A 57,448-nucleotide genomic window follows, 5' to 3' on the forward strand; every position below is an offset into this window, starting at 1 on the left:
CGCTCCTCGCCGCCGGCGAGCAGGTCCTCCCCCAGCCCCATCGTCCCACCTCCCCACCCCGCGAGGGGAATAGCGGACGCTGGGAGCGATCCAAAACCTTCAACCCGGTCTTATGTGACCGGCATTGGTTCTAGGCCGGGGCTACAGCGCGAGGACGCGCCGCGCGGCCGCGGTCGGCGACATTTCGCCCGTGACGACGGCGGTCTCGAGCTCGGCGAGGAGCTTGCGGACCTCGGGGCGCGCGAGGAAGCGCGACTTGATCCCTTCGTCGACGACGTTCCAGAACCAGCCGCGCTGCTGCTCGCGGCGCTTCGCTTCGAGCTCGCCCGTCGCGGTGAGCTTGGCGCGGTGATCCTCGACGATGCTCCAGATGCGGTCCATGCCGCGCATCTCGATCGCGCTCATGGTGACGACGGGCGGCATCCAGGTCGGGGTCGTATGGCGGAAGAGGTTCAACGCGGCGATGTACTGCGCCGCGGCTTGCTGCGCGCGCGCCAGGTTGTCGCCGTCGGCTTTGTTGATCGCGAGCGCGTCGGCGATCTCGACGATGCCCTTCTTGATGCCCTGCAGCTCGTCGCCGGCGCCCGCGAGCATCAGCACGAGGAAGAAGTCGACCATGCCGCTCACGGCGATCTCGCTCTGCCCGACGCCGACCGTCTCGACGATCACGACGTCGTAGCCCGCCGCTTCGCAGACGAGCATGGCTTCGCGCGTGCGGCGCGCGACGCCGCCGAGGGAGCCGCCGGACGGACTCGGCCGGATGAAGGCGGCGGGCGTCGCGGAGAGCCTCGCCATGCGGGTCTTGTCGCCGAGAATGCTGCCGCCGGTGCGCGCGCTCGACGGGTCGACGGCGAGGACGGCGACGCGCTTCCCCCGCGCGATCAGGAAGAGCCCGAAGGCCTCGATGAACGTGCTCTTGCCGACGCCGGGAACGCCGGTGATGCCCACGCGGACGGCGGTGCCGGTGCGCGGCAGGAGGCGCTCGAGGAGCGCTTGCGCGGCCTCCTGATGGTCGGGGCGCGTGCTCTCGACGAGCGTGATCGCCTTCGCGAGCATGCGGCGGTCGCCGTCGAGCACGCCGATCGCGAGCTGGGCGGCGTCGATCATCGGTTGGCGGCGACGTTGGCGGTCGCCGTGGAGCGCGGCCGGAAGCAGTAGATGCGGATGCCGCGCACGTCGATGCCGGGGCAGCTCGGGTAGGCGTCGACGAGCGCGGCCTGCAAGGCGCCGTCGCGGTCGGTGACCCACGCGCGCCCGACGAGGTAGATCGCGCGCGCGCGGTCCGCCATCGGGAAGGCCTCGACGAGCGCGCGGACGCGCGCCGGATCGACGAGACCGCGGCCATCCGGGTAGCGACGGAACTTGCGGCCCGGCCACGTGAAGCGCGCGAGCACCTCCATCTCCGAGGAGGTGACGAGGATCTCCTCGTCGGGCGGTACGTTGGCGTCGAGCCACCGCCCGGCGGCACGGAGGTCCTCGCGTCCGTGGGTCGTGTCCCACAAGTGGAGGAACGTCGCCGCGCTCATGATCACGAGCAGCACGGCGGTCGCGATGCCGCGTGCGCTGCGATCGAGGACCATGCCCGCGCCCGTCACGACGACGACGGGCGCGATCGCGGCCGCGAAGTAGCGCGGGTGCACGCCGACGCCGGCGGCGAGCCGGTAGGCGAACGGCGCGCAGAGCGCCACCGTGAAGATCGCGAGCAGGAGCACGCGCCCTTCGCGGCGCATCGTACGCAGCCCCGCCGCGGCCACGAGCGCGAACGCCGGCAGCGTCGGGAGGGCGACCGGGAGGTAGGGCAGCATCGCGCGCGTCCCGCCGAGCGCGTGCAAGTCCTCCGAAGTCGGCATGAGGGCGTAGCCGGTGAGCAGCGACCACACGACGCCCGGCATGGCGGTGATCCCGAAGACGTAGCGCGCGCCGAAGTCGCCCGAGGCCCGGCCGACCGCCGTGAGCACGAGCGCGCCGCAGAGGCCGGCGGCGACGACGCCGGCCGGCAGCCAGCCCCGCACGGGCGCTGGCCGCAGGATCAGCAACGCCAGGCCCTGCCCGGCGAGGAAGAAGATGCCGTAGTAGTGCGTCGCCACGACGACGAAGGCGGACGCCACCCACCAGAACCCGAGGCGCGGCGAGCGTCCGACGAGGAAGCGGACCAGGATCAGGAGATTGGCGGTCGCGACCGCCGCGAGGAGCGCGTAGGGACGCGCGTCCTGCGCGTGCTGGATCAGGAGCGGCGAGAGCGCGGCGACCCACGCGGCCATACGCGCCGCGCGCGCGCCCGCCACGAGCCGCGTCACGGCGGCCGCGAGCGGGATGCAGGCGAGCGACGCCAGCAGACCCGGGGCGCGGAGGGCCGCCGTCGACCAGCCCCCGAGCGCGGTCCATCCCTTGGTGACGACGTAGTAGAGGGGGGCCTGGTTGTCCCGCATCGCCGCGCCGAGGAGCGCGTCCCAGGGCACGCGCAGCATCTCGAACGTGTACATCTCGTCGAGCCAGAACGGCGCCGTGCCGAGGTTCACGAGCCGCAGCGCCAAACCCGCCACCACGGCGGCGATGACCCAGGGATCGATTCGTCGGGTAGCCACGCGTGCGCCATACAATATGTGAGGATCGCTCCGGCCGCTACGACCGAGGCGCGGGGGAGGGCTGCGGCAGCATCGGCACGAGCGGCACCGACCAGAACGACATCAGCTCGGGCGAGTCGTACCACGCGACCGTGCGGCGCCACTGCGCCGCGATCGGCACGTCGCTCGCGATGCGCACGCCGTAGTGCTTGTTGCGGAGCGTGACGAGGTCGTCCATGCGGACGGCGCGGACGCGGCGCGGGGCGACCTCGACCGCGTGCGCGCGGGCGAAGCGGCGGAAGTAGAGCGCCAGCTCGACGCGCGCGGGGCGATCGCCCGGGTTCAGCAGCACCGCCCACTCGGACTCGCGGACCCAGAGCGTGCTCGGCCTGTCGAGCACGATGCCGTCGGCGAGATACCAGCGTTCGGCGAGCGCCGGGAGCGCCATGTACGACGTCACGGCCTCGCGCGGCCGGCCACCGTCGGGCGCGCGCGCCGTCGGCCGGTTGTCGTTTCCGACGTTGTTCCAGCCGATGGTTGCCTGCGCGACGACCGGCTCCGAGCTCGCGATGCCGAGCGCGAACCGCTCGCCGGGCTTCACGGGCCAGCCCGCGTAGTTGGACTCGGTGGAGGCGCCCGGCGCCGCTTCGAGCGCGAAACGCGCCGGTTCGCGATCCTCGTAGTAGACGGTCACGTCGAGAGTCGCGGCGCGCGGCGCGGGGTTGAATACCACGAGGTGGCCCATGGTCGCCGCGCGGGTCGCGGGGTCGTCGAGATAGGTGAAATCGACGAGCCAATGGGTCTTCATGCTCGCGGGCGGCACGACGGCGAGCGTCTCGTAGCGTTCGCAGCCGGCGATCGTCGCCGCGACGAGCGCCAGCGCCGCGACGGCGGGCCGGCTCATACCGTGAGACCGTCGCCCCATGTGAAGTGCCAGTTGGCGCCGTCGCGCCAGCGCGTATCGGAGGCGTGCGGCCCCCGCGCATCGACGCCCGGCCACGCGCGCTGCGGAAAGGCCCGCGCGGGGAGCGCGAGGAAGCCGAGTCCGCGGAGCACGCGTCGCTGCGCCGAGCCGCGCGTCCCCATCGCGGCGACGCCGTGCGCTCCGGCGCGGCGCGCGAGCGCCAGCACGTCGCGAGCAGCCGCACGCGCGGCGTCGACGGCGCCGCGCCGCCAATGCCATTCCATGACGAGCACGAGACGGAGCCCGGCCGCCTCCACCGCGCGGACGACCGCCGTCGCGAGGACGCGGTCGCCGGCGACGACGTCGCGCTGCGCGTACGGGTAGCCGGCCGAATCGGGGTAGCGCCAGGCGAGCGCGGCGGCGTCACGGACGAACGCGATCGGCGGCAGATCTCCGGCGTGCGCGAAGAGATCGTCGTGGCGGGCGTCGAAGCGCGGCGGCGTCCAGGCCCCACGCCCGGCGTGGATGAGCGACGGTCCGGGCGGAGCCGGGACGGGTCCGGAGGCCGCGCATTCCGGGACCACGTGCGCGTCCGGGCTGCGCCGTTGCGTGAGAAAATGGCGCGCGATCGCCGCCAGGCTCCCGAGCGGTCGGAGCGGACGCACGAGGACCGGAAACGCGCCGAGCGGCCGGCGGTGCTCGTACTCCTCCGCGAGGCGCCTGGCCGCGTCGTTCGCGACGCCGTAGCTGACGTGCACCGCGTCGCGCTCGAGCGCTTGGGCCGACGCGGCGACGAGCGCGGGAAACACGCCCCGATGCTGCCAGTCGGGATGGACGACCGTGTCGAGCACGTGGGCGATCGGCTGCTCCGCGCCGAAGAACCGGACACGCCGGCGGAGGTTCGCGATCTGTCCGACGATCCTGCCGTCGTGGCGCGCCACCACGATCACTGACGGGCCGGCCGGGTTTTCGCAGTGGAGGTGCCGCCAGCGCTCGATCCGGGCCGGGGCGGCGAAGGTCTCGCGCAGGCAAGCGACGATGGCCGCCTCGTCGCCGGCGCGATAGCCGTCGATCGCCGGGACCGGAGTCATTTCACCGGGGAGGAGGGGGAAGCGGGCGGCACCGCGGCCATCCTACGTGAAATCGCGGATCGCGTCTGGATCGGGAAGGGCAGGTAGCCTCGTTAGGCTTCGTTAGGCAAGCCTGGGTAGGGAGTTGCGCGGATGCGAGATTGGGGGCGCTACTGCCTCCTGGGTGGAGCCCGCTCTCCCGCGAGTCCCGAGCCCCTGAACCATCCCGGGAGGAAAAGCAACGTCCGGGTAGGCGCGCGCGTAGGCCTTGAACGTGACCGATCGAGAATGGAACGAAACGGTGGATCTGCAAGTACGTAGATTCCTGGCCTCTGCGGAGAGCCGATTGATAGACGGCGCCCTCCACCCACTGAACCCCACCGTGCGCCGCGGTCCAACGCACCGCCCTCGTCGAGCGCGAACAGAAGGATGATGACCATCTCGCCCCAACCCTGAACGCACGAGAAGAACAATCAAGACCAAAGATTCGCTACCGCCCAAGACGCTTGACCGGGGACGCCGCTACGACGAAGAAACGAATCTTTGATGGGCGGTGCGGCCCTGGCCCCACGCCGTCGCTGTTCACGTGTTCGTTGTCGATTCACTTCCGTGGCCTGGAAGGAGTTCTCCGCCATGAAGACTCTTCGTCTGGCGTCGCCATTGCGTCTGCCGTCGTCGTCCTTTGCCTCTCCGTGCAACCGGCGTTCGCCGTCTGTGGCGATTTGATCCCGGATCCCGGGGAGCAGTGCGACGACGGCAACGTCGTGAGCGGTGACGGCTGCGACAGCAATTGTACGCCGAGCGGCTGCGGCAACACCGTCGTCTCGCCCAGCGAGACCTGCGACAACGGCGCCGCCAACGGGACCGACCTCTGTTGCTCGGCCACGTGTCAGGCGATCGACGTTGATGGCGACGGCATCTGCGACCGGGACGACATCTGTCCGAACAGCGCGGATCCGGCGCAGAGCAACGTCGACGGCGACATCTTCGGCGACGGCTGCGACATCTGTCCCGGCGACGTCAACAACGACAGCGACGGCGACCTCTTCTGCCTCGGGACGCTCTACAATCCGCCCGCGAAGGGCGGCGACGATCCGTGCTCGCGCACCGGCATCGCCGGCACCTGGGTCAAGCCGAAGGTGCTCTTCGCGCGCGTCGGCGCTCCGGCGGGCGACGATACCATGCGGTTGAAGGGCTTCTTTTCGGTCGGGTCGTTGCAGCCGAACATCCAGCCCGATCTTTACGGCGTGCACGTGCGCGTCACCGACAAGAACGGGCGCGTCATGGTCGACGAGCACATTCCTGGCAGGAACGACCTCACCTCGACGTTGCAGAGCTGGAAGGCGGTCGGCAGCCCGCCGAACCAGTGGATCTACGCCGACCGCACCAAGCCGGCGATCAAGAACGGCATCTCGAAGGTGATCGTCCGCAACCGCTCCTTCGTCGATCCGTACAGCTTCAGCGTGGCTGTCCAGGGCAACAAGGGTACCTACTCGATCGTGCCCGACGAGGAGCCCGTTCGCGTCACCGTCGAGCTCAACGACACCGCCCTGCCTCCGGGCGGTGCGCCCGGCCGCGACCAGTGCGGCGAGATCCAGTTCCTCGAGAACGCCACGCCAACCTGCAAGTTCGTGAAGTTCAAGGCGTCCTGCCGGTAGCGAAGTGCACGAGGCTGCGGTGTCGCGTGTTTGAGCGACACCGCTTGCCGGGTGCGATCGGCTACTACTCGGGAAACGTAACCTGTGAGGGAACGCAGAGTTCGCGAGCTCCGTAGACGCCGTATTGGTCGGTTCCGAACTGGTCGGTGGTGTAGATCAGATTCGGTAGCTGTGCGGCTGGCGTGCCCGGTGAGACCACGACCTTATAGCACATCAGGTTCTGTGTGAGGTCGGGGATACCCTCACCGTTCTTGTCGGCGTTCACGCAGAGATGCGTTGGCTTCTTGATGTCGACGGTGATGAAGCCGAACTGGTCTTCGACGGTGATGTTGAACTTCCGCAGCTTCGCGTAAGCGATCTTGTAGCACTTGAAGTGATCGACACCGAAGCTCGGAGGCATGACCGGCGGACCGGTAAGGCTCTTCGCGGTCGGCAACAGAAGACGATCGGGCTTCGTGACGTTCATCCGCTGGATGCCGAACTGGTTCTCGACGACGACGTCTTCTACCGGACGGAACCTCGGGCTTGTTTGCTTGATCGTGAAAACGCCGAGGTGATCTGGATCCATCGGCGCCGTCGGATCTTCCATGTTCTTGTCGGCGGGTGCGCAGATTCTCTTCAGCTTCTTGAGGTCGACCACGCTTGGGCCGAAAACGTCGTCGAGCGTGACGCCGTAGATGCGCGCCGGTTGACGATGCGTCTCGTAGCATTGGAAGTGGTTCAGCGGTGGGAGCACTGCCGTCGGAGTGGCGGTTGGTGTGCGCGTCGGGCTTGGCGTGGCCGTGCGGGTCGCCGTGACCGTCGGCGTGGCCGTGACCGTGCGCGTCGCCGTCACGGTCGGCGTTGCCGTCGCGGTCGGGGTGGCGGTCACCGTCGGCGTCGGCGTGACGGTCGGCGTGGCGGTCACCGTCGGCGTGGCGGTCAGCGCCGGCGTGGCGGTACGCGTCGGCGTCGGTGTCACCGTGGGGGTGGCGGTGACCGTGGCGGTCGCTGTCACGGTAGGCGTGGGGGTCAGCGTCGGAGTCGCCGTGACCGTCGGTGTGGCGGTGCGGGTCGGCGTCGGCGTCACGGTGACGGTGGCGGTCGTCGTGGGCGTCGCCGTCAGGGTCGGTGTCGCCGTGCGTGTGGCGGTCACCGTCGCGGTACGGGTCGGCGTGGGCGTCGTCGTGATCGTCGGCGTCGGGGTGACCGTCGGTGGCAGGCGGTACCCGAAGTCGGCGGTCAGGTTGCACTGGCCGCCGGCGAGCGTGATCGCCTTCGGGTCGTTCGCGGTCGTGAGGACGTAGCCCGCCGGCACCGTCGCGTTCACGACGTCCACGATGTAGGTGCCGGCCTCGATCCCGTAGAAGTGGTAGATGCCGCTGCCGTTCGTCGCCTGAGTGGCGATCACGTCCTCGCCGCCGTCGATGGACCCGTTGCCGTTGGCGTCGCGGTAGAGGTTCAGTTGCACCGACGGGATGCCCGTCTCGGGCCCGCCGTCCTGCACCGTGTCGGCGTCGAGGTCGTTCCACACGAAGTCGCCGATGCAGCCGAAGATCGTCGTCGTGTCCGCGCAGGGGACCTGGATGCCGAGCGCGGTCGCGGAGCAGAGGTTCACGATCTGGGTCGTACCGGGCGTCAGGTTCGGAAAGGAGTCGATCAGCACCTGGAACGTCACCGTGTACGTGCCGCCCACCGGCAGCGGGTTCACGCTGTCGAGGACCTTGCCGGGCCCGTCGAGCGGGAACGCGGTGCCGATCCCGTCGTCGGGAATCGGCGTCGTCACGTTCGATGCGTTGGTGAAGAGCGTGCTGTTGGGAACGTAGGTGACGTCGGCGGGGAGCGAGTCCTGCAGCAGCACGTTCGGCACCGGCGCCCGGCTGATGTTGGTGACGACGATCGAATAGGTGAGCACGTCGCCGGGGCTGACGAAGCCGTCGCCGTCGTTGTCGGTGTGGAGCGTACCGTTCTTGCCGGACGAGAACATCGCGAGAGGCGGGACGCCGGTGCCGACGTCGAGGCCCGGGGCGCCGCCGGTCGCCGTCGCGGGATCCTGACCCCAGGCGGCGGCGAGATCCACGCCGTTCGCGAGCGTGTAGAGAAGCATGCCGGTCTGATTGCGGTCGTTGGTGTCGTAGACCTTGGCGCGCTCGAGTTCCTTCAGGCTGAGCGCGACGTCGTACTTGTTGCCGTTCGGGTCGGTGAGCCCGCCGGTGGCGGGGTTGGCGTCGTAATCGACGTAGACGGTGACGGCCGTGTCGCCGTTTCCGACCGGCGTCACCCACACCGGATTGCCGTTCTCGTTGGGGTTCACGCCCGACGTCGGATCGCGACCGAGACCGAGGCCGATCAGCACCTGGCGCGTCAGCGACTCCTCGGGCACGAGGGTGAAGCCCCAGTCCCACGCCTGGTTGCCGCCCGTCGACGAGTCCGTCGAGTTGGTGGTCGAGAAGGCGAAGAAGTCCGAGGCGGCGGTGAAGCGGGCGCCGTAGCCGTCGGGGATGATCTGCGCCAGGTAGCCGCCGGCGGCGCCGCCGGGCACGACGAGCGGGGTCGTGATGAGGTTCCCGCCGCCGTCGCGGGTCGTGTACTGCACCGTCAGGTTGCCGGCGCCCGGATTGTAGAGCCATACCGTCGTGCCGGTGCCGCCCGTGGTCACGGTCGAGACCGGCGTGTACGCGGCGGTCGACCAGCGCGACACCGGCACGAGCGCCGAGTCGCGGCTCTCGTAGTTGGAGCCGATGTCGCCCGTCAGGATGTCCACCTGTACGGGAGCGTCCGCGAGCACGCGCGCCCCGGCGTTCACCCCGCCGTTCACGAAGTAGCTCTCGCCCTCGGCGAGGGCGACGTTGGTATCGAACGTTCCGTTGGCGTCGGCGTCGATCTGGACGTTCGCGCCGCCTTCGCCGGCCTGGATGACGAGGGACGTGTACTCGAACATCTGGTGATCGGTCGCGTCGGGGATGTCCTGGCCGACCGGCGCCCGGTACTCGAGGCCCCAGTTCGAGGTGTCGAGCACCTCGACCGATCCGGCGAGGAGCGTGCCGGAGCCGGCCGCCCACGCCGTGTGCGTCACCGCGACGGTGCGCGTCGCCGCGATCTTGTCGCGGCCGTCGAAGTCGATGGCGAGGAGGTTGCCGGTGTTGATGTTGTTGTTGAGGATGATGACGGTGCCGGCGTTGATGAGGTCGGACGGCACCCCGGGGGGGAACCCGTTCGTGGTGTTGCCGTCGCCCCAGATCTGCGTGCCGTCGGTGTTGCCGGGCGAGCTGTAGAGGTCCGTCGGGTTGGCGATGTCGCTGTCGTACCCGTTCTCCCACTGGTCGTAGTAGATGATGGTGCCGTTCGCGACCGCGGCGATGGAGATGTACGTCGTGATCGGGTTCGTCGGGTCGGTGCTCGAGCTCCCGGACTCGATCGCCTGCAAGCCGGTGAGCAGCTGGTCTTCCGGGAACGGCATGTAGAAGAGCTGCACCGGAGTCGGGTTGGCCGCGAGGGCGAGGCGAGCGGCTCCGAGGAGTGCGATCATCGCAAGGGCAGACAGCACGCGCAGCGCGGGCGTGCGATGTCGTGGGCGAACGGGGAGCTGCGGCATGGTCTCCTCCTCGAAGACGGGAGTGTTGACGGGTTTCGGCACGGAGAAGAAGCGCACTGCGTCTACCAGATACGCGCGACGTCGCACAAGCGTCCGGCTCGTGTGAAGGGCGGGCGGCGCGAACGCGATGGCGGATGCGCTCAGGCGATCACGCGGGTTGGTGAGGCCCTCCCGCGGGTCGGGTTCGTGCTTGAGGCGGACCCCGGCCCGCGCTAGGTCGACTCCCTCCATATTCTCGACGACGGGAGGTTCCCCATGACGACCGAGCGCCCCGATCTGTCCGCCGGCTTCCCCGCCATGTCCATCGAGGAAGCGCACCGCCGCATGACGGCCCCGGGGTCGATGCTGGAGGTGGAGGAGCGCGAGATCCGCGGCGTCCGCATCAAGGTCTGGAAGAACGCGCCGCCGACGCTCGCCGAAGTGTTCGCGATGAGCCAGTTCTTCGCGGACCGCACCTTCCTCGTGAACGACGACGAGCGCGTGACCTTCGACGCGCACCGGCGCGCCGTGGCCCGCTTCGCCGCCCGCCTCGTCGCCGACGGCGTGAAGAAGGGCGACCGCGTCGCGATCGTCATGCGGAACCTGCCCGAATGGAGCGTCGCGTTCTGGGCCGCGGCGCTCACGGGCGCGATCGTGACGCCGCTCAACGCCTGGTGGACCGGTCCCGAGCTCGAGTACGGCCTCCGGGACTCCGGCACCAAGATCGCGATCGCCGATGCCGAGCGCTGGGAGCGCCTGCGCGAGCACGTCGACGCCTGTCCCGATCTCGAGAGGATCTACGTCAGCCGCTCGACCGAGCAGGACATCGCCGACCCACGCGTGCAGAAGCTCGAGGAGATCGTCGGCCCGCCGAACGGGTGGGCCGCGATCGAGCAGGTCGACGTGCCGAACGTCGCTCTCGATGCCGACGACGACGCCACCATCTTCTACACCTCGGGGACGACCGGGAAGCCGAAGGGCGCGGTCATCACCCACCGCAACATCATTTCCAACGTGTTCAACGCGCTCGCCGCGCAGTCGCGCGCCTTTCTCCGCCGCGGCGAGGCGCCGCCGGCGCCGAATCCGCTCGCGGCTCAGAAGGCGATGCTCATCTCGGTGCCGTTCTTCCATGCGACCGGCTGCTTCGCGATCATGGTCCCGGCGCTCCTCGCCGGCATGAAGCTCGTGATGCAGCGCCGCTGGAACGTCGACCAGGCGCTCGAGATCATCCAGCGCGAGCGCATCACCAACGCGGGCGGCGTTCCGACGATCGCCTGGCAGATCATCGAGCACCCGCGCTTCGACGAGTTCGACCTGTCGTCGCTCGAGAGCATCGCCTACGGCGGCGCGCCGTCGGCGCCGGAGCTGGTGCGGCGCCTGAAGGAGCGGTTCCCGAAGATGACGCCCGGACAGGGCTGGGGCATGACGGAGACGTCCGCCACCGCGACGAGCAACGTCGGAGAGGACTACGAGCGGAAGCCGTCGAGCTGCGGCGTGCCGTCGCCGACCGGCGAGGTGCGGATCGTGGGGAACGACGGCGCCGACGTGGCGACGGGGGAGGTCGGCGAGCTCTGGTATCGCGGTCCGATCGTCGTGCGCGGCTACTGGAACAATCCGCAGGCGACCGCCGAGACGTTCGTCGATGGCTGGGTGAAGACGGGCGACCTCGCGCGCCTCGACGACGAGGGCTTCGTCTACATCGTCGACCGCGCCAAGGACATGTTGATCCGCGGCGGCGAGAACATCTACTGCGTCGAGGTCGAGAGCGCGCTCTACGAGCACCCGGCGGTGATGGATGCGGCGGTCGTCGGCATTCCCCACCGGACGCTCGGCGAGGAGCCGGCGGCCGTCGTCCACTTGAAGGCGGACGTCCACGCGACCGAGGAGGAGCTCCGCCACTTCGTCTCGCAGAAGCTCGCGGCGTTCAAGGTGCCGGTGAAGATCCTCTTCCTCCCCGAGACCCTGCCGCGGAACGCCAACGGCAAGATCCTGAAGAAGGACCTGAAGGCCCTCTTCGGCGCGTAGTCAGCGCCCGAGCAGCTCCTTCATGCGGGCGGGATCGGCGAGGTCCTGCGGCGTGAGCTTCAAGTGGCGGACCTCGCCCGGCGCGCGGACGACTTCGAAGAGGTGCAGGGACGCGCCGCCCGCCGCCTCGCGCACGTCGAGCTGGCGGGCATAGGGCGTGAGGTCGGCGAGGATCGCGTCGCGCTCGGAGCGGCCGGTCGCCGCCGTGTGGACGTGCGAGAAGAGCAGCCAGAGGCGCCGGCCGGGAACGAGGAACGGCTTCAGCTCGGCGCCGTACGCGGCCGGGTCGCTCCGGTGCGAGCCGCCGAGCGTGATCGCGGGATCGAGCGCGGGATGGTGGAAGCGGAAGGCCTGCACCGCGCCGTCGTACACGTAGACGCGGTCGCCCGGCTGTCGCGCCGCCGCGAGCGCGGCCACGAGCGGCGCCGTCTCCTCGTAGACGACGCCCGCCGCGGGAGCGCGGAGGCCGGCGAGGATCGTCGGCGCGACCACGACGGCGCTCGCGAGGGCGAGGAGCGCGCGCGCGGCCGCCGGCAGCGGGCGGCGGCCGGCGGGCGGCGCCGCCGCGGCGCCGACGCCGAGGTAGACGAAGGGGAGGAGAAAGGTCGTCGTGCGTCCGCCCGCGAGGGGATAGACGCGCCACGCGGCCGCGACGACGACCGTGGCGAGGCTCGCGAGCGCGGCGACGCCGAGCCAGCGCGCCGCGAGCGCGAGCCCGGCTACGACCAGCATCGCCGTGAGCCACGTCGGGCGGAGCGAAGCGTAGCCGAGGAACTCGCCGAGCCGTTCCACGACCCACCCCGCGCCCGGCACGCCCTCGATCGGCGGAAAGTCGCCTGCCCAGTACGCGGCGACCACGGGACGCGCGCGCTGCGGACCGATCACGAGGGCGTACCAGGCGAGGGTGGCGGCGCCGCTCACGACGTGCGCGGCCACCCAGCGCCGGCGCGCGGCGCCGTCGCGGCACGCAGCGAAGGTCGCGAGCGCGATGCCCGGCAGCACGAGCGCGCTCGGGTACGAGAGGCCGGGGGCCGTGCTTTCGAGCAGCGCCAGCGCGAGCCAGCGCCGCGGCGCCGGCGTCCGCGCGACGGCGCCCGCGGCCGCGAGGAGGAGCAGCACGACCGTGATGTCGGTCGAATACTGCTTGAGTTCCTGGCCGTGGAGGAGCGCGGTCGGCGAGGCGGCGAAGAGGAGCGCCGCGACGAGGCCGGCCGCGGGTCCGGCGGCGCGGCGCGCGACGACCCACGCGAGCGGCACCGCGGCGACGCTCGCGACGACCGGCAGCGCCCGCATGCCGAGCGCGGAATGGCCGACGACCGCGCTGATCGCACGGAGGGCGAGCGCAAAGAGCGGAGGCATCGGCGCCGTGATTCCGCCGCCGCCGAGCACCTGGGTCCAGAAGGCGTCGGCGTGCGGCGCGAGCGCGACGTTGGCGCGCCACGCCTCGTCGAGCCAGAGCGAGCGGCCGAGCGTCGGCGCGCGGAGCAGCGCCGCGGCGACCGTCAGCGCGGCGACCGTCCAGGCGGCGGCGCGGCCGGAAGCGGGCGAGCCGTGCACGGGGCGGTGAAGCTAGGCGATGCCGGTCGGAGGCGCAACCGAAGCTGGCGAGCCGAGGCAGGTGCGCTCGGACAGCGCGACCGGGCTACCAGAGCGTGCGAACCGGATAGCGACCGATCTCGGGATCGGGAGTGACGAGCATCATCGCGCCGATGAGGGCCTGGCAGATGAGCATGCGGTCGAACGGATCCCGGTGAAGCATGGGCAGGCGAGCGAGGTGGAGCGCCGCTTCCTCATCGAGGGGGAGAGGCTCGATCCCGCGCGCGCGGCGCTGTGTCGGGACGTACTTCTCCGGCGCTTCGGGGAGCGGCAGCTTTCCGAGCGCGTGCTTCGTCGCGATCTCCCATGCCGACACGCTGCTGAGGTAGACGGTGTTCGTCGCGTCGGCGAGCGCGGCCCGCGCCGCCTCGGAGATCGCGGCGCCGCCTTCGATGCTCCAGAGGAAGGTGCAGGTGTCGAGGAGCAGGTTCACGAGCGGCCTTCGAACCCGCGCATCACCTCCTCGGAGAGCGGTTCGAAGAATCCCTCGGCCAGCTTGAAGCGGGGATCGCGCCGGAAGATCGGACGGGGAGTCTTGCGGGGCCTCGGCAGCGCCCGGAGCTCCGCGATCGGCTCGTTGCGTCGGCAGATCGTGACCACGTCTTCCTCGCCGCGCTCGAGACGATCGAGGTACTCGGAAAGGCGGGTTTTCGCCTCATGGATGTTGAGCTTCACCACGAACTCACAAATAAACTAGATAGTAGACTAAGTAAAGGCGGCGGGTCGTGCCGTGACACGCCGTGGCGTGCCCCGGGTCCAGCCGGTATAGGGAGGCCCCATGGCCGCATCCGTGCTTGCCGGCGTCGAGATGGCGCCCCGTGACCCGATCCTCGGCATCACCGAGGCGTTCAACGCCGACCAGAATCCCGCCAAGGTGAACCTCGGGGTCGGCGTCTACTACGACGAGAACGGGAAGATCCCGTTGCTCGAGTGCGTGCGGCGCGCCGAGCAGCAGCTCGTCCAGACGCCGCGCCCGCGCGGCTACCTGCCGATCGACGGCATGCCCGTCTACGACCAGGCGGTGCGGACGCTCGTCTTCGGGGCCGACCACCCGGCGATCACCGAGAAGCGCGTCGTCACCGTGCAGACGCTCGGCGGCACCGGCGGGCTCAAGGTTGGAGCCGACTTCTTGCGGCGCGTCGCGCCGAGCGCCGGCCTCTGGATCAGCGATCCGAGCTGGGAGAACCACCGGGCGCTCTTCGAGAACGCGGGCTTCACCGTCGCGACCTATCCCTATTACGACGCCGCGACCAAGGGCCTGCGCTTCGAGGCGATGCTCGAGGGCTTGGGCGCGATCCCGAGCGGCGACGTGGTCGTGTTGCACGCGTGCTGCCACAACCCGACGGGCGTCGACCTCTCGTCCGCGCAGTGGCAGGCGGTCGCGGAGGTCGTGAAGACACGCGGGCTCGTACCCTTCCTCGACATGGCATACCAGGGTTTCGCCGAGGGCATCGACGCCGACGCCGCCGCGGTGCGTGCGTTCGCGTCGACGCTCGACCCGGTCTTCGTGTCGAGCTCGTTTTCGAAGTCGTTCTCGCTCTATGGCGAGCGCGTCGGCGCGCTCAGCATCGTCGCGGGCAGCGCCGACGAGGCGGCGCGCGCGCTCAGCCAGTTGAAGCGGCTCGTCCGTACCAACTACTCCAATCCGCCGACGCACGGCGGACAGGTGGTGGCGACGGTGCTGAACGACCCCGAGCTCCGCCGCCTCTGGGACGAGGAGCTCGCCGGTATGCGCGACCGCATCCGCCGCATGCGCGAGAAGCTGACCGCGCTCCTCGCGGCGAAGCGGCCCGGAGTCGACTACGGGTTCATGACGCGCCAGCGCGGGATGTTCTCGTATTCGGGGCTCACCAAGGAGCAGGTGACGGCGCTCCGCGAGCGTTTCGCGATCTACGCCGTCGATTCGGGGCGCATCTGCGTCGCGGCTCTCAACGAGCGGAACATCGCGGCCGTCGCGGACGCGATGGCCGCGGTCTGATTCGCGGCGCCGTCGTTGTCTCGTGTTCAGGCCTCTTCCGTGCGGCGCCCCGATCGATCGCGCGTCGCCTCGTGGTGGTCGGCCGCCTGGCCGATCGTTCTCGGGCTCGCCCTCGCCGCGCCGGTCCCGGCGGACGTCGTAGCGACGCCGTCGCGATCGGTGCTACCAAGACCCGAGAGGAGCGCCACGATGTCGAGCAAACGCTACGAGAAGCCGGCGGCACCCGAACTCGAGAGCCGCCTCACGCCGGTGCAATACGAGGTCACGCAGAAGGCGGCGACCGAGCCGCCCTTCCGCAACGAGTTCTGGGACAACCACGAGCCCGGGCTCTACGTCGACGTCGCGACCGGCGAGCCGCTCTTCAGCTCGACCGACAAGTTCGACTCGGGCACCGGCTGGCCGAGCTTCACGCGTCCGGTCGAGCCCGGCCGCGTCGTCGAGCACGACGACACGAGCCACGGTATGCGGCGCATCGAGGTCCGCTCGCAGGGGGGCGCGTCGCACCTCGGGCACGTCTTCGACGACGGGCCCGGGCCGACCGGCACGCGCTACTGCATCAACTCGGCCGCGCTCCGTTTCATCCCGGCCGCGCGGGTCGCCGCCGAGGGCTACCCGGAGTACGCGAGCCTTTTCGAGAACGGCGGCGCCGGGTCCGCGGCCGCGCACAGCGGCACGGCGGACGGCGGGGACGAGCCCGGATGCTCGCCGACGCTCGAGACCGCGCTCCTCGCCGGTGGCTGCTTCTGGGGCATGGAGGACCTCCTGAGGAAGATCCCGGGCGTGCTCGAGACGGAAGCCGTCTACACCGGCGGCGCGCTCCCCGATCCGACGTACGAGGACCTGCACGATGGCACGTCGGGCCACGCGGAGGCGGTGAGGGTCGTCTTCGACCCGACGCGGATCTCGTATGCCGACCTGCTCGAGCGGTGGTTCTTCCGTATGCACGATCCGACGACCAAGGACCGCCAGGGGAACGACATCGGGTCGCAGTACCGCTCGGCGATCTTCGTGACGTCCCCCGAGCAGCGGAAGGTCGCCGAGGAGGTGAGGGCGCGCGTCGACGCGGCGGGCAGGTGGAAGCGGCCGATCGTGACCGAGATCGTGGAGGCGGGCCCGGTCTGGCGTGCGGAGGAGTACCACCAGGACTACCTGCAGAAGCACCCGGGCGGGTATACCTGTCACTACCTGCGCGACTGACGATCGCCGCGCGGGCAGCGTGGCCGCGCCGCGGCGGCTATCTCCCGGCGGCGGGCGGCGGCGCGGTCGCGGTAGGCTCGAGGCGCACGAGCACGGCGTCGTGATCCGAGAACGGATCGTCGACGCGGCGGTTCACGATGCGGTCCGCGGCCGCCGCCGCGGGTAGATCGCGGGTGAGCACGTAGTCGAGCCAGCGCGCGGGTCGCCGCATGACGGGGCGGGTGCCGCACGCGCCGCAGGCGAGGCGGAGGTCGGCCGTGCGGTCCGTGCCGAGGAGGGCGAGGTGGCTCTCGTAGAGCCCGCTCTCTTCGCCCGGCGCGGTGTTGAAGTCGCCGCCGACCACGACCGCCCGGCCGCCGAAGCGCCGCGCGAGCGTCGACGCCAGCTGGTCCAGTTGGCGCCGGCGGATGTCGGAGTAGTCGCGACGATGGCGCGCGTACCCGGCCTGGAGGTGGGTGTCGACGATCGCGATCACGGCGCCGCCGCGCACGAGCTCGGTCGCGAGGAAGCCCTTCTTCGCGATGCCGTCCCACTCGGCGAGGCGATACCAGGGCGCGGAGTCGTCGTAGGCGACGAACGTCGGGGCCGTCGGCATCCACCCACTCGCGATGCGGACGAGCACGAGGAGGCCGCCGCACGGGAACGGCCGGCCGCAGCCGGTCGCCGCGACCGGGCGATAGGCGCCGCCGAGGTTGCGCGCGAGCTGGCGCGCGTACGCGTGCGACCAGACTTCCTGCAGGAGCACGACGTCCGGCTGCTGCTCGTGGATCTTCACCGCGACGTTCCGGAGGCGCGCGCTCGGACGCGGCGCCATGAACGGGATCGCGTGCACGTTCCAGGTGAGGACGCGGAAGCAGGCGGCCTCGGCGCACGGCAGGAGCGGCGGCGCGGGCTCGGGACGGCCGAGCGCGTGCGGCAGACAGCCGGAGCACGTGCCGAGCACGAGCGCGGCGAGCAGAGCCAACGAACGCATCCTACCCGCTCAACATGCCCCGATCGCGCTGGGTCGGATAGCGGGGTCGGGGGACGACGAACCCCCTCTCTCGGGCGCGGTGGCGGCCTCCTCGCCGGGGCGAAGCGCCGCCCATCGACCGCGTGGATCGCACGCGTGGATCGCCGCCTTGACGCCCGCGCGCGGCGTGTGCCAGAGCCCGAGCCGGTGGCGATGCCGGCACAACGCTTCGCGAAGCACCCGATCGCGGCGTACGAGGCGGCGCTCGAGGACCTCGCGCGCCTACCGGTCGACGAGCGGCGCTCGCTCGTCCGCATGTTCCAGCAGGCGACCAGGCTCATCGCGAGCACGCTCTCGGTCGAGCGCGTCGGCATCTGGCTGTACGAGCACGAACGGACGCACCTCCGGCTCGTCTGCCAGTACGCCCGCGCGCGCGACGCCTACCGCGCCGACGACGTGCTGCTCGAGGCCGACTTTCCGGTCTACTTCCGCGCCTTGCGGGATTATCGCGCGATCGTCGCCGACGACGCCCGCACCCACCCGCTGACGAGCGAGCTTGCCGCGGCGTATCTCGTGCCGAACGCGATCACGTCCATGTTGGATGCTCCTCTCGTGCGCCATGGCGAGGTGGTCGGCGTGGTCTGCCACGAGCACGTCGGCCCGCTGCGCACCTGGACGCCGAGCGAGACGAGCTTCGTCGCGTCGGTCGCCGATCTGGTCGCGGTCGCGATGGAGCAGGCCGCGCACATCGAGGCGCGGCGGGCGCTCGAGGAGACAGCGCGGCGCGCCGGCGAGGAGCAGCGCATGGCGGCGCTCGGGCGGGTCGCGGCGGCGGTCGGCCACGATTTCGGCCATCTCCTCACGATGGTGCTCTCGCACGCGCAGGAGATCCTCGCGGTGCCGGACCTTCCGGTCGCGGCGAAGTCGCACGCGGCGGCGGTGGTCGACACCATCAACCGCAGCCGCGAGTTGACGCGCCAGCTCGCCGAGCTCGGACGCAACGGCGACACGCCGGCGGCGGCGATCGCGCTCGACACGAGTGTCGCGACCGCCGCGGACTTCCTGCGCGCGATGCCGCGCCAGGGGCAGCGCATCGACCTCGCGCTCGGCGCGGCCGGGGCGCGGGTCCGCTTCGAGCCGACCCAGCTCGATCAGGTCCTGATGAACCTGGTGAACAACGCGCTCGACGCGACCGGCGAGGGCTCCACGATCCGCATCGCGACGAGCCTCACCGACGAGCCGGGCGACGGACGCATGGCCGTGTTGCGGGTCACCGACGACGGCGCCGGCATCGACGACGAGACCAAGACGCACATCTTCGAGCCGTACTTCACGACCAAGGGCGGCGCCGGCACCGGCCTCGGGCTCGCGATCGTGCACGCGCTCGTCGAGCGCGCCGGCGGCTTCATCCACGTCGAGAGCGCGTCCGGGAAGGGCACGAGCGTCGAGCTGCATCTCCCGCTCGCGGCGTAGCCGCGGCGGGCCGGCCGATCGCGGGTGGCCGCGGGCGGCGCTACGCGAACGCGAACCGCTCGCCGACGAGCCGCTCGGAGACCTCCCACAGGCGCTCGGCGTTCGCGCCATCGAGGGCGTAGGACTTCACGCCTTCGGGTGCCTCGGGGGCGTCGTCGATCTCGGCGACGTGGCAATCCTCGAGGTAGAGCCCGCCGCGTCCCGCCAGCTCGGGCGCGGAGGCGGCGAAGCAGCTCGTCGCGGCGCCTTGCTCGACCGTCTTGAACTGCATGCCGCGCGCCCGCGATCGGAGGTATTCCAGGTCCTCGGCCTGGAGGTGGCGTCCGAGCTCGGTCACGATCGCGCCCGGGTGGACCGCGAAGGCGTGCACGCCGCGCGTGCCGAGCCGCCGCTCGAGCCCGACCGCGAACAGCACGTTCGCGGTCTTGGCCTGTCCGTACGCCTGCCACTTGTCGTAGGGCCGCCGTTCGAAGCCGAGGTCGTCGAAGTCGACGGGTGCGATGTGGTGCCCGCGCGAGCTCAAGCACACGACGCGCGCGGCGTCGCTTCGCAGGAGCGCCGGTACGAGCGAGCAGACCGCGAGGAAGTGCCCGAGGTGGTTCGACCCGAACTGCAGCTCGAAGCCGTCGCTCGTCCTCGCGAGCGGGCACGCCATGACGCCCGCGTTGGCGACGAGGAGGTCGATCCGCGGGTGCTTCGCGCGCATGCGCTCGGCGAAGCGTCGGATGCTCGCGAGCGACCCGAGCTCGAGCTCCTGCACCGAGACGGCGGCGTTGCCGGTCGACGCCCGGACGTCGGCCGCGACCGCCTCGCCCTTCGGGACGTCGCGCGCGGTGAGAACCACCTCGGCGCCGTGCGCCGCGAGGGCGCGCGCCGTCTCGCGCCCGAGCCCGCTCGAGCCGCCCGTCACGAGCGCTACGCGCCCGCCGAGGTCGATGCCGCCGAGGACTTCGTCGGTGGTGGTCGTAGGGCCGAAGCTCGCGGGGTCGCGCATCCGCGCTCTATAGCGATCGCCCGAGCGCCCGTCGATATGATGGCTGCTGCTGCGGCAAGTAGGGGGGCGCTTTGCGGCTCCCGGTTCCAGGAGCCCAGCGCCGAGGGCCCGCCGGTGGCTCTCCGCCTCGGGGTCAAGCGAGCTGTCCGCCGCTCGCAAAGCGCCCCAGCACCCGGCGGCGCGCACGCGGGCTCTTGGCTTGCGGATCGCATGTGACGCTGCCAGGGTGCGCGAGCCGTCATCGCCCAGCGAGGAGCCCCCATGCGCCAGCGTCTCCGTCTCGTGATCGTCGTCCTCGGCGCGTTCTTCCTCCTCCAGGGCGTCGCCTGGCTCGTCGACCCGGCGCGCGTCGCCGCCGGGCTCGGCATGCCGCTCCTCGACGGCCTCGCACGCAGCACGCAGGTCGGCGACTTCGCGTCCTTCTTCCTCGTGGCGGGCGCGACGATGCTGCTCGGCAGCCGCCACGGCCGCTCGGAGCTGCTCTGGGTGCCGGCGGCGCTCATTGGCGGCGCGGCGGTGACGCGCACCCTCGCGTGGATGTTCCAGGGCGCCGCGTTCGCGTTCCTCTTCATCACCGTCGAGGTCGTCGTCGCGGCGATCCTCGTGACCGGTGCGCGCCGGCTCGACTCGCTCTAGGACGATGACGAAGCAATGGCCCGGCTACGACGACTACCAGGCGGGCACCCCGCGCGACATTCCGGTCGTGTTGCTGCGTCCGCGCTGACGAAGCTCGCCGATCGCCGCGCGCGCATGCTGCAGCATACCGTGGTGCCGCTGCCGGGCGGAGGCTGGTTCAGCCCCTACGGACGGTCTGGCGAGGTATTGCGCGACGCATCAGTGCACCCGGAAGTCGCGCAGCAGCGTGATGGCGCCGAGACCGTGCGCCTTCCGGTAGTAGGCTTCGTCCGCCGTGACGCAGAGAGTCTCGCGTTCGCACCGGGCGACCGCATGATAGAGCGTGTCGAAGACGTGGTGACGCAGCGACGCCGCAAGTCGGCACACTTCGACGTACACCGCGACGTCCTCAGTGGACTCGGGGCGGTCAACCGCTATTCGGATCCATCGTCCCCTCCTCCCGCCGACCGACGGGGCGCGGGATCGGCAGCCTGGTTCACCCTAGGCACGGGTGCTGCCGGCCGCCCGTCCTCGGCGCGCATGCGGGCGAGATTCGCGTCGATCTGGTCGTGGAGGTGGGCGACCAGATCGGCGTGATCCTCGCCGGGGGTCCGCGCGATCGGGTCGTCGATGCGGACGCGTACCCGCACACCGAACGGGATCGGCCAGAAGTTCCGCTGCATGAGCCGCCAGGAATGCTCGATCGTGACGGGGACGATCGGCGTCGCCGGCGCCGCCGTGAGCAGTGCGACGGTTCCGCGCGGCTTGAACGGCTTCAGCTCGCCGCGTCGCGCCCGCGTGCCTTCGGGGAAGATCACCGCCGAGACGCACCGCTTCTCGACGCGCCGGCCGAGCTCGGTGATCGCCGCGGTCGCCTGATCGGCGTCGTCACGGTCGATGAGACAGTTGCCGCCGCGGCGCAGGTTGTACGAGACGCTCGGGATGCGGCGCGCGAGCTCGCGCTTCGAGACGAATTTCGGGAAGTTCGTGAAGAACAGGTGCAGCAGGAGCGCGATGTCGAACATGCTCTGGTGGTTGGACACGATGAGGTAGGCGGTGCGCGGCCGGACCCGCGGCGAGCGGTCGATCGTGAGCCGCAGACCGGTGATGCGAAAGGCCTCGACGAGCGCGGTGCCGAGGCAGGCGACGCTCCAGTCGTGGGTCCGCTTGCCGAACGCCTTCGCGATCCATTGGACCGGCTCGAACACCAGGAGGATGAGCCCGAAGACGACCGAGAAGACGATCGTCATCGGCCAGTCGAGGATGCGCGCCATCGGGCGCGATAGGTGCAGCAATCGCGCCCCGGACACAAGCCGCGCGGCGTGCGCCTCCGATGCGCGGCCCACTCCGGTCAGCGCTGCCGCGGATGCGGCTCCCGAGCGGCGGAGGCGCGGATCGCGTCGGCCACGTCGACGCTCACCGCCGCGAGGGCGCGGCTATGCGCGGCGGCGAGGGCGTCGAAGCCGCCGCCCGGCGCGGGCTCGCGCGCGACGGTGCGGCCCGAACGCGCCGCCCCGCCGCGCGCCGGACGCACCGACCAGACGACCTCGACCTCGGCCCCCTCGCCGGGCAGCGAGGCGAAGCGCCGCACCGCGAGGGCGACGGTGTGCGTGACGGCGAAGCTCGCGCCCGCGCCGGCGACGACGTCGGGCGTACCGAGCAGCGTCGCGAGGTTCGCGGCGACCGTGGCGGCGATCGCCTCGGGCAGCGGCGCCGCCCAGCGGTTGAACTCGTCGATGTCGACGCGGTTCGGCGCCACCTGCACGACGAGCTGCGGCCGGTCGAGGGCGGGCGGGATCGTGACCGGCCCGACGACGACGCCGTAGGGCGCGGCGGCGCGGCCGCTGGGCGTGGCGACGGCTTCGAGCGTGTAGAAGCGCGCCGGCTTGGTGGCGCCGCAGGCGGCGAGCCCGGCGGCGAGGAGCGTCAACAGGGCGACGCGGGGGCGCGGGGTCGTCATCGGGCCTCTCCTGACTTGCCGCGCAGCAGCGCTTCGGGATGGCGCTCGAGGTAGTCGCCGAGCACGCGGATCGCGCGCGCGGCGCGCGTGACCTCCTGGAGGGTGGTGGTGAGCTCGGTCGCGAGCGGCGAGCTCGGGGCGACGAGCTTTCCGGCGCTGTCGAGCGCGCCGCGCGCGCTCGACAGCGTCTGATCGAGCTGGACGAGCGCCTTCGCGACGTCGTCGCCGATCGCTTGCAACGGCAGCTGATCGATCTTGCGCACGATGCTGGCGAGGCTCGCCTCCAGGCCTTCGAGGGCGCCGGGCACCGTCGGGAAGTCGAGGGGCTTGGCGTTCCAGTCGATGCTGGCGGGCGCGGCGTCGGGAAAGACGTCGAAGGCGACGAAGAGCGCGCCGGTGAGGAGGCTCCCGGAGCGCAGCTGCGCGCGGACGCCGTGCGCGATCAGCGAGTCCCAGAGGCGGCGGCGGATCGCGGTGGGATCGTCGCCGGGATCGAGGTCGGTGAAGCGCACGCCGAAGCGCGCGCCCTCGAGGTGGATCTTCACCGGCACGGAGATCGCGAGGGTCTTGACGTCGACCTCCGCGCCGACCTCGACCACCTGGCCGACCTGGATGCCGCGGAACTCGACCGGCGCGCCCGCCGCGAGGCCGCGGACCGACTGCTTGAAGACGAGACGCACCTCGAGCGGGTTCCGTTCCGGAGCCCGGAACGCCTCGGCGCGATCGCGATGGAGGAGGAAGCTCGTGTTCTCCCCGGCGGGCGGGAGCGCGGCCTCGGCGACCGGCGTCTCGAAGGCGATGCCGCCGATCAGGATCGACATCAGCGACTGCGTCTGGACGCTGAACCCGGTCGCCGACATCGAGACGTCGAGCCCGCTCGCGTGCCAGAAGCGCGTCGCCGACGTCACGTACCGATCGTACGGCGCTTGCACGAACGCCTTGACGGTGAGGCCCGAGCCGTCCGGATCGAGCTCGTAGCCGACCACCTCGCCGACCTGCAGGCGGCGATAGAAGACGGGCGTGCCGCTGTCGAGCGAGCCGAGGTCGCTCGTCTTCAGCACGAAGGAGCGGCCCGGAACGTCGCGCATCACGATGGGCGGCGTCTCGAGGCCGACGAACGCGCGCTGCTCGTCGCGGGCCTGGCCGATGTCCATGCGGACGTAGGCGCCGGAGATGAGGGTGCCGAGCCCGCTGATGTTGGCGCCCGAGATGCGCGGGCGCACCACCCAGAAGCGGGTGTCGGCCACGAGAAAGCTCTCGGTCTTCGGCTCCATGCGTACGGTGGCGACCACGCCCAGGTGGTCGTCGGAGAGTCGGATCGCCGTCATGGTGCCGACGTCGACGCCGTTGTAGCGGACCTTCGTCTTGCCGGCCTCGAGCCCCTCGGCGGAGCGAAAGTCGATCGTGATGGTCGGGCCCTCGGCGAGGACGCGGGTGACGGCGACCCACGCGCCGGCGAGCGCCGCGACGACCGGCACGATCCAGACGAGCGAGGGCCGGCGCTCCTTCTTCGGGACGGTGCGCGAGCTCGGCAGCTCCACGGGTTCAGGCATGAACGACCTCCTCGGAGGGCGCGGCGTCCCAGATCAGGCGCGGGTCGAACGACTCGACGGCGAGCATCGTCAGCACGACGACCGCCGCGAAGAACAAGAGCCCCGGTCCGGGCTCGACCGCCATGAGCGGCTGGAGTTGAACGAGGGCGGCGGTGAAGGTGTCGACGAAGACGTCCACCATCGACCAGCGCCCGATCAGCTCGACGGTGCGGAAGAGCCGCACGCGCTCCGCGTTGTTGGCGACCGAGCCGCGCTGGACGGTCACGAGCAGGTACACGAGCGCGAGGATCTTGGCGCTCGGGATCATGATGCTCGCGATGAGAACGATCAGCGACAGCGGCCAGCCCGTCGGCGACCAGAGGAGGATCACGCCTTCCATGATCGTGTCCGGGGCGCTGCCGGCGGCTGTCGTCGTCACCATCACCGGCAAGAGGTTCGCGGGCACGTAGCAGACGGCGGCCGCGATCACGAAGGCCCACGTGCGTTCGATGCTGCGGTGCTTGCGGAACGCGAGCTCTTCGCCGCAGCGCGGGCAGGCGCCTGCGTCGGCGCCGGGACGCGAGAGGAGCCCGCAGGCCTCGCAGCTCTGCCAGCCGCGCTGTATCGCGGCGACGGGAGCCGTGGTCACGACGGCACCTCGGCGGCGGCGTCGCGCGCGGCGCGTTCCACGGCGCTTCGCGCCGCCGCGTCGGCCCATTCGACGCGAGCCCAGACCTCGCGCGGGTCGAACGCGGACTGCATCGCGGCGAGCAGCACCACGAGCGCGCCGAGCGCGAAGAGCGCCAGACCCGCGTTCACCGACGCGTAGTCCGCGATCTTGATGAGCGCGACCAGCACGCCGAGGATCATGACCTCGATCATGCTCCAGGTGGCGGTTCTCGGGTGGTGGCGAAGGAGCGTCCCGACCCACGACGGCGGGCACGGCCGGCGTGCGCCCACCACGATCGCCAGCATGGACCCGATCTGGAGCGCGGGCGCGACCACGGCGGTGAAGAGCACGAGCACCGCGACGATCTCCTGCCCGTCGTCCCAGAGGTGGCGCGCGCCGCCGAAGAGCGTCGTCGACGCGTGGTGCCCGACCGCGGACAGGCCGAGCATCGGGACGGTGTTGGCGACGACGTAGAGGATCGCCGCGGCGATCGCCAGCGCGAGCGTGCGCTCGAGCGGGTCCTCGCGTCGCCGCCAGAGCTCCTTGTCGCAGCGCGGGCAGCGCGCCGCTTCGCCCGCCGCGAGCGCCGGCAGGCGCTGCAAGAGATCGCAGTGCGGACACGCGACGACGCGGAGGTCGGTGGTCGGCGAGTTGAAGACCGGCTCGGGCATGGCGTGCGTCACGGCCCCCCTCACGGGGACGGCGGCCTCCTCACCGCGTGACCTCCGGGACACCCATGCGGACGAGCGCTTCGCGGACCGGCGCGCTCGGGATGCGGATCGTGCCGGTGAAGGGCTTGTCCATCTCGAGGACCAGGTAGACCGATGCGGCGATCGAGACCGAAGAGACGAGCATCGCGATCATCACGGTGCCGTTGCGCGGTGCGAAGAGGCCGAAGCTCGCGAAGAGGACGCTCAGCCAGAGGACCAGGATGCCGAGAAACGGCAGTGGGATGCTGCTGCCGCGATGCACGTCGATCAGCCACCGCGTGCGCGCGATCGTGGCGCTCACCTCGAGCGCCCGCTCGCGCAGCCAGCGCTGCGCGTCGCCTCGTGGCGCCAGGGCGCGGATGCGGTCCTGGACGTTCTCGAACAGGATCCACCCGTCGTGGTCGGCCGCGTGCCCGAACTCGTCGGGCCAGGCGAGCTTCGCCACGTGGGAGGCATAGCGATGGAGGAGATGGCGCGTGTCGGCGGCGTCCGAGCCGTAGTGCACGAATTGACGATCGAGGAGGATGAGGTCGGCGGACAATTGCGTGATCTCTTCGGCGCGCTCGTCGAACGACGAGCGCGCCGCGGCGACGAGGAGCCCGAGCACGAGCGCGGTCAGCGTGGCGAGCGTGCCCATCGCGATGCGGACGGCGTCCTCGGTCGGCTTGTCGAGGTGGTGCTTCGGCAGCCGGGCGCGGACCCACATGCCGAGGAGCGAGCCGCAGAAGATGGAGCCGCACACCAGAGCGGCGAGCGAGAGATCGTGCTGCGGCCCTGCGATCACGCTGGCGTCTCTACTGCGCGCCGGCGCAGTGCGCGAGGCAGTCCTGCTTCCGCGGGATGCAGACCTCCATGTCGCACGCGGGGGTCATCATGCAGGGATCGCCGTTCGCGCATTCCTTGTACTGGCGGTGGCAGATCGTCTGGCAGTCCGGGCCCGGGGACGGGAACGGCGGCGGGCCGGCCGGCTTGGCGGCGGCCGCGCAGGCGGCGAGTCCGAGCGCGCCCGCGATGGGGAGCCAGCGGCGAAGGGCGAGGCGGACGGACGTCACGGTCGGGCGCCTCACGATTCCGCCGCGCGGCTCAGGTCGATGACCGACAGCGACGACAGCGAGTGGGTGACGTACGCGAAACGGCCGTCGGGGCTGATCGCGATCGCGCGCGGCATGCTCGCGACGCCGATCCGTCCGACGACGTTGCCCGCCAGCGTGTCGATCACGTCGATGCGCGCGGTGCCGACGCTTGCGACGTAGAGCAGGCGTCCGTTCGGGTGGAGCGCGATGCCGAGCGGCTGCGGGCTCACGGCGACCGAGGACACGGCGCCCGACGGCAGCTCGACGATCGCGACCGACGCGTCACGTCCGTTCGCGACGTAGGCGCGCTTGCCGTCCGGCGCGAGCGCGAGACCCGACGGCGCCGCCGCGAGGGCGAGGGTCGACGTCACGTCCGCGGTGGTCGGGTCGAGGGTGAGGAGCGCGCCGTCGATGCACGCGAGCTTGCAGCCGACGACGTAGACCCGCGTGCCGTCCGGGCTCGCCGCGACGCCGGCGGGATGCAGCGGCAGGAACTTGTCCTTCACGATCCGGTTCGTTCCGGCGTCGACGATCAGCAGATGGTCGTCGTCGCTCGTCGCGTTGGTGACGTAGGCGTGCCGGCCGTCGGGCGCGACGGCGACCGACGGCGCGAGGATCGGGCGCGCCATGCTGGAGACCGGCAGGCGCGTCGCGAGCGCGTCGCTCCTGGTGTCGAGCACGAAGAGGCTCTGCGCCGACATGTCCATCACGTAGCCGCGGGCGCCGTCGGGCGTGAGCGCGATGGCGCCCGGCTGGCCGCCGGTGGTGATCGTCGCCGCGACGGTACGGCTCGCGGTATCGATCGCCACCACCTTGTTGGTCCTGAGCGTGACGTACGCCCGCTTGCCGTCGGGTCTGAGGGCGACGTCGGTGCCGTAGTCGCCGATCGGGATGCTCGCGACGACCGCGCTGCTCGGCGGCTCTGACGGGCCGAGGCCCGTCGACCCGATCCCGCACGCGGAGACCGCGACGAGGGTGAGAGCGACGACGAGACGGGGGGCGTGCATGATCGTCCTCCTGGGCCCGGGTCAGTGTGGCCCCGGCTGTACCCGATCGAGCGGCTTGCCGTCGAGTGCCTCCGCCTCGGCGGTTTCGAGCTTCTGGACGTCCGCGGGTGACAACTGCGGCCGGTTCACCTTGATGGTCAGCTTGTCGAGCTTGGCGGTCAGCGTGAACGGCGGCGTGTAATCCTCGTCGTTCACGCCGGTCAGCGTGTCGGAGCCGATGTCGAAGCTCTCGTCCCATTGCAGGATCATGGGGAGCGTGTGCTCCATCTCGATGGTCTGCGCCGCCTTGCCGTCCACGCTGAGCGTGCCGGTGCCGGACCGTCCGAGGCCGCTCATGTCGTTGAAGGCGAGCGTGCCGGCGCCGAGGCCGTCGTAGGTGAAGTCGAAGGCGAGCGTGTGCTTGCCCGGCGCGAGCTTGTCCTTGCCCGCCCACTTGATCCGCTTCAGGCCGACCAGGTTCCACAGGAAGACCGGCTTGCCTTTGAGCAGGTAGAACCCGTAGCCGGCGAACCGCCCGCCGGAAGTCAGGATCATCCCCTCGGCGCCGCCCTTCGGGACCTCGATGTCGGCGGTGATCGTGTACGAGGCGTTCAGCAACATCGGCGAATCGCCCTGCGGGAGGCCGACCATCGGCCGCGTGTAGACGAACTCCGCGCGCCCGGCGGTGATGTTCGGCCGCGGCGCGACGATGCGCGCCGCCACCGACGCGTCCATCGGGAAGACGTGGTACTTCGTCGCCTCGGCGACGAACTTCTTGCGCAGCTCCGCCACCTTCTTCGGGTTCGCGGCGGCGACGTCGTGGGCCTGGTTGAAGTCCTTGCGCAGGTCGTAGAGCTGGAACACCTGCTTGTTGAGTGGATCGTCGTTCGCGGCGCCGAAGGCCTGCCACGGCGCGCGGTTCACCCGGGTGCCGAGCAGCCAGCCCTCGTCGTAGAGCGCCCACTGGCCCATCATCTCGAAGTACTGGGTCTTGTGCCGCGATGGCGCCGCGGCGTTCTTCGCATCGAACGTGTAGGCGAAGCTCGTGCCCTCGATCGGCGCCTGCTCGATGCCGTCGACCGTCTCGGGCGCCTCGATGCCGGCTGCTTCGAGGATGGTCGGCACGACGTCGATGACGTGGACGAACTGCTGGCGGAGTCCGCCTTTGTCCTCGATGCGCGCCGGCCACGACACCACCATGTTCTGGTTGATGCCGCCGAGCCGCGAGGCATTCTGCTTGAACCAGTCGAAGGGCGTGTCGAAGGCCCACGACCACCCGGCCGACATGTGATTGTAGGTCTGCTCGGTGCCCCAGACGTCGTAGAACTTCATTTGCACGTCCACGGGCATCTCGTTGACACCGTTGAACCACGCGACCTCGTTCGGCGTGCCGACCGGCCCGCCTTCGGCGCTCGTGCCGTTGTCGCCGTTGATGTAGATGACGAGCGTGTTGTCGAGCTTGCCGAGATCACGGAACGACTGGATCACGCGTCCGATCTCGTAGTCGTTGTACGCCGCATAGGCGGCGAAGACCTCGACCTGCCGGATGAAGAGCTTCTTCTCGTCGGCCGAGAGCTGGTTCCAGGGCTTCAGCATGTCGCTCGGCCACGGAGCCAGTTCGGCGTCCTGGGGGATCACGCCGAGCTTCTTCTGGTTCGCGAAGATGCGCTCGCGCAGCTTCTCGTAGCCGTCGTCGAAGAGGTGCAGCGCGTGGATCTTGTCGACCCATTCCTTGGTCGGGTGGTGCGGCGCGTGCGTCGCGCCGGGCGCGTACTTGATGAAGAGGGGCTTCTGCGGGTCGATCTGGTGGATGCGCGTCATGTAGTCGATCGCGTCGTCCGCCATTGCGGTGACGAGGTTCCAGCCCGGCTTGCCCTCGAAGGGATAGATCTGCGTCGTGTTGCGGAAGAGGTTCGGCTGCCACTGGTTGGCGTCGCCGCCGACGAATCCGTAGAAGTACTCGAAGCCCATGCCGATCGGCCACTGATCGAAGGGGCCGGCCTGGCTGGCCGCGAAGGTCGGCGTGTTGTGGTCCTTGCCGAACCAGGCGGTCGAGTAGCCGTTGTCGAGCAGAATGCGGCCGATCGTGGTTTTGTCCTCTGCGATGATGCTGTTGTAGCCGGGGAAGCCCGTCGATTGCTCGGAGACCACGCCGAAGCCGGCCGAGTGGTGGTTGCGGCCGGTGATCAGCGCCGCGCGCGTCGGCGAGCAGAGCGCGGTCGAAAACACCCGGTTGTAGCGCAGGCCTTCGTTCGCGATGCGGTCCATCGTCGGCGTCGGGATGACGCCGCCGAAGGTGCTGGGGATCCCGAAGCCGGCGTCGTCGGTGATGATCAGGAGGACGTTCGGCGCGCCCGCGGGCGGCACCGTGCGCGGCGGCCACCAGGGTTTCGACCTGAGCGCCTCGTGCTCGATCGTGCCGCCGAACGGCATGTCGGGCGCCGGCAGCTGCTTGCCGTTGATTGCGCGCGTGGCGCCGGCCGAACCGACCGGAGGTCGGTCGGGCGATTTTTGTGCCCGGGCGCTCGGCGCGTGCGCGCAGACGAGACCGAGGACCATCACGGTCACGACGAATCCTGCGCGTGATCCGCCCGTGGCGGAAGGAACGAGGAAGTCGGGTGCGCTCATCGCGATGTTTTCCTCCTGCGGTCGGGATCGCACGAACCGTGCGCTCAGGATGCCTCGTGCACGCGCGGGATCTTCCAGCTGCCGTCGAGAATCGAAGATCGCTTGTCCTTCGGCCAGTACATTCGCATCATCAGCACGAACCGGCCGGCGGGCGCGGGGAGCCAGTTCGCTTCCTTCGCCTTTCCGGGCGACTCGTGTTGGATGTAGAGGTCGATCGAGCCGTCCTTGTTCGCGACGAGCTTGTCGCGCTGGCTCAGGGTCGACCGGTGGAGCGCGTTCCGGACGAAGAAGTAGTTTTCGTCGTACATGGTGAGCGACCAGAAGGCGTTCACGGGCGGCAGCGCGCCCTTCGCGAAGTGCATCACGTACTTCTTCTTCCCGTCATACTTGGCGAGGACGTCGGGACCGTCGGACGTCGGGTAGATCGCATCCTGCGGACGATTCGCCCCGAGCCCGAGCCAGGTGATGAACGCCCGCTGGCGATAGTTCGTACCGTAGACGCCGGTATTGATCGTGTAGAGCCAGCCGTCCTCGATCTTGTTGTCACGGAGCAGGACGCCTTCCTTCATCCACGCGGGGATCTTCTCTTGTCCGACCTTCGGCGCCGCCTGGATGCCCTGCAGGACGGCGGGATCGAGCTTCGCGGCGTCGAAGCTCCGGCCGGGCACGAGTCCGATCGCGGCGAACTTGGCGACGGCGGCTGCGTCGGCCGCTGCCGGCGGGTTGGTCTTCATGAGCTCCGCGAGCATCGTGAAGAACGCGACGCCGTCGAGGGCGTTCACCTGGTCGCGCGTCGGCGTCTTCGCGTCGATCTTGGGATCGACGACGCCGGAGGGCGGCGTGTAAGGCTTGCCGTAGCTGCTGAGCGGCACCACCGACAGGGCGTCCTGCGCCGCGTGCACCGCGGCGTAGTCCGCGGGCGTCCCGGTGCAGTAGATGCGGCCGAGGATCCACACCATGCCCGTCGGCGACTTGTACTCGGTCACGCCCGCGGGCAGCGTTCCGCGCCATCCCGGCCCCGTGATCGCGTACTTCTGCGCGCCGGTGCCGGTCGTCCGCTTGCCGGGCACCTGGAAGACGTCGGTCCAGCCATCCAGCATCGGCAGCAGAAAGTAGCGGTCCTTCATGTCGGGCACGCTGAGGACCCACGGCTCCTTCGAGACGTCGAGCCACGCGACCGTGTAGAGCGTGTCGGCATTGGGCGCCGTCACGTCCTTGTCGTCCGGGCCCGGATACGCGCGGACCCTGGCGAACTGGCCCATGGGCGCGAGCATACCGGCAGGCGTCGCGACGTTCGTCATGATCCGCCGGGTCATCTCCATCGTGACGAGCGGGTATCCGTAGATGTAGGCGTCGACCGCGGTCTCTTTCGCTTCGTGCGCCTTCAGGCCGGACTCCATCCCCTTCAGTCCGGAGCTCCCCTTCATCCCGCAGCCGCTCGCGAGGAGCAGGCAGATCGCAAGAGTCGTCCATCGGTGCGTCGTGGTCATGTCGGTTCCTTTCCTTTCGTCCTTCGCAGAAGTCAGGGCGCCGTGACGACGCGGTAGAAGACGCCGTTGGCGCCGTACGACGGTTTCAGCCACATGCCGTTGCAGTCGTAGTAGGGGTTGCCGCCGACGGCGACGTACTGGCAGTGCGCGGGAAGCGTGGTGACGATCGCGCCGACGTTCGAGGCCTGGCCGGCGGCGACACCGGCCGCGTAGGCATTGGCGGCGGTGCTCTGGTTCGCGGCGTTCGCGCTCGCGGCGCCGATGGCGGCGCCCGCGGCGAGGCCGACCGCGGCCGCGCCCGCTGCGTTCCACCCGCCGCAATTGCCGCAGCCGGTCGAGTAGTACGAGTTGACGACCGTCGGCGGGTGGTAGGCCGCGTAGGTACCTCCGTAGTAGGCGCCGCCGTGATACGCGTAGGCCGTTCCGCCCGAGGCGACCGCCGCCGTGCCGCCGGCGGTCACGCCGTGGACCTCGCCGCCGCCCCCGACGGCGTAGCCGCCGCGATAACCCTCGCCGCTCCACGAGCCGCCGCCGCCCGACGCGTGGCCGCCACGGAAGCCTTGGGCGTTCCACGAGCCGCCGCCACCCGACGCCTCGCCGCCGCGGAAGCCCTCGGCGTTCCACGAGCCGCCGCCGCCCGAGACGGTGCTGCCGCGCATGCCCGTGTGGCTCCACGAGCCGCCGCCGGCGTGACCGAAGGCGAGCGCGGAACTCGCCGAGCCGGCGACCAACGAGCAAGCAGCCAACAACGCGATCAGGGTGCGCATGTTCGTCCTCCCTAGGGCGTCGCGCTTCAGCGGAGCGCGGCCGGCGCGTCCTTGGTGGTCGCCGGCGCTCCCGCGGGTGGCTGCGGCTCCGGACGCGCGAACGCGATCCGCTTTGCCTTCGCCGCCTTCGCGGGCGCCGTGAACGCCGAGGCCGGCACGGCGCCGTTCACCTGCCAGCGCGAGAGCGACACCTCGTGCCGCAGTCGCGCCGGGTCGTCGAGGTAGACGGCGCGTACGCGACGCGGCAGCTGGTCCTTGGCGCCGACCCAGATCTGCGCGAACACGCGCTCGTTCGCGATCACGACCATGTCGGTCGTGGTGCCGTCGACGACTTGCGACTGCCCGACGTAGAACGCGACCTTCAGTCCCTTGGCGATGTCCTCGTAGGGGTCGGCGACGACGACGTCGGTGAACGGAAAGTAGATGTCGGCCTGGTGGTAGGCCTGCTGCAGCACGTCGTCGATCGTGCCCGTGGCGGCGGCGGTCGCGACCAGGTCCTCGCCGGGCGCGTAGGCGGTCACGGTCTTGCCGTCGTAGAAGAACTGCTGCGCCGGCCCGTCGCCGGGCGTCACGACGCGGAGCTTGTTCGGCCGCTGCAGCGCGACGTCCGACGTCGTCGTGTACGCGATCTCCGGGCCGAAGCGGCTCGGGCTCTCGTAGGTGGCGACGGCCGTGAAGGCGAGCGTGTGCGCCGAGGCGAGGCGCGCGCTCATCGCCTTCAGGACGCCGATCGCCTTCGACTCGAGGTCGGGGGCGCCCGAGAAGAGCGGGGCGACGCGTGGACCGGTTGCGGCCTGCGGAGCCGGAGCCCTGTGCGCGCAGGCGACGAGGCACGTCGCCGCGAGCGCGGCCGCGAGACCGAGAGAGAGCGTCTGCTTCGTCATGGCGATGGCTCCTGCTGCTGCGAACGAAAGACGGGGTGCGAGCGACACATGTGCCATCCGCCGCCCCGGACGCGAGCGGCGGCTTGCCAGATCACGCCATCTTCGATTGCGCCGAGGCGGCGCGGGCGCGTCAGCCCTGCGAAAGGACGGAGCGCCGATACGCGTGCGGCGACGTGCCGGTCCAGCGGCGGAACGCCTTGTGGAACGCGCCGACGTCCGCGAAGCCCATCTCGTCGGCGACGATCGTGATCGTCGCCGCGGGGTCGGCGAGACGCTGCAGCGCGCGCTCGTGTCGGGCCTCGTCGCGAAGCGCCCGGAACGACGTTCCCTCGTCCTCGAGCCGGCGTTGCAGCGTGCGATGGCTGATCGCGAGCCGCTTCGCGACCGCTGCCGGCGACGCGTCCTCGCGGCGCGCGAGCGCGGCGCGGACCTCGGCGCCGACGCGACGGCCGATCGACGCGGTCGCGGCGAACCCGAGCTGCTGCTCGGCGGCGGCGCGCAGCACGGCCGCGACCTCCGGGCTCTGGGTGTCGAGCGGGGAGGTCAAGATCGCGTCCGAGACGACGATCTCGAAGCGAGGTTGCTCGAAGGCGACGCGGCAACGCAGCACGCGCTCGTACTCGGCCAGGTCGCCGGCGCGCGCGTGCGGGAAGCGGATCGCGGTCGGCCGGAACCGGCCGCCCGTCGAGCGCGCGAGGTCGGTGACGATCACGCCGGCGAGGTACTCGGCGAGCTGGCGCGCCGCGGCCTCGGGCCAGGCCGTGAAGACGGCGGCGGCTCCGCCCGGGCGGCGTTGCCACGCCACCTCGACCTCGTCCATCGAGACCGCGAGGAAACGCGTGAGCTCCTCGAGCGCGCGGGCGACCGTCGGTTGGGTGGTGGCGAGGTAGCTCAGGAGGTCGCGCGAGCCGAGCTCGGCCGCGTGCAGCGCGACGAGCGGGTCGCCGCGCGCCGCCTCGGCCGCGGTCAGGACCGCGCGCACCACGCGCCACGGCACGCGCGTCGTCGGCAGGAGCAGGGTCGCGTGATCGAGGCCGACGGCGCCGCAGATCGGCCCGGGATCGAGTCCGAGGAGCCGAAGATTCTGCAGCAGGTCCCCGACCTGGATGCCGCCGGCGCCCGAGGTGCGTTCGCCCACGGGTCGGCGGCTTAACCCAGGCCGCTGGCGCGAATCAACCGGTCTTTGGCGCGTTCGGGCAACACGGGGCGCCGCTGTCGACGTAGGCCTCGCTCCACGATGCAGGCGTTCGCGCGCGCACAGGAGGCGCCCCATGGCGATCGCGTCGCTGCGTGACAAGCGCGTCGTCGTGACCGGCGCCGCGTCCGGCATCGGACGCTCGGCGGTCCTCGCGTTCGGGCGGGAGGGCGCGCACCTCGTCGCGCTCGATCGCGACGCGGCGGGACTCGCCGCCGTCGGGCTCCAGGCCCGCGAGGCCGGGCTCTCGTGCGAGACCCGGGTGCTCGACGTGACCGACGCCGACGCCTGGCGCGCGCTCGCCGCGACGCTCGCGGATGACGGCGCAACGCCCCACGTGCTCGTGAACAACGCTGGCATCGGCTACTTCGGGCTCTTCCTCGAGAGCGACCTCGCGCACTGGCGGCGCGTCCTCGACGTGAACCTGATGGGGGTGGTGCACGGCTGCCACGCGTTCCTGCCGTCGATGCTCGCCGCCGGCGGACCGCGGCACGTGCTCAACGTGGCGTCCTCGGCCGGCAATTTTCCCGTTCCGTCGATGGCGGCGTACGCCGCCTCGAAGTTCGCGGTGAACGGCTTCACCGAGGTATTGCGAATGGAGCTGGCGGCGACGAACGTGCGCTTCACGACCGTCTGTCCCGGCGTCATCGACACGCCGATCGTGACGGTGCGGAGCAACGTCGCGCCGGGCGTGTCGGAGGCGCAGATGGCGCGCCTGCAGGCGTACTACAGGCGCGAGGGCTGCTCGCCCGACGTCGTCGCCGCCGACATGGTGCGGGCGGTCGGACACGACGTCGACATGCTGCTCACCGGCCCCGCGGCGCGTCTCGTCTATCACCTGCGGCGGATCTCGTTGCGGCTCGCCCGCGCGGTCACGCTGCGCTTCGCCCGGCAATCGGGCTATCTCGCATAGGAGGGAACCATGAGTGACATTACCGGCGGCGAGCTGCTCGCCCGCTCACTCGCCAACGAGGGCATCCGCGTCGTGTTCGGTCTCCCGTGTCCGGAGGTCGATCCGCTGCTCGCGAGCCTCGACGCGCACGGCATCCGTCTCGTGCCGATCCGCCACGAGGCCGCGGCGGTACACATGGCCGAGGGGCTCTACAAGACGACCGGGCAGGTGGCGGCCGTGCTCGGCAATCCCGGCCCCGGATCCGCGAACCTCCTGCCGGGGGTGATCACGGCGCGCCACGAAGGCGTGCCGGTCGTCGCGATCACCTCGCAGCACCGCCTCGGCATCGTGTACCCGTCGCCGCCGTCGACGTTCCAGGGGCAGGATCAGCTCGACGTCTTCCGTCCGGCGGTGAAGTGGGGCGGGCCGATCTTCGACTGGAGCCGCATTCCCGAGGTCGTGGCGCTCGCGTTTCGCGAGATGTGGGCGGGGCGGCCGGGTCCGGTGCACCTCGAGGTCCCGGCGCCCGTGCTCTACGCGACCGGCGACCCGGCGAGCGTCCGCATCGTGGCGCCGGCCGCCTCGCGGGCGGCGCTGCCGCAGGCGGCCGACGCGCAGCTCCGCGCCGCCGCCGGGATGCTGCACGGGGCGCGCCGGCCGCTCCTCGTCGTCGGCTCGGGCGTCGACCGCGCCGGCGCCAACGCGGCCGTCGCCGAACTCGTCGAGCTCCTGCGCTGTCCGGTGATCACCACGATGGCCGGCCGCTCGAGCTTCCCGATCGATCATCCGAGCCGCCTGCACGGCTACGGACCGGCCGGCGATCTCGCGCGCCGCGAGGCCGACGTCGTCTGCGTGCTCGGGTCGCGGCTCGGGAACCTCGACCTGCCGTTCGACAAGTACTGGGGCGACCCGGTGGTGCAGCGCGTGATCCAGATCGACGTCGACCCCCGCCACGTCGGGGTGACGCGGCCGGTCGCGCTCGGCGTCGTCAGCGATCTCGCCACCGCCGTTCCGGGTCTCGTCGCGGCCCTCCGCGCCCTCGGACCGGCGCGAGGCGAGGCGGGCGCGACGGCGCGCTATGCCGAGATCGAGGCGCGGTGGCGGGCGGAGACGATCGCGCCCGTCCTCGCGTGGGAGGGGCCGGGCATCCATCCGGCGCACGCGATGCGCGTCGTCGGCGAGGTGTTCGGCAAGGACGCCGTCTACGTGACCGACGGCGGCAACACCTCGCTCTGGGCCCACACCGTCCTGCCCGCGACGGCGCCGCGCTCGTACCACAGCATCCTCGAGCTCGGCATGCTCGGCACCGGCATCCCGTCGGCGCTCGGCGCCAAGCTCGGCGCGCCCGAGCGCGAGGTCGTGTGCGTGACCGGCGACGGCGCCGCCGGCTTCCACTTCATGGAGATGCAGAGCGCGGCGCGCGAGGGCCTCGGCATCACGACCATCGTGTTCGCCGAGGGCTCGTGGACGATGGAGGAGCTGAACGAGCGCCTGCTCTACCAGCGCACCTTCGGCACCGCGATGGGCGACGTCCGCTGGGACATCGTGGCCGAAGGCCTCGGTTGCCGGCCGGCCTACGTCGACCGGCTCGAGGATCTCGCGCCGGCGCTCGCCGCCGCCCGCGGCGCGGCCGGCCCGACCGTCGTCTGCCTGCGCACCGCCCGCGACGCCAACCTCGCGCTCCCCTCCGACATGATGACCCGCTTCTTCGAGGTCTATCAGGGGCCGCAAGGTTGAGCGCGCCTCGCATCGCCTTGATGCGGGTCGCGATCCTGCGACCGTTCGAGCGCTTCCTGCGGCGCATCGGGGCGCCGCTCGAGCGCGTCGCGGAGCGTGTCCACCTGCCGCTCGAAATGCTGCGCGACCCCGAAGCGCTCGTGCCGGCCCGGCTCGGCGCGGCGTTCGTCGCCGAGGCGGCGCGGGTCTCGGGGATCGAGCACCTCGGCGCAACCGTCGCGGCCACGACGCGCATCGGAGAGCTCGGAACGTACGGACGGATGCTGGCGCGAGCGGCGTCGCTGCAGGAGGTGCTCACGACGGTGCGGCGGTTCCACGCGAGCCACCATTCGGGGGAGGTCTACTGGCTCGAGGCCGCGCCCGCGCCGCCGCTCCTCTGCCAGCGGTTCACGGTGCAGCTCGACGACCCGAACGGGCAGATGAGTCAGTACGCCATCCTGCTCGTCGCCGATCTGCTGGCTGCGCTCGCGCGCGGCGCGTGGCGGCCGACGGTCCATCTGCGGAAGGAGGTGCCGCGCTCGGTCGCCGACACGCCATGGGGCGAACGCGCCGACCTCCGCTTCGGCCACGATCGCTGCGCGGTCGCGCTCGATCCGCAGGCGCTGCCGGCGGTCGCTCTCCCGGGGGCGTTGCCGATCGACGCGGCACGCGAGCTCGTCGACTGGTACGGTACGCGCCCCGCCGCCGGGTTCGTCCCGAGCCTCCGCCAGTGGCTCGGGCGCGTCCTCCGGACCGACGCCGTCCGCATCGAAGTGCTCGCCGAGACCGTCGGCACGACGCCGCGCACGCTGCAGCGCCGGCTCGCCGAGGTTGGCACGACCTATGCGCGCGTGCTCGGTGAAGCGCGTTTCCAGATCGCCGCGAGTCTGCTCGCGCGTGACGTCGAGATCCGCGAGGTCGCGCGTGCGGTCGGCTATCGCGACGCCGCGCATCTGACGCGCGCGTTCCGACGCTGGAGCGGGACGACGCCGAGCGCCTACCGGAGCCGGGTGCACGACGCGCTCGTCGGCGCCGCGCTACCGCCGGCAGCCGGCGCGGAATGGCAAGTCTCCGCATGATCGCGCGCATGTCCGCCATTCCCGTTCGGGGCCGGGTGCTCACTTGCATGCTGGCATTCTTCGTTGCCGCGCCCGTGGCGTCTGCGGTCGCGGCCGCGGACGACAGCGCCGAGCTCGCCAAGAAGCTCCAGAACCCGGTGGCGTCGCTGATCAGCGTGCCGCTGCAAAGCAATTTCGAGTGGGGCGCGGGCCGCAGCAGCGACGGCTTCAAGTACACGCTGAACGTGCAGCCGGTGATCCCGATCCCGCTCGGCCAGCACTGGAACCTCATCTCACGCACGATCGCGCCCGTGATCCACCAGGATGACCTCGTGCCGAACACCGAGCAATTCGGCCTCGGCGACGTCGTGCAGAGCCTCTTCCTCTCACCGAGCGCGGCCGGACCGGGCGGCATCATCTGGGGCGCGGGACCGGTCTTGCTCCTGCCGACGGCGACGGAGGAGTTCCTCGGCGGCGAGAAGCTCGGCCTCGGGCCGACGGCCGTGGTACTGCGGCAGGAGCACGGCTTCACCTACGGCATGCTCGCGAACCACATCTGGTCCGTTGCGGGCACGAGCCATACGCCGAACGTGAACGCGACCTTCCTGCAGCCTTTTTTCGCGTACACGACGAAGACCTACACGAGCTTCAACGTCTCGACCGAGTCCACCTACGACTGGGGAAAGACCAAGTGGACCGTGCCGCTGATCGCGACCGTGTCGCAGCTCTTGAAGGTGAAGGGCGTACCGATCCAGCTCCAGCTCGGTCCGAAATGGTACGCCGAGGGACCGACGGGCGCACCGGACTGGGGCATTCGCTTCGCCCTCTTCTTCCTCTTCCCGCGCTGAGCGCGGCGTCAGGGAGTCGCGTCGTCGGCGCAGGAGGAGGCGCGGTCGCTCCGCGGTTTCGACGAGACCCACACCGGCATCCTCGACAGCCCGGCGGCGGTCGCCCACCTGAACGCGATCCTGGGCGCGGTGCGGTGAGCCCGGCCGCTACTTGCCGACGGGGATCGTGAGCGTCGGTACCGTCGCTCCGTCGTCCGCGGCGCGCCCCGCTCAGCGCTCGAAGCTCTGGACGACCGGGGGCTCGGTGAACGAATCCCCCGTGAACACCAGCCCGTCGATGCCCTGGCCGCCGTTCAGCCCGACCTTGCTCGCGAACCGACCGTCGGTGAGCGTCACGTCGTCGTCCCCGGCTTGCCCGAAGAAGCGGACCTTGCCGCCGAAGCTCACCGTGGTGAGCTGTACGACGTCGCTGCCGTCGCCGCTGTCGATGCTGACCTTGCGCGCGGTGCTCACGTTTTCGACGTCGAGCGTGTCGTCGCCGACGCCGGTCGCGACGCGGAGGAATCCCGGGATCGCGAGGTCTCGTACCTCGACCGAGTCGGTGCCGATGCCGGTCTCGATCGCGATGTTGCGCGCGCCCTCGAGGGTGCGGGCGAAGGTGAACGGCGGCTCGCCCTCGCGGGTCCGCGTCACGCTGACCGCCATGCTCGCGCCCTGACCGACGACGCTGACGGCGCAATCTCCGCCCCGGCATCGCACCCGCAGCGTCGGGCCCTTCAGGCGGATGCGGATCGTGGTGGTGTGGGGCTCGGGGACGCGGCGCTCGGCAGCCTGCGCGGCGAGCGGGGCGAGGAGCAGGACGGCGGCGGCGAGGAGGACGTGCGGGAGGGAAGGGCGCATCCCGGAAGGTGTGTCAGCCGGCGACTTCTGGCGCAAGTCGAAATGTCGAGGCAGCCCGGCCCCCTCTATGGCGTTCGTGATGCTCCCGCCGGCGCGCTCACGCCGCGGTCGCCGGGCTCCGCACGGTGACCGGGCATTCCAGGCGCACGCACGTGCCGCGCCCGGGATCGGAGACGATCTCGAGACGGCCGCCGAGCGCGAGGGCGCGCTCCTCCATGCTGGCGAGCCCGAGCGAGTCGCTGCGCGAGGTGGCGCGGTCGAAGCCGCGGCCGTCGTCGCGCACCTCGAGGAGGAGCCTGCCGTCGTCCACGCGCAGCAGGAGATCGACGGTGCGCGCGGCGGCGTGGCGGAGCGCGTTGCCGAGCGACTCCTGCGCCACGCGGTAGACCGCGATCTCGGTCTCGTCGTCGAGGCGCGGGATCGGGGTCGGGAAGCGGGTGGTGACGCTGCGCTGGAGGGACGAGGCGTTGGTCGCGAAGGCGCGGAGGCTCTCCATCAAGCCGAGGTCGGAGAGCATCATCGGGCGGAGCTCGCGGCTCACCATGCGCAGGTGCTCGATCACCTCGGCGAGGTGACGCGTCGCCTGCGCGAGCTCGGCGCTGTCCCGCTCGTGCGCGCGCGAGACCTCGAGCAGCACGCCGATCGCGGCGAGCTCCTGGCAGACGTTGTCGTGGAGATCGAGGCCGAGCCGGCGGCGTTCCTCTTCGCGGATGGCGGCTTGCCGACGGGCGAGGCGACGCAGCGTCTCCTCGCTCCGCTTCAGGTCCTCGAGCGAGCGGCGCAGCGCCTCCTCGGCGACGTGGCGCTCGGTCACGTCGCGGCCCGCTCCCTGGATCTCGGTGATGGCGCCGCGCTCGTCGCGGACCACGCCCTGCTCCCACTCGAAGCGCCGCCACGTCCCGCCGATGCGCACGCGGCTCACGACGACGTTGCGGTAGGGCGGTTGCAGGACGTGCGCGAAGCTCGCGAGCACCCGTGCGCGGTCTTCCTCGTGGATGTGCGGCAGGATCGTCACCCGGCCCGCCTCGACGTCCTCGCGGCGGTAGCCGAAGGCGCACAGGTAGGCGTCGTTGGCGAAGAGGAGCTTGCCGCTCGGGTCGGCGCGGGCGATGAGCTCGAGCCCCGACTCGACCAGGCTCCGGTAGCGGGCCTCGCTCGCCTGCAGGGCATGCTCCGCTTCTTTGCGCTCGGTGACGTCGAGGCCGATCGACTGGAACTCGCGGATCGAACCGTCCGCCTCCACGATCGCCGAGCCCTCCCACTCGAACCACCGCCAGCCGTTCGGAGCCGGCACGCGGTTCTCGACCAGCACGCGGTGCGGCGGTTCCATCACGGCGGCCATGCTGGCGCGCGTCGCCGCCAGGTCGTCGGGGTGCACCCACTGGAACAGGCTCTGGCCCAGCATGGCGTCGAGCGGTAGCCCGATCACGCGGCAGATCGCGTCGTTGGCGAAGAGGATGCGGCCTTCGCGGTCGAGGCGCGTGAAGACGGCCTGCGTGGACTCGACCAGCCCGCGGTAGCGTGCCTCGCTCTCGTGGAGCGCCTGCTCGGCGTGGCGGCGTTCCTCTTCGGCGGCGCGCCGCTCGGTGATGTCGCGACCGGTCACCCGGATGCCGACGACGCGGCCGTCATGGTCGCGGATGCGGGTGCCGATCACCTCGAGCCAGCGGCGCCCGAGCGCCGTCGCGCACTCCGCGGCGAGCGGCGGAACCGTCTCGCCGGCCGCGACGCGCGCGAACGTCGCCGCGACGTCGAGGTTGTCGGGGTGGTCGGTCAGGAACTCGGACGTCGCGCGCCCGATGAGAGCGTTCGGCGTGTCGCCGAGGAGGCGCGCGGTCGCCTGGTTCAGGTACGTGAGACGCCCTTGGAGGTCGGCCGTCCAGATGAAGTCGCGCGCGTTCTCGGCGAGGTCGCGATAGGCGTCGTACGACTTCTGCAGCGCGTCCACCGCTTCCCGCTCGCGCGCGCGCAGCACCAGGCCGGCCTCGAACGTGCGACGCATGCTCTCCGCGAGGCCGAGGGTGATGACCCAGCCGATGACCGTGATGCCGACGAGTTCGAGCGGGGACGTCGAGACCCCGAGGTGAGGCAGGGCGAGGAGCCAGAGGGTGGCGGTGATCGCGTTCAGCGCGAGCTGCGGCTCCCAGCCCCAGACGAAGAACGCGGCGGCGCTCGCGGAAAGCGCGAAGAGCATGACGCCGAGGATCTCGGCCGAGCCTCCGAACGACGCGAACGTCCCTGTGATCGACGCCGCGAGCCCGCCGCAGAGCGCGATCACGATGGCGCGCGCGTGCGCCGCCGACCGCAGCAGCACGGCGCCGCCGACGATGGCCAGGTGCCCCGCGAGGAACGCGAGCGCGAGCCCGAACCGGAGCCGTCCTTGCAGCGTCTCGATCAGGGTGATGAGCGCGACGACCACGAGCCAGGTGCCCGCGAAGGGCGGCACGCGATTCGCGAGGAGATGCGCGGCTGCGATCCTGGTGCTCGTGGTGGTCTGCACGGCGTCGGGCCCGGCGGCGGGCGGCGCATTGTAGCGCCGCCCGCCGCCGGTCCGTCAACGGCGCGGAGGGCGTGTCAAGAACCTCGGCCGACGCGAGAGTCGTGGGAGCGGCATCGCCCCTCCGGGGCGGCGCGATTCACTCGGGGGACGAGTCGGCCGTGCGCGGCGCGCCGAGCGCGAGCCACGCTGCGTACACCAAGGCCGCGACGAGCGCGGCGGCATTGGTGCCGGTGGCGATTCGCCAGGCGGGCTCGCCGGCCGTGAGCCCGCTCACGACGCCGTGCGCCGCGACGTAGTTCACCGCCGGAACGAGCAGCAGCGCGATCAGCGCCGCGTGGGTGCGCGGCCGCGCCGCGGTGATCAGGGCGACGATCGGCCAGGTCAACAGCAGTGCGTCGTAGGCGATGTGATAGAGCGGCAGCAGGATCGTGAGGCAAGCGAGCGCGGTCGCGAGACCGCGCGGCGCCGCCGCTGCTGCCTCGGTCGCGAGCGCGCGCCGGAACGCGGCGATGCCGACGAGGAGGGCCGCCGCTCCGGCGGCGAGCCCCGCTCGCGCCGGCAGTGCGAGCACCTGGCCCGTGAGGAAGCCCACGTCGATGCGCGTCCACCCGATCGCCGGATCGGCGACGGCCGCGCTGCTGCGGCCGATCGCCGTGAGCCAGCTGGCCGGGCCGTCGGATCCGGCGGCGGCGAGCAGCGTCCCGAGCGAGAGCACGCCCGTCGCGGCGACGCCGACGGCGACCGCGCGCAGATCTCCGCGGGCGAGCATGAGCAGCGCGAGCGGCAGCGCGAATTGCGGCTTCATGCTCGCGAGCACGATCCCGAGCGCGCCGAGCGCCGGCCGCCGCGCGCCGTGGAGGAGGCCGAGGTAGCACCCCAGCACGATCTCGAGCGTGCACTGTCCGAGGAGGAGGTTCTGCTGGCCGGGCCGGCTGAGCAGCACGAGCGTCGCGAGCGTCAGTATGGAGGGGAGTCCGGTCGCGAGCCCGCAGGCCCGGCACACGACGCGCGCCAGGGCGACCGTCAGGCCGATCGTCAGCAGGAAGTAGGCGGCCTCCGCGGTGTGGACCGGAAGGAGTCCGAGCGGCCAGTGCGCCAGGACGGCGACCGGTCCGTACGGCGGGAGCGGTCGCTGCACGGGATGGTCGTGTGCGAACCGCGCCGCCCAGGGATTCTCCCCCGCGCGGAGCGCGACCGCGGGGTAGTAGAGGGTGTCGCGGAAGTCGATCATCGCCCAGCGGCCGGGGTCGCCGTGCGCGGCGAACGCATGACGCTCGACGGCGCGGTGCGTGGACGCCGCCACGATCGCGAGGAAGCCGGCGATCGCCACCCAGGACGGCACGCGGCGGACGAGCCCGAGCGGCGTCGGCGCGGGCTCGGACGACATGGCGCGCGATCGTGGTGGAGCGGGCGGGCGCGGTCAAGCCGCGCGGCGCGCGCGTGGCGCGCGCGCCGGCGCCGGTGCAGGTCGCGATGCCGTGGCACGCTCTGCGCGCTCCGACACGACGTCTCGCATGCGGGCTTTCGTGCGGGGGCGTGGGCGGTGCGATCGAAATGCGAGAGCCCCGAAGCGTCCTGCAATCGCGCAAGAATCGCCGCGCGTAAGTCGGCGAATCGTCGAAGCGCTTTTCGGCACGAGTCTCGCTTCCCGAGCTTGGCATCTGACGCAACTCGTGAGGGAAAATCATATGCAAAAAATGATATTGGTTGATGGGTGTCGTTTCGTATGTGCGATGATATGTCGTCGCGCCGCGATGGGCGCGCTCGTCGCCGCCGCGCTCCTCGCCGCGGGCCTGCGCGGCACGCCCGCGCTGGCCGCGGAGGCGACCCTCACGAGTCTTGGGGTCGGGCTCTACGGCGCCGTGACCGGCACCACCGGCGGTCCGGTCGAGACGCAGGACTTCGCGGGCACGTTCCACATCTCGATCGACGGCGGCGCGTCGACCGAGGCCTACTGCGTCGACCTCCACAATCCGCTGACCTTCGGCGACGCGCAGCCGCAGGTTCCGCCCGACTATCCGTGCGAGGTCGTCCACATTCTCGGCAACGCCTATCCGAACCCGGGCACGATCGGGTCGCCGCTCGCCGACACCCCCCGTGAGGCGGCCGCGGTCCAGGCGGCGATCTGGTACTTCACCGACGGGTTCGTCGTCACGGGCCCGGCGGATGTCCAGGCGCGGGCCGCCGAGATCATCGACATCGCCGGAGACCAGTGCGGCCAGGTGCCGGCGGTGCCGCACGAGCTGACGCTCTCGCCCGCCGACGCGACCAACTACCTCCCGGGCGAGGAGGCGCACACGGTCACCGCGACGTTGCGCGACACCCAGGGGCAGCCCGTGCCCGGCCACGCCGTCCAGGTGACGATCGCGGGCGCCGCCGGCCCGCAGGTGTTCCAGGGTTTCACGGATGCGCAGGGCGACTTCGTCGTGACCTACGAGAACGGGCTCCAGGTGCCCGGGACCGACACGATCAGCGCGACCGCTTCGTTCACGGTCCCCGTCGGCCTGAAGTTCAAGGCCGAGGGGCTCCAGGGCATCGTCGTCGCCGGCGCGCCGCGCCCCGGCACCGTCACCGGCACCGCGACCAAGCATTGGGTGCCGGCTGCGTGCGGTGACGGCGTTGTCAACCAGGCCGGCGAAGAGTGCGACGACGGCAACCTCGCCGACGGCGACGGCTGCGACCACACCTGCGCGCCGACGGCGTGCGGCAACGGCGTCGTGACCGGCGGCGAGCTCTGTGACGACGGCAACCTTCTCGACGGCGACGGCTGCGACGGCGACTGTACGCCGACCGCCTGCGGCAACGGCATCGTCACGATCGGGGAAGAGTGCGACGACGGCAACACGGTGAACGGCGACGAGTGCGATGCCAACTGCACGGCTCCGCGGTGCGGCAACGGCGTCGCCGGCCCGGGCGAGCAGTGCGACGATGGCAACGCGACCAACGGCGACGGCTGTGACGCCAACTGCACCGTCAGCGCCTGCGGCAACGGCGTGGTGACGGCGGGTGAGCAGTGCGACGACGGCAATCAGGTCGACGGCGACGCGTGCGACGCGAACTGCACTGCCACCGCGTGCGGCAACGGCATCGTCACCGCGGGCGAGCAGTGCGACGACGGCAACGCGGTGAACGGCGACGGTTGCGACGCCAACTGCACCGCCAGCGCCTGCGGCAACGGCATCGTCGCCGGCGCCGAGCAGTGCGACGACGGCAACGCGGTGAACGGCGACGGTTGCGATGCCAACTGCACCACCAGCGCCTGCGGCAACGGCGTGGTGACGGCGGGTGAGCAGTGCGACGACGGCAACGCGGCGGACGGCGACGGCTGCGACGCCAACTGCACCGTCACGGCCTGCGGCAACGGCGTCGTCAGCGCGGACGAGCAGTGCGACGACGGCAACCTCGCGAGCGGCGACGCGTGCGACGCCAACTGCACGCTCCCCGCGTGCGGCAACGGCATCGTGACGGCCGGCGAGCAGTGCGACGACGGCAACCAGGTCGACGGCGACGGCTGCGATCACGACTGCACCTCGACCGGCTGTGGCAACGGCATCGTCACCGGCGACGAGCAGTGCGACGACGGGAACCAGGCCGACGGCGACCTCTGCGAGGCCGACTGCACGGCCGCGCGGTGCGGCAACGGCATCCTCGACCAGGGCGAGCAGTGCGACGACGGTCATCTGCAGGGCGGCGACGGGTGCGACGCCACCTGCCGCCTGCAGGAGGTCTGCACCAACACCGTCGACGACGACGGCGACGGCGCGATCGACTGCGACGACACCGATTGCGCCTGCCTCCAGATCCAGCGCGATCCGGCGGTCATCCGCTTCGCCCACCGCCAACCGAAGTCGTCGCGGATGCGCACCCGCCCCGACTTCTTCCGGGTCCACGGCCGCCTCGAGCCGAAGACCGCGCACGACGCGCTCACGGAGGGACTCACCCTCGTGGTCACGAACACGAACGGCGTGATCTACCAGGCGCGCCTTCTTCCGGGCGATCTCCAGAAGCACTGGTCGACGCTGTCGTTCGTCGACAAGGCGGCGGCGCGCGGTGAGGGCGAGCGCGACGGTCTCTACCGCGTGAAGCTGCGGCGCGGCGTCCGCGACAGCCTCTTCGTGGTGATCGAGGCGTACGGCGACTTCAGCGCCGCGACGCTGCCGACCATGACGATCCAGATCGGCATCGGCGACGACATGTTCTACACCAAAGGCGCGTTCTCGGCGCGCCGCTACGGCTGGTACTGGGCGTTCTGATCCGGGACCGGAGCTCGCCGGCCGTCGTCGCGCGCCGCCGCCGCGAGGGGTGCGCGGCGACGGCCGGGGACTTCACTTGCGGGCGCGCGCGGCGACCATCTCGGCAAAGCGTCCGCCGGTGATGCTCAGGGTGTGCTCGCGGCGCGACGCGAACCGCCACCCGGCCTGCGTCCGGACGTACTCGTCGTAGTAGACCCCGCTCACGTCCATCACCTCGCTCGTGCCGTCGAAGACGACGCCGTGGCGCGCGAGCATGTGAATGGCGCCGTTCACGGTGTCGGGACCCGTCGGTTGGAGCCGGTGGGTGAACGCCGAGTGGAGCGTCCAGGTGAACAGCGACAGCGCCTGCGGCATCCACGCCGCCACCTGCGCCGGCGAGCCCGCGATGCCGCCCGCCGACTCGTAGTCGATGCGCGCGTCGGGCGTGAAGAGCGCCTCGAACGCCTGCCAGTTCCGCTCGTCGATCGCGTACGCGTAGGCGACGACGAGATCGCCGATGAGCGCCCGGTCTTCGGGGGTGAGAGCCATGGCGGCGTCCCTTGCCACAGGGGGCGGCCGTTTGCGACTTGACCCGGCGGACGCCCGGACGATACGGAGCGGCCACCCCGGTTTCCCTGCCGCAGTCCGTCGCATGCCCCTCGCCCGCGCCACCGATCGACTCCGCCCGCGCAAGCGGCCGAGACAGGCCCGCTCGCGGCGGACGGTCGACGCCATCGTGAAGGCGGCGGCCGAGATCTTCTCCCGGCGCGGCTACGCCGCCACCACCACCAATCACATCGCCGAGCGCGCCGGCGTGTCGATCGGGTCGCTCTACGAGTACTTTTCGAGCAAGGACGCGCTCCTCGCGGCTCTCATGGAGGCGCACGTCGAAGAGGCCGAGGAGGTGCTGACGCTCGCCGCCGGCGAGGTCGCGGCCGGCGCGCGCGACCTCGCCGGGACGATCCGCCACCTCGTGCGCACCATGATCGCGCTGCACGCGCGCGACCGCGATCTCCATCGCGTCCTGTTCGAGGAGGCGCCGCTCTCCCGCCGGCTCCGCCAGGCGCTGCGCGCCGTCGAGGAGCGGACCGTCGGCTGGGTGGCTGGGCTCCTCGACGCGCATCCCCAGGTGCGGGTCGGCGACGTCCCGCTCGCCGCCGCGGTCGTCGTGCGCACCGTCGAGTCGCTGACGCACAACCTCGTGCTGCACGGCCATGACGACGTCGACGTCGACGCGTACAGCGACGAGATCGTGCGCCTCGTGACGCGCTACCTCGCGCCGGCGCCGTAGGCGGCGCGAACGCCGGGACTCCCACGGCGGAAGGTGGGGCGGCGCGGACGGTCGGCGGGCCGGTGGCAGGCGGCGCGCCGCGGTTGAACCACCGCGGCGCATGCAGCAAGGTGCCCGGATCGGGCGGGTCGAGTCCCCATCCAAAGGAGATGTCCAATGCGTGAAGCCGTGATCGTCGAAGCCGTGCGAACCCCTCTCGGACGAGGCAAGCAGACGGGGGCGCTCTATCCCGTCCATGCCGTCGATCTTGCCGCGAAGGCGCTCGGGGCCCTCATCGACAGGTCGGGGATCGATCCCGCGCTCGTCGAGGACGTGATCATGGGATGCGTGAGCCAGGTCGGCGAGCAGGGTCTGAACGTCGGCCGCAACGCGGCGCTCGCCGCGGGCTTTCCCGAGACCGTCGTCGGGACGACGGTCGACCGGCAGTGCGGGTCGAGCCAGCAGGCGCTGCACTTCGCCGCGCAGGGCGTGATCGCCGGCGCGTACGACGTGGTGATCGCCGCCGGCGTCGAGTCGATGAGCCGGGTGCCGATGGGCACGAGCGCGTACGCCGGCGGCCAGCCCTTCGGGCCGAGCATGATGCAGCGCTACGTCGACCAGAACCTCTACGGCGTCGGCGGTCTCGTGCAGCAAGGCATCTCCGCGGAGATCGTCGCCGAGAAGTGGAACCTCTCGCGGGAGACGCTCGACGAGTTCTCGGTCGGCTCGCACCAGAAGGCGGCCGCCGCGACGCGGAACGGCTGGTTCAAGAACGAGATCGTCCCCGTCGAGGTGCAGCGTCCGGACGGCAGCCGCGACGTCGTCACGACCGACGAGGGCATCCGCGCCGACAGCTCGCTCGCGAAGCTCCTGAGCCTGAAGCCGGCGTTCAAGGACGACGGCGTCATCACCGCCGGCAACTCGAGCCAGATCACCGACGGCGCCGCCGCCGTGCTGGTGATGGAGAAGCGGAAGGCGCTCGCGCTCGGCCTCCGGCCGCGCGCGCGCTTCCACACCTTCGCGCTCGGCGGCGTCGATCCGGTCATCATGCTGACGGGCCCGATTCCGGCGACGCACAACGCTCTCGAGCGCTCGGGCCTCGCGTTCGAGGACATCGATGCGGTCGAGATCAACGAAGCCTTCGCGCCGGTCGTGCTCGCGTGGCAGCGGGAGTTCGACGCCGACCTCGGCAGGGTGAACCTGAACGGCGGCGCCATCGCGCTCGGCCACCCCCTCGGCTGCAGCGGCGCCCGCCTCATGACGACGCTCGTGAACATCCTCGAGCGAACCGGCGGGCGCTACGGCCTCCAGACGATGTGCGAGGGCGGCGGCATGGCGAACGCGACGATCATCGAGCGGTTGGACTGAAGCCGGCCCCTCGTGCGTCGAGCTGCTTGCGCGTTCGTTACGGTTTCGTGAACGCACGCGCGAAGGCCCGGTTCGACCTGGATCTTTGTATCCGTTCTCCCTAGTGAGGTCGCCGTCACGCGGACGCTACGCGCGTCGCGACCAAAGGGGGATACGATGTCCATGAGGCTGGAGCCGCGCTCGACGCGGATGCGGCGAGTCCGCGTGCTGATCGCGCTTGCCGTCTCGATCGGGTTCGCCGGCGCGCCGGCGAGGCTGCTCGCCGAAGCGGGCGGCGCGCCGACCATCGAGCTCTACGTCGACGACGCGACCGGCCAGGTGTTCACCAAGCCCGGTCCGGGACGGAAGCCGCTCGGAACGTTCCAGCGGGTCGAGCCACAGCCGGCCGCGACGGCGCCCGTGGCCCCGACGCAAGCCGCACCGGCGGCGGCGAGGGCTCCCGCGCAGCCGCCGGCGGCCGCGCCCGCCGTCGCGGCGAGCCCGCACACCGAGGAAGAGGTTGCCGGCATCGTCGGCAGGATCTTCAAGAACAAGTGGTACGAGCGCATCTCGCTGCGCGGCTACACCCAGTTCCGCTACACGGCGCTCCTCGAGAAGGACGGGGCGGGCTGGTTCGCGCCCGCCGACCGGAGCGTGCGCGACAACGCCGGCTTCCTGATCCGTCGCGGCCGGATGATCTTCTCGGGCGATCTCTCGGACCACCTCTCGATCTACGTCCAGCCCGACCTGAACGCGTCCCCGACCGACGGCGACTTCTCGCTGCAGCTGCGCGATCTCTACGCCGACGTCGCGCTCGACAAGAAGAAGGAGTTCCGCTTCCGGCTCGGGCAGTCCAAGGTGCCCTTCGGCTGGGTGAACCTGCAGTCGAGCCAGAACCGCATTCCGCTCGAACGACCCGACGCGATCAACTCCGCCGTCGAGGGCGAGCGCGACATCGGCGTCTTCTTCTACTGGGCGCCGGCCGAGATCCGGGAGCGCTTCCGGAACCTCATCAAGGACGGCCTCAAGGGCTCGGGCGACTACGGCGTCTTCGCGCTCGGCATGTACAACGGCCAGGGTCTGAACCGGCTCGACTCGAACGACAACCTGCACGTCGTGAGCCGGCTCACCTATCCCTTCGAGTTGCCGAACGGCCAGTTCATCGAGCCCGGCATCCAGGGCATGTACGGTCGCTTCGTCGTGCGACGCTCGGCCATCCCGACCGGTCCGGACGGCGAGGATCTGACGCCGGAGGATTTCGAGGGCGGCCGCGTCGACCGCCGGGCCGCGGTCACGTTCGTCCTCTATCCGCAGCCGATCGGCTTCGAGACCGAGTGGACGATCGGCGACGGGCCTCGGCTCGTCGCCGGCGACACCCGGATCGGGACCCGCTCGTTCTGGGGCGGCTACGTCCAGGCGCACTACCGGACGCCGTTTCCCTGGGGCAGCTTCATCCCGTTCGTCCGCTGGCAGTACGAGGACGGCGGCCGCAAGTTCGCGCGCAACGCGCCGCGTGCGCGGCTGAACGAGGTCGACTTCGGCATCGAGTACGCGCCGATCTCCGAGCTCGAGATGACGCTGATGTACACCTACTCGCCGTACCGCACGAACACGAACAGCTATCCGTACGACGACATCGACGACGGGTCGCGGCTCGGGATGCAGGTGCAGTGGAACTACTGATCGGCTAGACCGTAGCGAGGGCGATCGTGCCCGCGGCGCGGGGGCCGTCGAGATGCGGCCCGACGCGTCGGAGCCGTGAAGGAGAGGCCATGGACGCGGCGAGCCTGAGTCCGGAGCAGAAGGCGCTCCAGCTCAACCTGGACGACCAGAAGTACGGCACGATCGCCGAGATCGGCGCCGGCCAGGAGGTCGCGAGCTGGTTCTTCCGGGCCGGCCGGGCGGCCGGCACGGTCGCCAAGTCGGTGTCGGCCTACGACATGAAGGTCAGCGACGCGATCTACGGTCGGAGCGGGCGCTACGTCTGCCGCGAGCGGCTGCTCGCGATGCTGCAGCACGAGTACGACCTCCTGCTCGAGCGCTTGGCGGAGACGCGCGGCGACACGACGTGCTTCTTCGCCTTCGCCGACACCGTCGCGACGTGCAGCGCTACGCGCGAGCGTGGCGAGGCATGGCTCGGGATCCGCTTCCAACACGCGCCGCGCGCCGAGTCGTCCGACATCCTGCTGCACGTGCACCTGCTCGACCGCGTGCGTCTCCACGAGCAGGAAGCCCTCGGCATCCTCGGCGTGAACCTCATCTACGGCGCGTACTTCATGGGCAGCGACCCGAAGGCGCTCGTCGCCCTGCTGCTCGACGACCTCTCCTCCCGGCGCGTCGAGATCGATCTCATCCGCTTGTCGGGTCCGGCGTTCCCCGGGATCGACAACCGGCTGATGAGCCTCCAGCTCGTCGAGCAGGAGCACACCGATGCCGTCATGTTCACCGCGGCCGGCGAGGTCGTGCAGCCGTCCGAGGTGCTCTATCGGAAGCCCGTGCTCGTCGAGCGCGGCCGTTTCCGCCCCCTCACCCACCTCACGCTCGACATCCTGGAGCGCGCCTACGAGCAGTTCGTCGAGGACCCCGCCCTCGAGGGCGAGCAGCCGGTCGTGCTGATGGAGATGACGCTCGCCGGGCTCGGCGGCGAGGGCGGCTCGATCGTCCATGCCGACTACCTCTCACGCGTCGACACGCTGCGGACGGTCGGTCAGACCGTGCTGGTCTCGAAGTTCGGCCGCTACTTCCGCCTGGTCGAGTACCTGGCGCGCTATACCCAGAACAGGATCGGTCTCGCGGTCGGCCTCCCGAGCGTCCGCCAGATCGACGACGAGAAGTTCTACGATGACCTTCCCGGCGGCGCGCTCGAAGCCGCGGGCCGGCTCTTCCGCCGCAACGTCCGCATGTACGTCTACCCGGCGCTCGACCCGACGACCGGCGGGGTCATCACGGCCGAGACCGTCGAGCTGCCGGCGGAGTCCCGGCCGCTGCACGCCTTCCTGCGGCAGCGGCGGAGCTTCGAGGCCATCCGCGGCTACAACCCCGACTTCCTCCGCATCATCGCCGACGACGTGCTGGCGCGGCTGCAGAAGGGCGATCCGTCGTGGGAGGCCTCGGTGCCGGCGGGCGTCGCGGCGGCGATCAAGCGGGAAGGGCTGTTCGGTTGGACGGGGGCGCGGAAGGGCGCGTAGGGCGCACCGCTTCGACGGCTTCAGCCGCCGGCGCGGCGGCGGAACTCGCGAGCGCGCCGGGTGGTCCCGTGGAGCTCGAGGAACAGGAGCCCGCGCGCGACCATCATGAAGTAGACCCACAAGGAGAGGAGCGCGGGCCGCGCGAACGCCAGCATCCCCGGCAGCGGGAGCTCCACGAGCAGGACGAGCGGCCCCGCCAGGACGATCACCGCCGGGAACCACTCGATCCAGTTGTCGGCGATGAACCGATAGCTCTCGGCGAGGAGGTCGAGCGACGAATGGTGTCCGAGGTAGATCAGCTCCGGGACGGCGTTGAAGAGCACCACGATCACGAGATTCATCCCGAGGATGATGCCGGGACCCTGCGGGATCGTGCGGAGCGCCGGTGTCGCGAGCGCGAACACCACCCAGAGGAGGAAGGTCACGCCGACGACGTCCCAGAGGTAGACTCCGAAGCTCCGGCGGAAGTCGGCCAGCGAGACCGAGCCCGTCCGCAGGATCATCTCGACCAGGTACAGGAACGAGCTCACGCACGCCGCGGAGACGAGGCTCGTCAGGAAGCCCCCGAGAAGCCCCATGCCCGACGCGACCGTCGCCGCGGCCGCGAGCGCGAGCGCGTACGCGAACGCCGTCCCCGCGACCGGCCAGTTGCGGAGGGTGAGGTCGCCGGCACGCCGGAAAGCGCGTCCGTACATCGCCAGGGTGGTCGCGAGCCAGGTCATCGGGACGTCATGGATGCACGGGGGAGTCGCGATAGATCAACAGATCCTGTCGTTCCGCTTCCCAGGCCGTCTCGTCGCGCGCGGCGAGCGCGTCGAGGTCGGCGGGGGTCGCCGCCGCGTCGTCGACCCACTCGCGCAGCAGGCTGCTTCCGTTGATGACGTCGATCGCGAGCCGCCCCGGCTCGTACTCGTAGAGGAAGTCGCGCCAGAGCGGGTAGTCGGGACGGAGTCGGCGGATCGTCTTCAGCGCGAGCGCGACGAGGCGCCACGGACGGAACGCCGCGTGGCCGTACGCGGAATCGTCGACGTGGACCTGCACGCCGGCGCAGAGCGTGCCGACGTGCTTGTGGAAGGTCGGCTCGAACCAGCACGGACGGAGGCGGCAGCCGCGGAGCCACGCGGGCGCGAGCGATTCCATGGTGCGCAGCAGCGCGGGAGCGTCGAGGTCGGGCGCCCCGAAGAGCTCGAGCGGGCGGGTCGTTCCCCGACCTTCGGAGAGCGTCGTGCCTTCGAGCATGACCGTCCCGGGATACGCGCGCGTCGTCCAGAGCGTCGGGACGTTCGGGCTCGGATTCACCCACGAACGCTCGCCGATCGGCCAGCCGTAGCCGGGAGCGTCATGCGGCCGCCAGCCGTCCATGGCGACGACCTCGCACTCGACGTCGAGCCGCTTCTCGCGCACGAACCAGCGCGCGAGCTCGCCCATCGTGAGCCCGTGGCGCATCGGCAGCGGCCCCGCGCCGACGAAGCTCTCCGCGCCGGGTCGGAGGCGGAGCCCCTCGATCGGTCGTCCGGCGGGGTTCGGCCGGTCGAGCACGACGACCGGCTTCCGCTTCGCCGCCGCTCCTTCGAGCACGTAGAGCAGCGTCGTAGCGAAGGTGTAGATGCGGCAGCCGACGTCCTGGAGATCCATGACGAGCACGTCGCAGGTGTCCAGCATCGCGTCGGTCGGACGGCGGACGGCGCCGTAGAGGCTGAAGACCGGAATCCCGTGGGCGGGATCGTGGAAGTCCGCCGACTCCATCATGTTGTCCTGCTTGTCGCCGCGGAGGCCGTGCTGCGGGCCGAACGCCGCCGTCACACCGAGGTCGCCGCTCGCGGCGAGCGCGTCGAGGGTGTGGACGAGGTCGCGCGTGACCGAGGCGGGGTGGGCGACGAGGCCGAGGCGCTTGCCGGCGAGCGGGCGGCGGAGCGCTCGATCCGCGAGCAGGCGGTCGATGCCGAAGAGCGTCATGTCGATGGCCCCCGCTCCGCGAGCCGAAGGGCGAAGCCGTCGGGGTGGTGGAAGTCGGGCTTCACGGTCGGGTGGCGGAGCGCCCAGTACGAAAGGCGGCCGTCGGCCGCCTCGACAACCACCGCCAAGCCGATGCGCAGGGCGGCGTTCGCATGGGACGCGGAGAGGTCGGCGAGCGCCACGAGCACGTCGAGCGCGAGGGCGTCGTGGTCGAGCCGCACGACGATGCGCGGCTCGCGCGCGGCCGCGGGGAGCGGGGCGCCCTCGCGATAGGCCGCGAACGCGTACGCCGCCCATTCCCGCGCCGGCGAGACGTTGAGCTCGACGTACGCGGAAGCGCCTTCGGCCGCCACGAACACCTCGGCGCAGGTGTGCTCCCAGAGGCGGTCCCCGCGGCGAAGCGGGCCGGGCGGGGGCAGGCGCATGCCGTCGAGGGCGCCGCGCAGGACGTAGCGCAGGCGCAGGGTGCCGTCGGCGGCGCGCTCCGCGAGAGCGGAGACGTCCCACGCGTCGTCGGGTGTCGACGGGTGCGGTGCGAGCGGGATCACGACGTTCGACTCGATGCCATCTCGACGCGCCGCCGTCGAGAGTCGGCGGGATGTCCGCCCGACAATTCGTATCTGGAACGGCGCGGCCTCCTCGCTTAGGCTTGCCGCCGTGAAGCGCGCCGACCAACGTCCGCCGGCTCACGGCCGGCGCGTGCCGACGCTCGCCGCGGAGCGGAGGGCCGTCGCCGAGCTGAGCCGTCGGCTCGCGAGCTCGAAGATGGTGCCCGCGACCGCCGGGAACGTCAGCGTCCGCGCCGGCGGTCTCGTGGCGATCACGCCGACGGGCGCCAACCTCGCCGAGCTCACCCCGCGTCAGGTGTCGGTCGTCGACCTCGACGGCCGCCTGGTCCACGGCGACCTCGCGCCGAGCTCGGAGCTCGGCCTCCATCTCGGCATCTACCGGGAGCACGGCGCCGGCGCCGTCGTGCACACCCACGCGCCCGCGTGTACGGCCGTCGCGAGCGTCCGCGACGAGCTGCCGTGCGTCCACTACGCGATGCTCGGCTTCGGCGGGGCCGTGCCGGTGGCGCCGTACGCGACGTACGGCAGCGCGGAGCTCGCCGCCAACGTGGTCGCCGCGCTCGCCGGCCGGAACGCGACGCTCATGGCGAGCCACGGCGCGATCACGTACGGCCCGACGCTCGCCAAGGCGTTCGAGGCGATGGAGCTCCTCGAGTGGGCGTGCGACCTCTACCTGCGCGCGCTGCCGCTCGGCGAGCCGCGCGTGCTCACCGCCGAGCAGACGGAAGCCGTCGTGACGACGTCCCGCGCGCGGCAGTACGGGACGGTGAGGAAGGTTCCGAAGCCGCGCCGCCAGCCTCGGTGAGGGGTGCGCTCGCGTTGGCGCGGGCGCCTCGTCGGATCACGAACGCCGCCGGCGTCCCGAGCCGTCCGCCGTTCAGATCCACCCGCGTGCGTGCAGGGCGCGCTTCACGAGCTGCGTGAGCGCGAGGTAGCCGATCACCGTCACCACGAGGAACGGCCAGAAGGCGAGCGGGAGCGGCGTGAAGCCGAGCGGGCCCGCGAGCGGCGAGGTGGGGAGCCAGAGCCCGACGAGCATGATGCCGAGGGTCGTCGCGAGGAGCGCGTGGCTCGCGCGGCTCTGGAGGAACGGGACGCGGTTCGTGCGGATGACGTGGATCACGAGCGTCTGCGTCAGCAACGACTCCACGAACCATCCCGTCTGGAAGAGCGCTGCGCGCGCCGGGTCCCAGCAGCCGAACACGTAGAGCAGGACGAAGTAGGTCGTGTAGTCGAAGATCGAGCTGCACGGCCCGAGGGTAAGGATGAAGCGGGTGATCTCGCGCATCGACCAGGGCCGCGGCGCGGCGATCTGCTCCGGGTCGACGTCGTCGGTCGGGATCGGCACCTGCGAGAAGTCGTAGAGCAGGTTGTTGGTGAGGATCTGCAGCGGAGCCATCGGCACGAAGGGCAGCAGCGCGCTCGCGCCGAGCACGCTCAGCATGTTGCCGAAGTTCGAACTCGCGCCCATGCGGACGTACTTGAGGATGTTGCAGAAGACCTTGCGGCCCTCGAGCACGCCGTGCTCCACGACGAGCAGGCTCTTCTCGAGGAGCACGATGTCGGCGGCCTCCTTCGCGATGTCGACGGCGGAGTCGACCGAGATCCCGACGTCGGCGGCGTGGAGCGCCGGCGCGTCGTTGATCCCGTCGCCGAGGAAGCCGACGACGTGGTTCCGCGCCTGCAGCGCCTGGATCACGCGCCGCTTGTGGGCCGGCGTCATGCGGGCGAAGAGCGTCGTGCGCTCCGCGGCCGCGCCGAGCTCCGCGTCGGGCATCGCTTCCACCTGCGCGCCGAGGAGTACCTGGTCCGTCGGGATGCCGACGGCGCCGCAGACGTGGCGGCTCACCGCCTCGTTATCGCCGGTCAGGATCTTCGTCTGGATGCCGCGAGCGCCGAGTGCGCGCAGGGCCACGGACGCGCTGTCCTTCGGCGGGTCGAGGAACGCGATGTAGCCGGCGAGTACGAGGTCGGACTCGTCGCTCTTGGTGTACGTCTCGCGCGCTGGGAAGTCGCGGTAGGCGAGGGCGAGCACCCGGAAACCCTGGCGGGCGAGCGCGTCGGCCTCTTCGCGGAGGTCGGTGGTCATCACGGCGTCGCTCGGCTGCTCCTCGTCGTCGAGGGTGAAGCGGGTGCAGCGGGCCGCGACGGCCTCCGGCGCGCCTTTGCAGATCAGGCGGTGGGTGCCCTCGGGATTCGCGACGACCACCGACATCAAGCGGCGCGTGAAGTCGAACGGCAGCTCGTCGATCTTCTGCCAGTCGGGGACGTTCATGTCGCGATGCACCTCGCGATGCTCGAGGACGGCGCGGTCGAGGACGCTCTTCAGCCCGGTCTGGAAGTGGCTGTTCAGGTAGGCGAGCGCGAGCACGCGATCGTCCTCCACGCCGGCCACGTTGCAGTGGCGCTCGAGGATCACGCGGTCCTGGGTCAGCGTGCCGGTCTTGTCGGTGCAGAGCACGTCCATCGCGCCGAGGTTCTGAATCGCGTTCAGCCGCTTCACGATCACCTTCTTCGCCGACATCGCCAGGCCGCCGCGCGAGAGGCAGACGCTCACG

Annotated in this window: 49 protein-coding genes (1 of these 49 cut by a window edge); 17 read left to right on the plus strand and 32 right to left on the minus strand. The window is 71.1% G+C overall.

The window, feature by feature from the left end:
* Nucleotides 1-141: 141 nt before the first annotated feature.
* From meaB to IT293_04985, 4 genes are read right to left on the minus strand one after another with little or no spacing between them, the layout of a single operon-like run.
* Nucleotides 142-1,107: a methylmalonyl Co-A mutase-associated GTPase MeaB gene (gene meaB, locus IT293_04970; GenBank protein MCC6763997.1), complete on the minus strand. Its 966-nt coding sequence runs from the start codon at nt 1,105-1,107 to the stop codon at nt 142-144.
* Complete coding sequence (locus tag IT293_04975; protein MCC6763998.1) at nt 1,104-2,585, minus strand: glycosyltransferase family 39 protein; 1,482 nt, start codon at nt 2,583-2,585, stop codon at nt 1,104-1,106. The genes meaB and IT293_04975 overlap by 4 nt, the downstream gene beginning before the upstream one ends.
* A 37-nt stretch (nt 2,586-2,622) precedes the next feature.
* Nucleotides 2,623-3,468, minus strand: coding sequence for a hypothetical protein (locus tag IT293_04980; protein ID MCC6763999.1), 846 nt, complete (start codon nt 3,466-3,468; stop codon nt 2,623-2,625).
* Nucleotides 3,465-4,559: a GNAT family N-acetyltransferase gene (locus tag IT293_04985; protein MCC6764000.1), complete on the minus strand. Its 1,095-nt coding sequence runs from the start codon at nt 4,557-4,559 to the stop codon at nt 3,465-3,467. The genes IT293_04980 and IT293_04985 overlap by 4 nt, the downstream gene beginning before the upstream one ends.
* A 671-nt stretch (nt 4,560-5,230) precedes the next feature.
* On the opposite strand from IT293_04985, the gene IT293_04990 reads away from it, so the two are divergent.
* Nucleotides 5,231-6,196, plus strand: coding sequence for a hypothetical protein (locus IT293_04990; protein ID MCC6764001.1), 966 nt, complete (start codon nt 5,231-5,233; stop codon nt 6,194-6,196).
* Between the two features lie 64 nt (nt 6,197-6,260).
* On the opposite strand, the gene IT293_04995 is transcribed toward IT293_04990, so the two are convergent.
* Nucleotides 6,261-9,770: a DUF11 domain-containing protein gene (locus IT293_04995; protein MCC6764002.1), complete on the minus strand. Its 3,510-nt coding sequence runs from the start codon at nt 9,768-9,770 to the stop codon at nt 6,261-6,263.
* A 255-nt stretch (nt 9,771-10,025) separates the two neighbouring features.
* Between IT293_04995 and IT293_05000 the strand changes: the two genes are divergently transcribed.
* A complete protein-coding gene (locus tag IT293_05000) occupies nt 10,026-11,774 on the plus strand; it encodes an AMP-binding protein (protein MCC6764003.1) in 1,749 nt (582 codons plus the stop codon).
* Here IT293_05000 and IT293_05005 read toward each other — a convergent pair whose 3' ends face one another.
* From IT293_05005 to IT293_05015, 3 genes are all read right to left on the minus strand, one after another.
* Entirely contained in the window at nt 11,775-13,331 is a 1,557-nt protein-coding gene (locus IT293_05005; GenBank protein ID MCC6764004.1) for a glycosyltransferase family 39 protein, read from the minus strand.
* An 85-nt stretch (nt 13,332-13,416) separates the two neighbouring features.
* Complete coding sequence (locus IT293_05010) at nt 13,417-13,803, minus strand: type II toxin-antitoxin system VapC family toxin (protein ID MCC6764005.1); 387 nt, start codon at nt 13,801-13,803, stop codon at nt 13,417-13,419.
* A complete protein-coding gene (locus tag IT293_05015; GenBank protein MCC6764006.1) occupies nt 13,800-14,048 on the minus strand; it encodes a type II toxin-antitoxin system Phd/YefM family antitoxin in 249 nt (82 codons plus the stop codon). Before IT293_05015 ends, IT293_05010 begins: the two co-directional genes overlap by 4 nt.
* Nucleotides 14,049-14,178: 130 nt before the next feature.
* Between IT293_05015 and IT293_05020 the strand changes: the two genes are divergently transcribed.
* Together IT293_05020 and IT293_05025 are read left to right on the plus strand one after the other, a co-directional pair.
* Nucleotides 14,179-15,348 (plus strand): aspartate/tyrosine/aromatic aminotransferase, encoded by a 1,170-nt coding sequence (locus IT293_05020; protein ID MCC6764007.1) that lies wholly within the window; start codon nt 14,179-14,181, stop codon nt 15,346-15,348.
* A gap of 189 nt (nt 15,349-15,537) precedes the next feature.
* Nucleotides 15,538-16,545, plus strand: a complete 1,008-nt coding sequence (locus IT293_05025; protein MCC6764008.1) for a bifunctional methionine sulfoxide reductase B/A protein — start codon at nt 15,538-15,540, stop codon at nt 16,543-16,545.
* Between the two features lie 37 nt (nt 16,546-16,582).
* On the opposite strand, the gene IT293_05030 is transcribed toward IT293_05025, so the two are convergent.
* Nucleotides 16,583-17,509, minus strand: a complete 927-nt coding sequence (locus IT293_05030) for an endonuclease/exonuclease/phosphatase family protein (protein ID MCC6764009.1) — start codon at nt 17,507-17,509, stop codon at nt 16,583-16,585.
* 201 nt (nt 17,510-17,710) lie between these two features.
* On the opposite strand from IT293_05030, the gene IT293_05035 reads away from it, so the two are divergent.
* On the plus strand, nt 17,711-18,970 hold the full coding sequence (locus IT293_05035) for a GAF domain-containing protein (GenBank protein ID MCC6764010.1): 1,260 nt from the start codon (nt 17,711-17,713) through the stop codon (nt 18,968-18,970).
* A gap of 40 nt (nt 18,971-19,010) precedes the next feature.
* On the opposite strand, the gene IT293_05040 is transcribed toward IT293_05035, so the two are convergent.
* On the minus strand, nt 19,011-19,964 hold the full coding sequence (locus tag IT293_05040) for an SDR family NAD(P)-dependent oxidoreductase (protein ID MCC6764011.1): 954 nt from the start codon (nt 19,962-19,964) through the stop codon (nt 19,011-19,013).
* A gap of 261 nt (nt 19,965-20,225) precedes the next feature.
* Here IT293_05040 and IT293_05045 point away from each other — a divergent pair, with 261 nt between their 5' ends.
* The gene (locus IT293_05045) at nt 20,226-20,600 is read left to right on the plus strand and encodes a hypothetical protein (protein ID MCC6764012.1); all 375 of its coding nucleotides are present in this window, start codon (nt 20,226-20,228) and stop codon (nt 20,598-20,600) included.
* On the plus strand, nt 20,575-20,688 hold the full coding sequence (locus tag IT293_05050; protein MCC6764013.1) for a nitroreductase family deazaflavin-dependent oxidoreductase: 114 nt from the start codon (nt 20,575-20,577) through the stop codon (nt 20,686-20,688). The genes IT293_05045 and IT293_05050 overlap by 26 nt, the downstream gene beginning before the upstream one ends.
* 110 nt (nt 20,689-20,798) lie before the next feature.
* Here the strand turns inward: IT293_05050 and IT293_05055 are convergent, their stop codons facing one another.
* The 14 genes from IT293_05055 to IT293_05120 all read right to left on the minus strand — a co-directional run bounded on the left by IT293_05055 (nt 20,799) and on the right by IT293_05120 (nt 34,417).
* Nucleotides 20,799-20,978 carry a hypothetical protein gene (locus tag IT293_05055; protein ID MCC6764014.1) on the minus strand — a complete coding sequence of 60 codons (180 nt, stop codon included), beginning with the start codon at nt 20,976-20,978 and terminating at the stop codon, nt 20,799-20,801.
* Between the two features lie 35 nt (nt 20,979-21,013).
* Complete coding sequence (locus IT293_05060) at nt 21,014-21,853, minus strand: 1-acyl-sn-glycerol-3-phosphate acyltransferase (GenBank protein MCC6764015.1); 840 nt, start codon at nt 21,851-21,853, stop codon at nt 21,014-21,016.
* Nucleotides 21,854-21,930: 77 nt separating this feature from the next.
* A complete protein-coding gene (locus IT293_05065) occupies nt 21,931-22,539 on the minus strand; it encodes a membrane integrity-associated transporter subunit PqiC (protein ID MCC6764016.1) in 609 nt (202 codons plus the stop codon).
* A complete protein-coding gene (locus tag IT293_05070) occupies nt 22,536-24,092 on the minus strand; it encodes an MCE family protein (protein ID MCC6764017.1) in 1,557 nt (518 codons plus the stop codon). The genes IT293_05065 and IT293_05070 overlap by 4 nt, the downstream gene beginning before the upstream one ends.
* A complete protein-coding gene (locus IT293_05075; GenBank protein MCC6764018.1) occupies nt 24,085-24,789 on the minus strand; it encodes a paraquat-inducible protein A in 705 nt (234 codons plus the stop codon). The genes IT293_05070 and IT293_05075 overlap by 8 nt, the downstream gene beginning before the upstream one ends.
* Nucleotides 24,717-25,412, minus strand: coding sequence for a paraquat-inducible protein A (locus tag IT293_05080; GenBank protein ID MCC6764019.1), 696 nt, complete (start codon nt 25,410-25,412; stop codon nt 24,717-24,719). Before IT293_05080 ends, IT293_05075 begins: the two co-directional genes overlap by 73 nt.
* A 40-nt stretch (nt 25,413-25,452) precedes the next feature.
* The gene (locus tag IT293_05085) at nt 25,453-26,235 is read right to left on the minus strand and encodes a hypothetical protein (GenBank protein ID MCC6764020.1); all 783 of its coding nucleotides are present in this window, start codon (nt 26,233-26,235) and stop codon (nt 25,453-25,455) included.
* A 10-nt stretch (nt 26,236-26,245) separates the two neighbouring features.
* Nucleotides 26,246-26,503 carry a hypothetical protein gene (locus IT293_05090; protein ID MCC6764021.1) on the minus strand — a complete coding sequence of 86 codons (258 nt, stop codon included), beginning with the start codon at nt 26,501-26,503 and terminating at the stop codon, nt 26,246-26,248.
* Between the two features lie 11 nt (nt 26,504-26,514).
* The gene (locus IT293_05095) at nt 26,515-27,531 is read right to left on the minus strand and encodes a YncE family protein (protein ID MCC6764022.1); all 1,017 of its coding nucleotides are present in this window, start codon (nt 27,529-27,531) and stop codon (nt 26,515-26,517) included.
* 21 nt (nt 27,532-27,552) lie between these two features.
* On the minus strand, nt 27,553-30,069 hold the full coding sequence (locus IT293_05100; GenBank protein ID MCC6764023.1) for an arylsulfatase: 2,517 nt from the start codon (nt 30,067-30,069) through the stop codon (nt 27,553-27,555).
* 113 nt (nt 30,070-30,182) lie between these two features.
* Nucleotides 30,183-31,628 (minus strand): DUF1254 domain-containing protein, encoded by a 1,446-nt coding sequence (locus IT293_05105; GenBank protein ID MCC6764024.1) that lies wholly within the window; start codon nt 31,626-31,628, stop codon nt 30,183-30,185.
* A gap of 32 nt (nt 31,629-31,660) precedes the next feature.
* The gene (locus IT293_05110; protein MCC6764025.1) at nt 31,661-32,395 is read right to left on the minus strand and encodes an RNA-binding protein; all 735 of its coding nucleotides are present in this window, start codon (nt 32,393-32,395) and stop codon (nt 31,661-31,663) included.
* Nucleotides 32,396-32,421: 26 nt separating this feature from the next.
* Nucleotides 32,422-33,279: a DUF2092 domain-containing protein gene (locus IT293_05115; GenBank protein ID MCC6764026.1), complete on the minus strand. Its 858-nt coding sequence runs from the start codon at nt 33,277-33,279 to the stop codon at nt 32,422-32,424.
* A gap of 130 nt (nt 33,280-33,409) precedes the next feature.
* Nucleotides 33,410-34,417: an AraC family transcriptional regulator ligand-binding domain-containing protein gene (locus IT293_05120; GenBank protein MCC6764027.1), complete on the minus strand. Its 1,008-nt coding sequence runs from the start codon at nt 34,415-34,417 to the stop codon at nt 33,410-33,412.
* Between the two features lie 133 nt (nt 34,418-34,550).
* On the opposite strand from IT293_05120, the gene IT293_05125 reads away from it, so the two are divergent.
* From IT293_05125 to IT293_05140, 4 genes are read left to right on the plus strand one after another with little or no spacing between them, the layout of a single operon-like run.
* Nucleotides 34,551-35,387: an SDR family NAD(P)-dependent oxidoreductase gene (locus tag IT293_05125; protein MCC6764028.1), complete on the plus strand. Its 837-nt coding sequence runs from the start codon at nt 34,551-34,553 to the stop codon at nt 35,385-35,387.
* A gap of 9 nt (nt 35,388-35,396) precedes the next feature.
* Nucleotides 35,397-37,103: a thiamine pyrophosphate-binding protein gene (locus IT293_05130; GenBank protein ID MCC6764029.1), complete on the plus strand. Its 1,707-nt coding sequence runs from the start codon at nt 35,397-35,399 to the stop codon at nt 37,101-37,103.
* 20 nt (nt 37,104-37,123) lie between these two features.
* Nucleotides 37,124-38,161, plus strand: coding sequence for a helix-turn-helix domain-containing protein (locus IT293_05135; protein MCC6764030.1), 1,038 nt, complete (start codon nt 37,124-37,126; stop codon nt 38,159-38,161).
* 47 nt (nt 38,162-38,208) lie between these two features.
* Entirely contained in the window at nt 38,209-38,988 is a 780-nt protein-coding gene (locus IT293_05140) for a transporter (protein MCC6764031.1), read from the plus strand.
* 210 nt (nt 38,989-39,198) lie between these two features.
* Here IT293_05140 and IT293_05145 read toward each other — a convergent pair whose 3' ends face one another.
* From IT293_05145 to IT293_05155, 3 genes are all read right to left on the minus strand, one after another.
* A complete protein-coding gene (locus IT293_05145; GenBank protein MCC6764032.1) occupies nt 39,199-39,828 on the minus strand; it encodes a hypothetical protein in 630 nt (209 codons plus the stop codon).
* Between the two features lie 97 nt (nt 39,829-39,925).
* The gene (locus IT293_05150) at nt 39,926-42,328 is read right to left on the minus strand and encodes a PAS domain S-box protein (protein MCC6764033.1); all 2,403 of its coding nucleotides are present in this window, start codon (nt 42,326-42,328) and stop codon (nt 39,926-39,928) included.
* A gap of 136 nt (nt 42,329-42,464) precedes the next feature.
* Entirely contained in the window at nt 42,465-43,715 is a 1,251-nt protein-coding gene (locus IT293_05155) for a DUF2029 domain-containing protein (protein ID MCC6764034.1), read from the minus strand.
* Nucleotides 43,716-44,082: 367 nt separating this feature from the next.
* Between IT293_05155 and IT293_05160 the strand changes: the two genes are divergently transcribed.
* The gene (locus IT293_05160) at nt 44,083-46,581 is read left to right on the plus strand and encodes a DUF4215 domain-containing protein (protein ID MCC6764035.1); all 2,499 of its coding nucleotides are present in this window, start codon (nt 44,083-44,085) and stop codon (nt 46,579-46,581) included.
* Nucleotides 46,582-46,653: 72 nt separating this feature from the next.
* Here the strand turns inward: IT293_05160 and IT293_05165 are convergent, their stop codons facing one another.
* Nucleotides 46,654-47,109: a nuclear transport factor 2 family protein gene (locus tag IT293_05165; GenBank protein ID MCC6764036.1), complete on the minus strand. Its 456-nt coding sequence runs from the start codon at nt 47,107-47,109 to the stop codon at nt 46,654-46,656.
* Between the two features lie 103 nt (nt 47,110-47,212).
* Between IT293_05165 and IT293_05170 the strand changes: the two genes are divergently transcribed.
* From IT293_05170 to IT293_05185, 4 genes are all read left to right on the plus strand, one after another.
* The gene (locus tag IT293_05170) at nt 47,213-47,851 is read left to right on the plus strand and encodes a TetR/AcrR family transcriptional regulator (GenBank protein MCC6764037.1); all 639 of its coding nucleotides are present in this window, start codon (nt 47,213-47,215) and stop codon (nt 47,849-47,851) included.
* Nucleotides 47,852-48,007: 156 nt separating this feature from the next.
* Complete coding sequence (locus tag IT293_05175; protein ID MCC6764038.1) at nt 48,008-49,198, plus strand: thiolase family protein; 1,191 nt, start codon at nt 48,008-48,010, stop codon at nt 49,196-49,198.
* Nucleotides 49,199-49,354: 156 nt separating this feature from the next.
* Nucleotides 49,355-50,860 (plus strand): porin, encoded by a 1,506-nt coding sequence (locus IT293_05180; protein ID MCC6764039.1) that lies wholly within the window; start codon nt 49,355-49,357, stop codon nt 50,858-50,860.
* Between the two features lie 89 nt (nt 50,861-50,949).
* Entirely contained in the window at nt 50,950-52,365 is a 1,416-nt protein-coding gene (locus IT293_05185) for a TonB-dependent receptor (protein ID MCC6764040.1), read from the plus strand.
* Between the two features lie 20 nt (nt 52,366-52,385).
* Here IT293_05185 and IT293_05190 read toward each other — a convergent pair whose 3' ends face one another.
* Genes IT293_05190 through IT293_05200 form a run of 3 tightly spaced genes read right to left on the minus strand, consistent with a single transcriptional unit; the run spans nt 52,386 to nt 54,869 of the window.
* Nucleotides 52,386-53,087 (minus strand): hypothetical protein, encoded by a 702-nt coding sequence (locus tag IT293_05190; GenBank protein ID MCC6764041.1) that lies wholly within the window; start codon nt 53,085-53,087, stop codon nt 52,386-52,388.
* Between the two features lie 7 nt (nt 53,088-53,094).
* A complete protein-coding gene (locus IT293_05195; GenBank protein MCC6764042.1) occupies nt 53,095-54,321 on the minus strand; it encodes a DUF1343 domain-containing protein in 1,227 nt (408 codons plus the stop codon).
* Nucleotides 54,318-54,869: a DOMON-like domain-containing protein gene (locus IT293_05200; GenBank protein ID MCC6764043.1), complete on the minus strand. Its 552-nt coding sequence runs from the start codon at nt 54,867-54,869 to the stop codon at nt 54,318-54,320. The genes IT293_05195 and IT293_05200 overlap by 4 nt, the downstream gene beginning before the upstream one ends.
* Before the next feature lie 13 nt (nt 54,870-54,882).
* On the opposite strand from IT293_05200, the gene IT293_05205 reads away from it, so the two are divergent.
* Nucleotides 54,883-55,695 carry a class II aldolase/adducin family protein gene (locus IT293_05205; GenBank protein ID MCC6764044.1) on the plus strand — a complete coding sequence of 271 codons (813 nt, stop codon included), beginning with the start codon at nt 54,883-54,885 and terminating at the stop codon, nt 55,693-55,695.
* A 72-nt stretch (nt 55,696-55,767) separates the two neighbouring features.
* Here IT293_05205 and mgtA read toward each other — a convergent pair whose 3' ends face one another.
* Nucleotides 55,768-57,448: the 3' portion of a magnesium-translocating P-type ATPase gene (gene mgtA, locus IT293_05210; GenBank protein MCC6764045.1), read on the minus strand. It continues 932 nt past the right edge of the window; 1,681 of the gene's 2,613 nt are visible here — the last part of the coding sequence; its start codon lies off the right edge, out of view; it ends in the stop codon at nt 55,768-55,770.

It is taken from the genome of Deltaproteobacteria bacterium (assembly GCA_020848745.1).
Taxonomy (GTDB): Bacteria; Desulfobacterota; Binatia; order UTPRO1; family UTPRO1; genus UTPRO1.

Bases quoted from the DNA above. Each gene is read 5' to 3' on its own strand.
- meaB (MCC6763997.1), bottom strand. From the start codon at position 1,107: ATGATCGACGCCGCCCAGCTCGCGATCGGCGTGCTCGACGGCGACCGC.
- IT293_04980 (MCC6763999.1), bottom strand. From the start codon at position 3,468: ATGAGCCGGCCCGCCGTCGCGGCGCTGGCGCTCGTCGCGGCGACGATC.
- IT293_04985 (MCC6764000.1), bottom strand. From the start codon at position 4,559: ATGACTCCGGTCCCGGCGATCGACGGCTATCGCGCCGGCGACGAGGCG.
- IT293_04995 (MCC6764002.1), bottom strand. From the start codon at position 9,770: ATGCCGCAGCTCCCCGTTCGCCCACGACATCGCACGCCCGCGCTGCGC.
- IT293_05000 (MCC6764003.1), top strand. From the start codon at position 10,026: ATGACGACCGAGCGCCCCGATCTGTCCGCCGGCTTCCCCGCCATGTCC.
- IT293_05020 (MCC6764007.1), top strand. From the start codon at position 14,179: ATGGCGCCCCGTGACCCGATCCTCGGCATCACCGAGGCGTTCAACGCC.
- IT293_05025 (MCC6764008.1), top strand. From the start codon at position 15,538: ATGTCGAGCAAACGCTACGAGAAGCCGGCGGCACCCGAACTCGAGAGC.
- IT293_05035 (MCC6764010.1), top strand. From the start codon at position 17,711: ATGCCGGCACAACGCTTCGCGAAGCACCCGATCGCGGCGTACGAGGCG.
- IT293_05040 (MCC6764011.1), bottom strand. From the start codon at position 19,964: ATGCGCGACCCCGCGAGCTTCGGCCCTACGACCACCACCGACGAAGTC.
- IT293_05045 (MCC6764012.1), top strand. From the start codon at position 20,226: ATGCGCCAGCGTCTCCGTCTCGTGATCGTCGTCCTCGGCGCGTTCTTC.
- IT293_05060 (MCC6764015.1), bottom strand. From the start codon at position 21,853: ATGGCGCGCATCCTCGACTGGCCGATGACGATCGTCTTCTCGGTCGTC.
- IT293_05065 (MCC6764016.1), bottom strand. From the start codon at position 22,539: ATGACGACCCCGCGCCCCCGCGTCGCCCTGTTGACGCTCCTCGCCGCC.
- IT293_05070 (MCC6764017.1), bottom strand. From the start codon at position 24,092: ATGCCTGAACCCGTGGAGCTGCCGAGCTCGCGCACCGTCCCGAAGAAG.
- IT293_05075 (MCC6764018.1), bottom strand. From the start codon at position 24,789: ATGGGCCGACGCGGCGGCGCGAAGCGCCGTGGAACGCGCCGCGCGCGA.
- IT293_05080 (MCC6764019.1), bottom strand. From the start codon at position 25,412: ATGCCCGAGCCGGTCTTCAACTCGCCGACCACCGACCTCCGCGTCGTC.
- IT293_05095 (MCC6764022.1), bottom strand. From the start codon at position 27,531: ATGCACGCCCCCCGTCTCGTCGTCGCTCTCACCCTCGTCGCGGTCTCC.
- IT293_05100 (MCC6764023.1), bottom strand. From the start codon at position 30,069: ATGGTCCTCGGTCTCGTCTGCGCGCACGCGCCGAGCGCCCGGGCACAA.
- IT293_05105 (MCC6764024.1), bottom strand. From the start codon at position 31,628: ATGACCACGACGCACCGATGGACGACTCTTGCGATCTGCCTGCTCCTC.
- IT293_05110 (MCC6764025.1), bottom strand. From the start codon at position 32,395: ATGCGCACCCTGATCGCGTTGTTGGCTGCTTGCTCGTTGGTCGCCGGC.
- IT293_05115 (MCC6764026.1), bottom strand. From the start codon at position 33,279: ATGACGAAGCAGACGCTCTCTCTCGGTCTCGCGGCCGCGCTCGCGGCG.
- IT293_05125 (MCC6764028.1), top strand. From the start codon at position 34,551: ATGGCGATCGCGTCGCTGCGTGACAAGCGCGTCGTCGTGACCGGCGCC.
- IT293_05130 (MCC6764029.1), top strand. From the start codon at position 35,397: ATGAGTGACATTACCGGCGGCGAGCTGCTCGCCCGCTCACTCGCCAAC.
- IT293_05135 (MCC6764030.1), top strand. From the start codon at position 37,124: ATGCGGGTCGCGATCCTGCGACCGTTCGAGCGCTTCCTGCGGCGCATC.
- IT293_05140 (MCC6764031.1), top strand. From the start codon at position 38,209: ATGCTGGCATTCTTCGTTGCCGCGCCCGTGGCGTCTGCGGTCGCGGCC.
- IT293_05145 (MCC6764032.1), bottom strand. From the start codon at position 39,828: ATGCGCCCTTCCCTCCCGCACGTCCTCCTCGCCGCCGCCGTCCTGCTC.
- IT293_05155 (MCC6764034.1), bottom strand. From the start codon at position 43,715: ATGTCGTCCGAGCCCGCGCCGACGCCGCTCGGGCTCGTCCGCCGCGTG.
- IT293_05160 (MCC6764035.1), top strand. From the start codon at position 44,083: ATGGGCGCGCTCGTCGCCGCCGCGCTCCTCGCCGCGGGCCTGCGCGGC.
- IT293_05165 (MCC6764036.1), bottom strand. From the start codon at position 47,109: ATGGCTCTCACCCCCGAAGACCGGGCGCTCATCGGCGATCTCGTCGTC.
- IT293_05170 (MCC6764037.1), top strand. From the start codon at position 47,213: ATGCCCCTCGCCCGCGCCACCGATCGACTCCGCCCGCGCAAGCGGCCG.
- IT293_05175 (MCC6764038.1), top strand. From the start codon at position 48,008: ATGCGTGAAGCCGTGATCGTCGAAGCCGTGCGAACCCCTCTCGGACGA.
- IT293_05180 (MCC6764039.1), top strand. From the start codon at position 49,355: ATGTCCATGAGGCTGGAGCCGCGCTCGACGCGGATGCGGCGAGTCCGC.
- IT293_05185 (MCC6764040.1), top strand. From the start codon at position 50,950: ATGGACGCGGCGAGCCTGAGTCCGGAGCAGAAGGCGCTCCAGCTCAAC.
- IT293_05190 (MCC6764041.1), bottom strand. From the start codon at position 53,087: ATGACCTGGCTCGCGACCACCCTGGCGATGTACGGACGCGCTTTCCGG.
- IT293_05195 (MCC6764042.1), bottom strand. From the start codon at position 54,321: ATGACGCTCTTCGGCATCGACCGCCTGCTCGCGGATCGAGCGCTCCGC.
- IT293_05205 (MCC6764044.1), top strand. From the start codon at position 54,883: ATGCCATCTCGACGCGCCGCCGTCGAGAGTCGGCGGGATGTCCGCCCG.